We start from the raw sequence: 57,345 nt of genomic DNA on the forward strand, positions 1-57,345 counted from the left end.
GGCGGGTCCCCTCGGCGATCCCGAACATCACGCCCTGGCTGGGGCCATAGATGTCGGCGTCGAGAATGCCCACGCGGGCGCCTTCTCGGGCCAGGGCCAGGGCCAGGTTGGCGGCGGTGGTCGACTTGCCGACCCCACCCTTGCCCGAGGCCACGGCAATGATGTTCTTGACGTTGGCCATGGCCGGCACCTGGGCCTGGGCCTTGTGCGCGGCGACCACGCAGTCGATCGACACCTGGGCCGAACTGACACCGTCGAGGTTTTCGATCGCGGTCTGCAGCACCTGGGCCCAACCGTTCTTGAACAGGCCGGCGGCATAGCCCAGTTGCAACTGCACAACGACCTGCCCACCCTGGATGTCGATGGCGCGCACGCAACCGGCGCTGACCGGGTCCTGGTTCAGGTAGGGATCGGTGTACTGGCGAAGCACGCCTTCGACGGCGGCACGGGTGACGGCACTCATGGACACTCCCATTGGCAAACTGAGTACGAAACAGACGCCTATCCTAACCCGTCAATCGTCAGCAGATGCGTGCTTGGGGTGAAATATCTTCGCCGGCCCTTTATAGTGGCCGATCACCCTCATTTTTACCCGAGCCAGATAAGTAGCCGAGCCACCATGTCCGAGCCACGTCAGATTCTCGTTACCAGCGCCCTGCCCTATGCCAATGGATCCATCCACCTTGGCCATATGCTGGAGTACATCCAGACGGACATGTGGGTGCGCTTCCAGAAGCTGCGCGGCAACCAGTGCATCTACGTCTGCGCCGACGATGCCCACGGCTCGGCCATCATGTTGCGTGCCGAGAAGGAAGGCATCACCCCGGAGCAGCTGATCGCCAATGTCCAGGCCGAGCACAGCGGCGACTTCGCCGACTTCCTGGTGGACTTCGACAACTTCCACTCCACCCACAGTGACGAAAACCGCGAGCTGTCGAGCCTGATCTACGGGCGCCTGCGCGACGCCGGGCACATTGCCACCCGTTCGGTGACCCAGTACTTCGACCCGGAAAAGGGCATGTTCCTCGCCGACCGCTTCATCAAGGGCACCTGCCCGAAATGCGCGGCTGAAGACCAGTACGGCGACAACTGCGAGAAGTGCGGCGCCACCTACGCCCCGACCGAGCTGAAGAACCCCAAGTCGGCGATCTCCGGTGCCACCCCGGTACTGCGCGATTCCCAGCACTTCTTCTTCAAGCTGCCGGACTTCCAGGCCATGCTGCAGCAGTGGACCCGCAGCGGCACCCTGCAGGACGCCGTCGCCAACAAGCTCGCCGAATGGCTGGATTCCGGCCTGCAGGAGTGGGACATCTCGCGTGATGCGCCGTACTTCGGTTTCGAGATCCCGGGCGAGCCAGGCAAGTACTTCTACGTCTGGCTGGACGCGCCGATCGGCTACATGGCCAGCTTCAAGAACCTCTGCGCACGCCGCCCGGAACTGGACTTCGACGCCTTCTGGAACGAAGGCTCCAAGGCCGAGCTGTACCACTTCATCGGCAAGGACATCGTCAACTTCCACGCCCTGTTCTGGCCAGCCATGCTCGAAGGCGCCGGCTTCCGCAAGCCGACCGCAGTCAACGTGCACGGCTACCTGACCGTCAACGGCGCCAAGATGTCCAAGTCGCGCGGCACCTTCATCAAGGCCCGCACCTACCTCGACCACCTGCAGCCGGAATACCTGCGCTACTACTATGCCGCCAAGCTTGGCCGTGGCGTCGATGACCTCGACCTGAACCTCGAGGACTTCGTGCAGAAGGTCAACTCCGACCTGGTCGGCAAGGTAGTCAACATCGCCAGCCGTTGCGCCGGCTTCATCCACAAGGGCAATGCGGGCGTGATGGTTGCTGGCGATGCTGCGCCGGAGCTGACCGAGGCCTTCCTCGCTGCCGCCCCGTCGATCGCCGAAGCCTATGAAGGCCGCGACTTCGGCCGCGCCATGCGCGAGATCATGGCCCTGGCCGACCGTGCCAATGCCTGGATCGCCGACAAGGCACCTTGGTCGCTGGCCAAGCAGGAAGGCAAGCAGGACGAAGTCCAGGCCATCTGCGCCCAGGGCATCAACCTGTTCCGCCAGCTGGTTATCTTCCTCAAACCGGTGCTGCCGCTGCTCGCCGCCGATGCCGAGGCGTTCCTCAACGTCGCGCCGCTGACCTGGAACGACCATCAGTCGCGCCTGGAAAACCACCAGCTGAACCCGTTCAAGGCGCTGATGAGCCGCATCGAACCGGCCAAGGTCGAAGCCATGGTCGCCGCCAGCAAGGAAGACCTGCTGGCCGCCGAGGCCCAGGCACCAGCCGGTAACGGCGAGCTGGCCAAGGACCCACTGTCTGCCGAAATCGAGTTCGACACCTTTGCCGCGGTTGACCTGCGCGTCGCGCTGATCGTCAAGGCTGAAGCCGTGTCTGGCGCCGACAAGCTGCTGCAGCTGACCCTGGACATCGGCGACGAACGCCGTAACGTATTCTCCGGCATCAAGTCGGCCTATCCGGACCCCTCCCAGCTGGAAGGCCGCCTGACCATGATGGTGGCCAACCTCAAACCACGGAAAATGCGCTTTGGCGTGTCCGAGGGCATGGTCATGGCAGCGGGCCCTGGCGGCGAAGAGATCTACCTGCTCAGCCCTGACAGCGGCGCCAAGCCAGGTCAGCGCATCAAGTAAACCTCCTGCCCCGGCCTCACCGCCGGGGCAGTTCCATCTACAGCGCCATTGCCGGACGCTCAAGGCGATTCCCGGCTATCGTCATTCACATGAACGACTACATGCTGATCCTGGCCAGCGCTGCGCTGTTCAGCCACCTGCTCTTGCAACAACAGCCGTTGAGCCGCCTGCGCCTGCATGTCTGCGGCCTGGCAGGCGCCCTTTCGATAGCGCTCGGGGCAAGCGGCGGGCAAGCGCTCGACCGGTTGATCATGGCGCCCTTGCAGCTGCAGGACTTGCGCCTGTTCCTGCTGCTGCCCTGGCTGGCATTGCTGGCATGGGGCGTGCCGCAGGTGTTGGCCAGGCTACGCCCGCAGTGGCCTACCGGGGACCTTGCGCTGCCCTTGCTGGGCAATGCCTTGCTGCTGGGCCTGGCGCTGCAAGTGACGGGAGACGGCACCTCAGCGCTTGCAACGTTGCGCTGGGGGATAGCGGCCGGCCTGGGCTTCTGGCTTGGGCTGGTGCTGTTCGACGACCTGCACCAGCGCAGCCAGCACCCTGATGTACCGGCCGCGCTGCGCGGCTTGCCCATTACATTGATCGGTACAGGTGTCATGGCCCTGGCGTTCTCTGGATTCAACGGACTTTTCACTCAATGAACCTGATTCAACGCATCGACGCCCTGTTGCCGCAGACCCAGTGCGGCAAATGCGGCCACAATGGCTGTCGGCCCTACGCCGAAAGCCTGGCTGCGGGCGAGGCCATCAACAAGTGCCCGCCAGGGGGGAGTGAAACCATCGCCGCGCTGGCCGCACTGCTGGAGGTGCCAGTGCTTGCGCCTGACCCGCAACGAGGAAGTGCACCGCCCCAGGTCGCCTACATTCGCGAAGCAGAATGCATCGGTTGCACCAAGTGCATCCAGGCCTGCCCGGTCGATGCCATCGTCGGTGCCGCAAAGCTGATGCACACGGTCATCGCCAACGAATGCACCGGCTGTGACCTGTGCCTGGCGCCCTGCCCGGTCGACTGCATTGACATGCACGCGCTGCCTGCCACAGTGGTGCCGATTGTCGGCGGACTGGCCCACTCCCCCGAACAACTGCAGGCTCGCCGCCTGCGCCGCGATCATGCGCGCCAGCGCCACGAACAGCGAAACGCCCGCCTGCAACGCGATATCGCGCGCCGGGAGGCACAGCGCCTGGCACGTACGGCCGAAGCCACGAAAGGCGCGGCAGATCCGATCAAGGCCGCCCTCGAGCGGATCAAGGCGCAAAAAGCCGCCGCTGCCGATGCTGCGCGCACCGCGGCCGGGCACGACCATGGCAAACCCTGACCCACGGCTACGCAATGCCATGGGCCTGGTGCTGCTGGCCTGCATACCCGGCTTGCTCGCGGCGCTCTGGACACAGGGCTGGGGAGTGCTGTTCAGCCTGTTGCTGTGCGCCAGCAGTGCCTTGAGTTGCGAAGCAGCACTGCTGGCTGTGCGACAACAGCCCGCTCTACCGGCATTGAACGATGGCAGTGCCCTGGTGACTGCCGTGCTGTTGGCCATCGCCCTGCCTGTAGCAGCGCCCTGGTGGTTGCCAGTGACAGCAGCAGGCATTGCCATCGGCGTCGGCAAGCAGGCCTTTGGCGGAGTGGGCCGCAACCTGTTCAACCCGGCAATGGTCGGTTACGCCTTTGTGCTGCTGAACTTTCCGCTGCAAATGACCCACTGGCCCAGCCACGCCCTTGGCTTTATCGATAGCCTGCAGCTGGTGTCTGGCAGTGGCAGCCAGATCGATGCCTGGGCAGGACCGACCATTCTCGATGGCCTGCGCCACAACCGCAGCCTGACCATCGACGAACTCTTCGCCAGCCACTCCGGTTTTGGCCATTTCGGCGGCCGCAACAGCGAGTGGATCAACCTGGCACTGCTGCTTGGCGGGCTGTTTCTCCTGCAGCGCAAGGTCATCAGCTGGCATGCCCCGGCAGGCCTGCTGGCCGGCCTGTTCCTGTTCAGCCTGCTGGCCTGGAATGGCTCCGGCTCGGACTCGAACGGCTCGCCACTGCTGCACCTGTTCAGCGGTTCAACCATGCTGGCGGCGTTCTTCATCGCCACAGAGCCGGTGTCCGGGCCCAAGGCCAACCTGGCCAGGCTGCTGTTCGGCTTTGGCGCAGGTGCGCTGATCTACCTGATTCGCACCTGGGGCAGTTACCCGGATGGCACGGCATTCGCCATTCTGCTGATGAACCTGGCGGTACCCGCCCTGGATCGGTTTGCCTTGCAACGCCAGCAGGTCTCGCCATGATCGCACCTGTGCGCAGCAGCTTGCTGCTACTGGCTGTCGGTGGGGCGGCGCTGGCGTTAACGCTGGCCTGGCAACACTGGACTCGCCCAGCCATCGTCGATGCCGAGCGCCAACTGCAGGCAGGTCAATTCCTGGCGGTGCTGCCCGCGCAAAGTTACGACAACCGCCCCCTGGACAGCGCGTTGCCATTGCCAGCCGATCAGCCATTGCATAGCAAGGTACTTGCGGCCTATCGCGCGACCCTCGGCACTTCGCCAACAGCCATCGTGCTGGTGAGCCAGGTCCAGGGGTATGCCGGCCCCATCAGGTTGACCATTGCCATCGGCGCTGATGGCCGACTGATCGGCACTCGAGTGATCGAACAGCAGGAAAGCCCAGGACTGGGCGGCCAAATTGCCGATCCGCAGTCTCGCTGGCTGGCACAATTTGCCAGCCACGGCCTTGGCGATCACTGGGCGCTCAGGCGCGACCAGGGCGACTTCGACCAACTGGCCGGGGCGACCGTTACCTCCCGGGCCGTGATCGATGCCCAACAGGAGGCATTGCGATATTTTGACCGGCATCGCAGCGAACTGCTCGGAGCTCCCAGCCATGAATAAACTCTGCCTGCTGGTAACCGGCCTGGCGCCGCTGCTTGGCGCAACACGCACCTTCCCCCAGGCTGTGGCCATCGGCGCGTGCATGTTCGTGCTGCCCCTTCTCCACCAAGCTTTGCTAAGCCCGCTGCGGGCAACACTCGGCGGCGCCAGGTACGGGTTGGCAAGCCTGCTGCTGCTTGCTGCGCTTGCCAGTTGCCTGCAACTGGCATTGCGGGCCTGGGCATTGCCATTGGCACTGACGCTTGGTTTTTTTCCTGCGCTGATCTGCCTGCAATGCCTTGCCATCGACACATTGCTGCCAACAGAAGGGCGCTGGCGGCAACTGTTGCTTCATTTGAGTGGCCTGCTGCTCGCCTGCCTGCTGCTTGGCGCCGGCCGCCAATGGCTCAGCGATGTCGCCGGCATGCACCTGGCCAGCCTGCCGTCAGGTGGGCTGCTACTGCTCGGCGCGCTACTGGCCTTGTACAATGGGCTGCGCCCCACCCTCACACGTCGTCAAGGAAAGCGTTGACCCCATGAATGCCGCCAAACGCCTGGAGATCTTTCGCAGGCTGCACGAAGACAACCCCGATCCGAAAACGGAATTGGCTTACACCACACCATTCGAGCTCCTGGTTGCCGTGACGCTTTCCGCACAATCCACCGATGTCGGGGTCAACAAGGCCACCGCGCGCCTGTTCCCGGTCGCCAATACACCTCAGGCGATCCATGCGCTCGGTATCGAGGGCCTGAGCGAATACATCAAGACCATCGGCCTCTACAACAGCAAGGCCAAGAACGTCATCGAGGCGTGCCGCCTGTTGATCGAGCGCCATGGCGGCGAAGTACCACAGACCCGAGAAGCACTGGAAGCGCTACCGGGCGTTGGCCGCAAGACTGCCAACGTGGTACTCAACACTGCCTTCCGCCAGCCCACCATGGCCGTGGACACGCACATTTTCAGGGTCAGCAACCGCACCGGCATTGCGCCTGGCAAGACGGTGCTCGAAGTCGAAAAGAAACTGCTCAAGTTCGTCCCCAGGGATTACCTGCTCGACGCCCATCATTGGCTCATCCTGCATGGCCGCTACGTGTGCCAGGCTCGCAAGCCTCGCTGCGGTAGCTGTCGCATCGAAGATCTGTGCGAATACAAGCACAAGACCTCCGACGATTGAGCCAATAGTAAAAACAGCTGCATGGTGATTGAAAAAATCTTTTTTACCGGACTTCGCTTTCTCGCTATAAGGACGGCCAATGGCCCTTTGGCTTGGAGCGACTCATGAGTACCGATAAAGACGACCTGTCGATCGAAGATGACTTTGCCACCGCTGACGACGAAGCGGAGCCTCAGGTGGAAACCGCTAAGACCAACCTGAGCAAGCGTCGCACCATTGACAACCTCCTCGAAGAGCGACGCCTGCAACGGCAGCTCGCCGATTTCGACTACGACCTGTAGCCTCGCGCAAAGCCTCCTTCACGGAGGCATTGTGCATGCCGGGCTCAGTTCAGACCATGACGCCGGGCCAGTTCGATCAGGTCCACCAGCGAATGGGCATTCAGTTTCAGCAACAGGCGGGTCTTGTAGGTGCTGACCGTCTTGTTGCTGAGGAACATGCTGTCGGCAATCTCCTTGTTGGAGCGCCCGCGTGCAAGCTGCTGCAGCACCATCATCTCCCTTGCCGACAGGCGATCAACCATTTCAGCCTCGCTGGCGCTTCCCACCCGGCCATGGGACTTGTGCAAAGCCTGATTCGGGAAATAGCTGTAACCCGAGAGCACCGCCTTGATGGCACTGAGTAGTTCGGTGAGTTCCTGCTGCTTGCATACATAGCCTGATGCCCCTGCCTGCATGCAGCGCATGGAGAAATGCCCGGGCGCCTGGGAAGTCAGCACCAGGACACGGCTGCCAGGGCTGGCCGCGGCCATACGGGCGATGACCTCCAGCCCGTCGAGCTTGGGGATGCCGATATCGAGTACGACAATATCGGGGAGGTGTTCGCGCGTGAGCTGCAAGGCCGCTATGCCGTTGTCGGCTTCCGCAACAACATCGTACCCATGCCGTTCCATCAGCATGCGCACTGCCAAGCGTATGACCGGATGATCATCCACGATAAGGACTTTATTCATGCGATATCCATCATTCATTATTCTGCTTTGACGACTGCCTCACCATAACCGAGCAGAACGCTCAATGGCGCGTCGATTCCCCGCACAAATAGCCGAATAGATGAACCTTACGTCGCTTTGGGAATTTTCCTACAAGAATAATTTATAGCCATTTGACGAATTAGCTTATGAACGCGCCAATCGAAATGTGATCAACTCGCCCACGCCAGCGACCCCGCAGAAATTTTCCCTCCCCCGGAAAAAGTCCACAATTTAGTTGAGGCAGTCAGTAGGTTATTGATAAGAAAAATAGGCAGGAGGCAATAATCATGAACGATAACCAACCTGTGGCTCCACTGACGATAATCGCCATCTTCGCCGGCATCATCGAAGCTTCTGCCTTGGCAACCTTGCCTTTTCTCAGCGAAAAAAGTCAGACGTACTACACATGGTTCCTTGTAGGGTTTCCATTCTTCCTCACCGCCTTGTTCTTTCTCACCTTGAACTTCAACTACAAGTCCTTTTACAAACCTGACCTTGCCGAGCAGAAGAACATCCCTGAGCCTGCGACGCATCCCGACCTGCCGGAAACCATAACCATGATGTTTTCCGGCCCTGACGCGCAGAAACTGATAGAACAACAAGTTGTGCAAGCCATTAACCAACCGCATGTCGAGAACAGGCACTGGCGATTGTGCAACATGGATCTACAGCAGTGCGTGGATATCTCGACTACCCGCTTGCCTGAGGATCTACTCCATGGACATTGATCAGACCAGCGTCCAGAAGGCAAAAAAAACCCCGGCCAGAGCCGGGGTTTGTTTTGCCACTTCAGCCAGACGCTCAGAGCATCCCGCGGCCTTTGTTGGCAGCGATGCGCATACGCAGTGCGTTGAGCTTGATGAAGCCGGCAGCATCGGCCTGGTTGTAGGCGCCGCCGTCTTCTTCGAAGGTCGCGATGTTGGCATCGAACAGCGAGTCGTCCGACTTGCGGCCAACCACGATGACATTGCCCTTGTACAGCTTCAGGCGCACGACGCCGTTAACGTTGACCTGCGAAGCGTCGATCATCTTCTGCAGCATCAGACGCTCCGGGCTCCACCAGTAGCCGGTGTAGATCAGGCTGGCGTACTTCGGCATCAGCTCGTCTTTCAGGTGAGCGACTTCGCGGTCCAGGGTGATCGACTCGATGGCACGGTGGGCCTTGAGCATGATGGTGCCGCCAGGGGTTTCGTAGCAGCCGCGGGACTTCATGCCCACATAACGGTTTTCTACGATGTCCAGACGGCCGATACCGTTGGCGCCGCCGATGCGGTTCAGCTCGGCAAGCACGGTGGCCGGGGTCATCTCGACGCCGTCGATGGCGACGATGTCACCATTGCGGTAGGTCAGCTCGATGTAGGTAGCCTGGTCCGGGGCGTTTTCTGGCGAGACGCTCCAGCGCCACATGTCTTCTTCGTGCTCGGTCCAGGTATCTTCCAGAACACCGCCTTCGTAGGAGATGTGCAGCAGGTTGGCGTCCATCGAGTACGGCGACTTCTTCTTGCCGTGGCGCTCGATCGGGATACCGTGCTTCTCGGCGTAGTCCATCAGCTTCTCGCGGGACAGCAGGTCCCACTCGCGCCATGGGGCGATAACCTTGACGCCTGGCTTGAGGGCGTAGGCGCCCAGTTCGAAGCGAACCTGGTCGTTACCCTTGCCGGTAGCGCCGTGGGAAATGGCGTCGGCGCCGGTTTCGTTGGCGATCTCGATCAGGCGCTTGGCGATCAGCGGGCGGGCGATGGAGGTACCCAGCAGGTACTCGCCTTCGTAGACGGTGTTGGCGCGGAACATCGGGAAGACGAAATCACGCACGAACTCTTCGCGCAGGTCGTCGATGTAGATCTCTTTTACGCCCATCGCCTGAGCTTTGGCGCGAGCCGGCTCGACTTCTTCGCCCTGACCCAGGTCAGCAGTGAAGGTCACCACTTCGCAGTTGTAGGTATCCTGCAGCCACTTGAGAATCACCGAAGTATCAAGGCCGCCGGAATACGCCAGTACGACCTTTTTTACGTCCGCCATGCCATCACTCCACGGGGTTGTACGGAAAGGGATCGATTCTACCGGCGTTGCGGATAAATTTACAGTGGGGCGACAGCTTCTGACGACAAAGCGACAGGAACTGTCGGTGGCGCGACGTGTTCGTCACAGGCGCTGAAAATGTTGTGGCAAACATCTGGTGGCCCTGATGCAATCCCGAGACCTACCCCAAGGCAAACACCTTGAAATCAGGGTGTCTTTGCTCCGGACGCAGCCGCTGCCGGCGCCGCAGCCGCAGGCGGAACAGCAGGAGCAGCCGACGCCGATTGCTGAACCGGCTGCACCACCGGCTTCTCCACCTGCGCCACCCGATCCAGTTCGATATTCACCCGCCGGTTGCGCGCCCGATTGGCCGGGCTGTTGTTCTTCACCAGCGGATAGCGCTCACCATGGAAGCGCACGACGATCTGCTCTTCCGGCACACCATGAGCCTTGAAGTAATCGGCAACGGCCAGGGCCCGGCGTCGCGAAGTGTCGCGATTGGTCAGGCGATTACCACTGTTGTCGGAATGGCCATTGAGTTCGATGTGGTTCACCGTCGGGTCGGCCTTGAGGTAATCGAGGATCACATCCAGCCGCGCACGGGCGTCGGCATCGAGATCGAAGCCACCACCCGGGAAGCCAACCTGGGTCTGGCGCACCTGGTCATAGTTCATCGGCAGCATCTTGCTGGCACAGGCCTGATAGTCGTCATAGGCCTTGGCGAAGCTGACCGGCAGCACGCGAACCTCCATCACACGCCCGCCTTCACCGGTGTAGTTGCGCACCACCGTGCTGCGGCCATCAAGCAGGCCGTTGATCAGGCGACTGGCCTGACTCTGCGACGAGCTGAACAGCACCCCGCTGCGGGCCATGCGCACGGCGCCGAGATTCACATCGCCGCGGCCCGGCTGCCAAGGGGCAGCGGCTGCCAGCAAGGTGGCCGAACCTGCGCCCAGCACATTGCTGTGCGAACGCAACTGGAACACCGGCTGCTCACCGGCCTTGCGCACGAACTCGCCACTGCCGAAACCGTCGATCGGCTGGATCAGGCGGCATTCGAACTGGTCACCCTCGACTTTCCAGGCGACATTCTCCATGCGGGTCTGGAAGGTCAGTGCGCCGGCCGGCAGGCTGGCGACAAGGGTCAACAGGGCTAGGTAACGCTGGCGCACGGGCGGCTCCACAAATTCTGACGGCTTACAGGCAGGCTATCGGACGCTTGCCGGAAAACTTGATAGCCGTGCTCGGACCGGGGTTTTCCGGTAGCATTGAGGCCTGAGTTCGACCCGCCTGGAATTCCCAATGTCCGATCGCCTGACCCTCCTGCGTCCCGACGACTGGCACATCCATCTGCGCGATGGTGCCGTCTTGCCCCATACCGTTGGCGATGTGGCGCGTACTTTCGCCCGTGCCATCATCATGCCTAACCTGGTTCCGCCGGTGCGCAATGCCGTCGAAGCCGGTGCCTACCGCGAGCGCATCCTTGCTGCCCGCCCGGCCGGCAGCCGCTTCGAACCGCTGATGGTGCTGTACCTCACCGACCGCACCAGCCCCGAGGACATCCGCGCGGCCAAGGCCAGCGGTATCGTCTACGCTGCCAAGCTGTATCCGGCTGGCGCGACGACCAACTCCGATTCGGGCGTGACCAGCATCGACAACATCTTCCCGGCCATCGAGGCACTGGCGGAAGTGGGCATGCCATTGCTGGTGCACGGTGAAGTGACCCGCAGCGAGATCGACGTGTTCGACCGCGAGAAGCGCTTCATCGACGAGCACATGCGCCGCCTGGTCGAGCGCTTCCCGACCCTGAAGGTGGTGTTCGAGCACATCACCACGGGCGACGCCGCGCAGTTCGTCACCGAAGCCCCGGCCAATGTCGGCGCGACCATCACTGCCCAGCACCTGCTGTACAACCGCAACCACATGCTGGTCGGCGGTATCCGCCCGCACTTCTATTGCCTGCCGATCCTCAAGCGCAACACCCACCAGGTGGCGCTGCTGGACGCGGCCACCAGCGGCAACCCGAAGTTTTTCCTCGGCACCGACTCGGCACCCCACGCCCGTCACGCCAAGGAAGCCGCCTGCGGTTGCGCCGGCTGCTACACCGCATACGCGGCCATCGAGATGTACGCTGAAGCGTTCGAGCTGCGCAATGCACTGGACAAGCTGGAAGGCTTCGCCAGCCTGCACGGCCCGGCCTTCTATGGCCTGCCGGCGAACACCGACACCATCACCCTGGTCCGCGATGAGTGGACCGCCCCGGACAGCCTGCCGTTTGGCGAGCAGACCGTGATCCCGCTGCGTGCCGGTGAGAAACTGCGCTGGCGCCTGCTGGAGGACAACGCGTGAGCGAAGACCTCTACGAAGACGACCAGGACGGTCAGGGTAGCAGCGGCTCGCGCCACCCCATGGCCGAGCGCTTCCGTGGCTATCTGCCAGTCGTGGTGGATGTCGAGACCGGCGGCTTCAACAGCGCCACCGACGCCCTGCTGGAAATTGCCGCAGTGACCATCGGCATGGACGAGAAGGGCTTCCTGTTCCCCGAGCACACCTACTTCTACCGGGTAGAACCGTTCGAAGGGGCCAACATCGAGCCGGCTGCGCTGGAGTTCACCGGCATCAAGCTGGACCACCCACTGCGCATGGCGGTGAGCGAGGAAAGCGCACTCACCGACATCTTCCGCGGTGTGCGCAAGGCGCTGAAGGCCAACGGCTGCAAACGGGCGATCCTGGTCGGCCACAACAGCAGCTTCGACCTTGGCTTCCTCAATGCGGCAGTAACGCGTAACGATATCAAGCGTAACCCGTTCCACCCGTTCTCCAGCTTCGACACCGCGACCCTGGCGGGCCTGGCCTACGGCCAGACCGTGCTGGCGCGAGCCTGCCAGAGCGCCGACATCGACTTCGATGGCCGTGAGGCGCACTCGGCGCGTTACGACACCGAGAAGACCGCCGAGCTGTTCTGCGGCATCGTCAACCGCTGGAAGGAAATGGGTGGCTGGCGCGACTTCAACGATTGAGTTGAAATCCTGGGGCCGCTTTGCGGCCCTTTCGCGGCGCAAGGCCGCTCCTACAGGAAATCGCGCTCCCGTTAGGAGCTCCCAGATCCCAGGCACAAAAAAGCCGGCCACATGGGCCGGCTTTTTCATGCGCGCGGCAATTACAGCTTGCCAGCGTTCTCGCTCAGGTAAGCAGCAACGCCTTCTGGCGAAGCGGTCATGCCCTGGTCGCCTTTCTTCCAGTTGGCCGGGCAGACTTCGCCGTGCTCTTCGTGGAATTGCAGGGCGTCGACCAGACGCAGCAGCTCGTCCATGTTGCGGCCCAGTGGCAGGTCGTTGACGATCTGCGAACGGACAACACCGTTGGTGTCGATCAGGAAAGCGCCACGGAAGGCTACGCCGCCTTCGGACTCAACGTCGTAGGCCTTGCAGATTTCGTGGGTGATGTCGGCCGCCAGGGTGTACTTGACCTGGCCGATACCGCCGGCGTTGACCGGGGTGTTACGCCATGCGTTGTGGGTGAAGTGCGAGTCGATCGAAACGCCGATCACTTCAACGTTGCGCGCCTGGAAGTCAGGGATGCGGTTGTCCAGGGCGATCAGCTCGGACGGGCAGACGAAGGTGAAGTCCAGTGGGTAGAAGAACACCAGGCCGTACTTGCCCTTGATGGCCGAGGCCAGGTTGAAGCTGTCGACGATTTCGCCATTGCCCAGGACGGCTGGGACGGTGAAGTCGGGGGCTTGTTTGCCAACGAGTACGCTCATTGTAATCTCCTGATGAGGGTGAAGAACCGTTTGCCGGGCCAAGGCAGGCTTGCCCGACATCCAACAAAGGCCGACCATCATACACGGCTTGTGGTGACAGGCCGAATGCAACCGTCGGTCGCTCAAGCACGGCCCTTTCAGAAAGTCCTTTGACAAGCATTCTCATTAACATTAAGCTCCAACCCATCGACTCAACCCGCGATGGTCAGCCCTTATGTATGTGTGTCTTTGTGTCGGCGTCACCGACGGACAGATCCGCGATGCGATCTATGAAGGATGCTGCAGTTACAAGGAAGTCCGAGCGGCGACCAACGTCGCCAGCCAGTGTGGCAAATGCGCCTGCCTGGCCAAGCAGGTGGTCCGCGAGACCCTCACCGAATTGCAGGTGAGCCAGCACGCCGCCCTGCCCTATCCAGTGGAATTTACTGCTGCCTGATATTTCAGAATTCAAAGAACCGGACCTCGTGTCCGGTTTTTTTATGCCTGAATATCAATAAGTTAGCGCTCCAACGCGGTTCACAAACATTCTTATTTCCATTAATTTTCACTTATTATTCAAACACTTAGGTTTGACAGCCCCCAGTTACAGGCTCAAACTTCCCTGCATTGGCACACTTCTACAGGGCAGGAACCCGACATGAAAGGCGACGTAAGCGTCATCCAGCATCTCAACAAGATCCTCGGAAACGAGCTGGTCGCGATCAACCAGTACTTCCTGCACGCGCGCATGTACGAAGATTGGGGCCTGAACAAGCTCGGCAAGCACGAGTACAAGGAATCCATCGACGAGATGAAGCACGCTGACAAACTGATCAAGCGTATTCTCTTCCTCGAAGGCATCCCCAACGTCCAGGACCTGGGCAAACTCATGATTGGCGAGCACACCAAAGAGATGCTCGAGTGCGACCTGAAGATCGAGCAGAAGGGCCTGATCGACCTGAAAGCCGCCATCGCCCACTGCGAAACCGCTGGCGACTTTGGCTCGCGAGACATGCTCGAAGACATCCTCGAATCCGAGGAAGAACACATCGACTGGCTGGAAACCCAGCTGGGCCTGATCGACAAGATCGGCATCGAGAACTACCTGCAGTCGCAGATGGGCGAAGAGTAAATTCTCCAGCCATGAAAAAACCCGCGTTGAGCGGGTTTTTTCATGGCTGACTGAACGTCAGGCTTCGGAGGCCTTGGCCTTGGCAGCGGCGTCCTTGATCAGGGTCTGCAGCTCACCCTTCTCGAACATTTCCAGCATGATGTCGCTACCGCCAACCAGCTCACCGGCTACCCACAGTTGCGGGAAGGTCGGCCAGTTGGCGTATTTTGGCAGGTTGGCGCGGATTTCCGGGTTCTGCAGGATGTCGACGTAGGCGAACTTCTCGCCGCAACCCATCACAGCCTGCGATGCCTTGGCCGAGAACCCGCACTGCGGGGCATTCGGCGAGCCTTTCATGTAAAGCAGAATGGTGTTGTTGGCAATCTGCTCTTTGATCGTATCGATGATATCCATCTAGCACCTCAGCTGAACTTTCCGACGCGGTCGTCGGCACGGTGACGCATTGTATCGGAAAGCCGAGCAGCGTGCTCGGCCTTACCGTTGCTCATGCGGCCTCGACCTGCACGGGCACGCCATTGAGCGCAGCATTACCGGAAACCGCGTCACGCAGGCGTTCATCCGTAAGGTCGTTGGCACTGACACCTGCTTGCGCCTGGGCAACCTGCAACTGCACACCCTGACGACCATGGCCAAAACCATGGGGCAGGCTGACCACCCCGGGCATCATGTCTTCACAGGCCTGCACCTCGACCTCCAGGGTGCCGGTGCGCGAACGGATACGCACCCGCTGGCCATCCTGCAATTGCCGTTGCTGCAGGTCCTGCGGGTGCATCAGCAGTTGATGGCGCGGCTTGCCTTTGACCAAGCGATGGAAATTGTGCATCCACGAATTGTTGCTGCGCACGTGGCGGCGACCGATCAGCAGCAACTCGCCCGGCGCGGGCAGCGCCTGCAGGGCCAATCGCTGCAGGTCATCCAGCAGCACCTGTGGCGCGGCCTCGACGGCTTTGCTGGCGGTTGCCAGGCGTGTCTGCAGGTTGGCGTGTAGCGGCCCCAGGTCAAGCCCATGAGGGTGCTCGTCCAGCGCCTGCAGCGAGAGATTCCAGGCGCTGGCTTCGCCATAGCGCCCCTTGCGCAGGGCCAGATCGATCATCTGCGCCGGCGGCCAGGTCGGTTTCAGTTCCAGTTCGGCACGCTTGGCGAACGCCTGAGCAAGGCCGACGAAGATCTCCCAGTCATGCAAAGCGCCCTCGGGCTTGGCCAGGATAGCGCGATTGAATCGGGTCACATTGCGTACGGCCAGCAGGTTGAAGGTGCTGTCGTAATGGTCGTTTTCCAGCGCCGAGGTCGAAGGCAGGATCAGGTCGGCGTGGCGGGTGGTTTCATTGATATAGAGGTCGATACTGAGCATGAACTCCAGCCCGTCCAGCGCCGCATCCAGCTGCCGGCCATTGGGCGTGGACAGCACCGGATTGCCGGCAACCGTCACCAGCGCCCGCACCTGGCCCTCCCCCGGGGTCAGCATCTCCTCGGCCAAGGCCGCCACCGGCAGCTCGCCTGCGTACTCCGGCAACCCCGAAACCCGGCTCTGCCAGGCATTGAAATGGCCACCTGACGTGGTCGCTACCAGATCGACCGCAGGCTCGGTACACAGCGCCCCACCCTCTCGGTCGAGGTTGCCGGTCACCAGGTTGATCAGTTGCACCAGCCAGTGACACAGGGTGCCGAACGCCTGGGTCGAGACCCCCATGCGCCCATAGCAGACCGCCTTGTCTGCAGCAGCGAAGTCCCGCGCCAGTTGGCGTATCTGGGTGGCGGGAATACCGCAGTGTGCGCTCATCGCCTCTGCGCTGAATGGCAGGGTCGCTTCGCGCACGCGTTGCAGGCCGTTGATCGGCAAATGCGAACCTCGCGCGAGGTCTTCATCGAACAGGGTGTTGAGCAAGCCACACAGCAAGGCTGCATCGCCACCGGGTCGGATGAACAGATGTTGGTCGGCCATGGCGGCGGTTTCACTGCGCCGGGGATCGACCACCACCAGGCGACCACCTCGCCCGCGCAGGGCTTTCAGGCGCTTTTCCACGTCGGGTACGGTCATGATGCTGCCATTGGAGGCCAGCGGATTGCCGCCGAGGATCAGCATGAAGTCGGTGTGGTCGATATCAGGGATCGGCAACAGCAGGCCGTGGCCGTACATCAAATGGCTGGTCAGGTGCTGCGGCAACTGGTCGACCGAGGTGGCGGAGAAGCGGTTTCGGGTCTTGAGCAAGCCGAGAAAGTAATTGCTGTGGGTCATCAGCCCATAGTTGTGCACGCTGGGGTTGCCTTGATAGGCCGCCACGGCATTGCGCCCGTGGGCCTGCTGAACCGCCCACAGCTTCTCGGCAGCCAAGGCAAAAGCCTCGTCCCAGCCGATCGGCTGCCACTCGCTCCCCACCCGCCGGTGAGGCTGGCGCAGACGGTCCGGGTCGTTCTGGATGTCCTGCAAGGCCACCGCCTTGGGGCAGATGTGCCCCCGACTGAATGGATCCTCGGGGTCACCCTTGATCGAGCTGATCAGCGCTCGCCCGTCGTCTTCGTGGCTGACTTCTATGTTCAGGCCGCAGATCGCTTCGCACAGGTGACAGGCACGGTGATGCAGGGTCTTGGTCATGGCCGCCTCTGCCTTGTTGTCGTAGGGAGTCGTCGAGCCTCGACTATGCGCCGCAGCCCTTGCGCCGGCCAGCGCGCTTCGCGGCGTGAATCCCGCGACATCAGGCGCACGATTCGCGACAGCCATTTGCCAAATTGCCAGCAAGCCGTGTACAACCTCCTGTAGCAAATAAAAAACAGCACAGGCTCAAGGGATACGACACCCTTTGCAACATGTTAAGAACGAGCTGCTGTTTCCCCTCTTGGTTTCAGGCGACATTTAATTATAGTATTGCGCCTTTCCCATTTCGTCCGCCCCGTGCGGCTTACGCCGCAGGTCACTCCCGTTGTCAAAAAAAACCATACGGTCGACCTGCATACCGTTGCAGATAAGGTAGTCAATCATGAGCGCTAGGCACTTTCTCTCCCTGCTGGATTTCACCACCGACGAATTGCTCGGTGTGATCCGCCGAGGCATCGAGCTGAAGGACCTGCGCAAGCGAGGCGTGCTGTTCGAGCCCCTGAAGAACCGCGTGCTGGGCATGATCTTCGAGAAGTCCTCGACCCGTACCCGCGTGTCGTTCGAAGCTGGCATGATCCAGCTCGGTGGCCAGGCCATCTTCCTCTCGCCACGCGACACCCAGCTGGGCCGTGGCGAGCCGATCGGTGACAGCGCCATCGTGCTGTCGAGCATGCTCGACGTGGTGATGATCCGCACCCACGCCCACAGCACCCTGACCGAATTTGCCGCCAAATCCCGCGTGCCGGTGATCAATGCCCTGTCCGATGAGTCGCACCCGTGCCAGCTGCTGGCCGACATGCAGACCTTCCTCGAGCACCGCGGCTCGATCCAGGGCAAGACCGTGGCCTGGATCGGCGACGGCTTCAACATGTGCAACTCGTATATCGAAGCGGCCAAGCAGTTCGACTTCCAGCTGCGCATCGCCTGCCCGGAAGGCTATGAGCCCGATCCACGCTTCATGGCCCTGGGTGGCGACCACGTGCAGATCATCCGTGATCCGCATGAAGCCGTGCGCGGTGCGCACCTGGTGACCACGGATGTCTGGACTTCCATGGGGCAGGAAGAGGAAACTGCACGGCGCCTGGCGCATTTCGCGCCTTACCAGGTCACCCGCGCACTGCTCGACCTGGCGGCACCCGACGCCTTGTTCATGCATTGCCTGCCCGCCCACCGGGGCGAGGAAATCAGCCATGACCTGCTCGACGACCCTCGTTCGGTCGCCTGGGACCAGGCTGAAAACCGCTTGCATGCACAGAAGGCCCTTCTCGAATTCCTTGTCGAACCGGCTTACCACCACGCATGAGTCAACCCTTACTGCTCAACCTGCGCAACCTCGCCTGCGGCTACGGCGAGCAGCGCATCGTCCAGAACCTCAACCTGCACCTGAACGCAGGCGACATCGGTTGCCTGCTGGGCTCCTCGGGTTGCGGCAAGACCACCACCCTGCGTGCCATTGCCGGCTTCGAGCCGGTGCACGAGGGTGAGATCCAGCTGGCCGGCGAGGTGATTTCCCGCGCCGGCTTCACCCTGGCCCCGGAGAAACGCCGGATCGGCATGGTGTTCCAGGACTACGCCCTGTTCCCGCACCTGACCGTGGCGCAGAACATCGCCTTTGGCATCGCCAAGCACCCGAGCCAGGCGCAGGTGATCGAAGAGATGCTCGAACTGGTCAAGCTCGGCGGCCTCGGCGGGCGCTACCCGCATGAGTTGTCGGGTGGCCAGCAACAGCGTGTCGCCCTGGCGCGCGCGCTGGCACCCGAGCCACAACTGCTGCTGCTCGACGAACCGTTCTCCAACCTCGACGTCGAGCTGCGCCGGCGCCTCAGCCACGAAGTGCGCGACATCCTCAAGAGCCGCGGCACCAGTGCGATCCTGGTGACCCATGACCAGGAGGAGGCGTTTGCCGTCAGCGACCATGTGGGTGTGTTCAAGGAAGGCCGGCTGGAGCAGTGGGATACGCCCTACAACCTGTATCACGAACCGCAGACGCCGTTCGTTGCGAGTTTCGTCGGCCAGGGTTACTTCATCCGTGGCCAGATGAGCAGCCATGAGGCGGTCAATACCGAGTTGGGCGAGCTGCGTGGCAACCGTGCCTACACCATGGCGCCGGGCAGCTCGGTGGATGTGCTGCTGCGCCCTGATGACATCGTGCCAGCCCCCGGCAGCGCCCTGCAGGCGAACATCGTGGGCAAGAGCTTTCTCGGTGCGTCGACCTTGTACCGTTTGCAGTTGCCTACTGGCAGCCAGCTCGAGGCGATCTTCCCGAGCCATATCGACCACCAGATCGGTGAGGATGTAGGGATTGCGGTGAAGGCCGACCACCTGGTGCTGTTCCCGGTGCCGGGCAGTGTCGCGACACAGGCGGCGCGCCAGGAGAACGGGGTCCGGCGCTACAGCTCGGCGACCTGATTCAGGTTTCTGGGGCTGCTTTGCAGCCCCAACAATCTCAGCCTCTACCAATCCCGGCAAATTTGCCTTGGGTATGCTCGGCCAGCACCGCCGCCGCCAACTCGACCTCCAGCCCTCGCCGCCCAGCGCTGACATGGATGGTTGCAAAATTTTGCGCCGAATCATCGATAAAGGTACGCAGGCGCTTCTTCTGCCCCAACGGGCTGATCCCACCCACCAGATAGCCCGTCGCCCGCTGGGCCGCCGCCGGGTCGGCCATTTCGCATTTCTTCACCCCAGCCGCATGGGCCAGGGCCTTGAGGTCCAGCGTCCCCACCACGGGAACCACCGCCACCAGCAATTCACCCTTCTCGCTGCTCGCCAGCAAGGTCTTGAATACCTGCTGCGGATCGAGCCCAAGTTTTTCCGCAGCCTCTAGCCCGTATGACGCCGACTTGGGGTCATGTTCATAGCTATGCACGCGATGTTCGGCGCGGGCTTTTTTCAACAGGTCGAGTGCGGGGGTCATGCAGTGCTCCGGTCTGGGACAGGTCGCGGCTACTTTAGGGCAAATCCTGGATCCCAGCCAGCCAATGACTGACGCCGCCCTCTACGACGGGCATCAGCCTTTGAAACAGGCGACCAAAACGTGACTACCCGTTCACTTTCGACCTTTGACATCAGCGTTTCTTGTCTATATTTTTTCGTTTCTGAATAAATGGTGCCCTTTTAAGGTGCACTTCTTAACACCCGCCTGAGGTCAATGGGGATAGGCATCAGGCTTTGCTGTCGAGCGCTTTGCGCCTCACAACAAAAACAACGAGGTCATACATGACGACTGCTCTACGCGAACCCACACTGTCCAACCAATGCCTGGCCGAGTTTCTCGGCACCGCCTTGCTGATCTTCTTCGGTACCGGCTGCGTCGCCGCGCTCAAAGTCGCTGGCGCCAGCTTCGGCCTATGGGAAATCAGCATCATCTGGGGTGTCGGTGTAAGCATGGCGATTTACCTCACCGCCGGCATTTCCGGCGCGCACCTGAACCCGGCCGTGAGCATCGCGCTTACCCTGTTCGCCGGCTTCGACAAGCGCAAGCTACCGTTCTATGCGCTCGCCCAGATCTGCGGTGCATTCTGCGGCGCCGCACTCGTTTACACGCTCTACAGCAACCTGTTCTTCGATTTCGAACAGGCCCACGCCATGCTGCGTGGCAGCACCGAAAGCCTGGAACTGGCCTCGGTATTCTCGACGTATCCGCACCCGTCACTGTCCACTGGCCAGGCGTTTCTGGTCGAAGTGGTGATCACCGCGATCCTGATGGCCGTGATCATGGCCCTGACCGATGACAACAACGGCCTGCCGCGCGGCGCCATGGCCCCGCTGCTGATCGGCCTGCTGATCGCCGTGATTGGCAGTGCCATGGGCCCGCTTACCGGTTTTGCGATGAACCCGGCCCGCGATTTCGGCCCCAAATTGATGACCTTCCTGGCTGGCTGGGGCGAAATCGCCTTCACTGGCGGTCGGGACATTCCGTATTTCCTGGTTCCGGTGTTCGCACCGATCCTCGGCGCTTGCCTGGGGGCTGCGATCTATCGCGGCCTGATCGCCCGCAACCTGCCGACGGCGCAAAACGCAAGCGCCGAGACAACCGACAATCGCCAGGGCGATACTCAAGCCAACTGATGCTGACGCCCTGAACTCCTCTTTATGCAAGGCCTACGACCATGACAGACACCCAGGATAAGAACTACATCATCGCCCTGGACCAGGGCACCACCAGCTCGCGAGCGATCATCTTCGACCGCGATGCCAATGTGGTTGGCACCTCGCAGCGCGAGTTCGCCCAACACTACCCGCAGGCTGGCTGGGTCGAGCACGACCCGATGGAGATCTTCGCCACCCAGAGCGCGACCATGGTCGAGGCCCTGGCCCAAGCTGGTATCAGCCATGCCCAGGTTGCCGCGCTGGGCATCACCAACCAGCGTGAAACCACCGTGGTGTGGGACAAGGAAACCGGCCGCCCGGTGTACAACGCCATCGTCTGGCAGTGCCGCCGCAGCACCGAGATCTGCGCCCAGCTCAAGCGTGATGGCCATGAAGACTACATCCGCGAAGCCACCGGCCTGGTCACCGACCCGTACTTCTCCGGCACCAAGCTGAAGTGGATCCTCGACAATGTCGAAGGTGCCCGTGAACGCGCCGAGCGCGGCGAGCTGCTGTTCGGCACCATCGATACCTGGCTGATCTGGAAGTTCTCCGGCGGCAAGGTGCATGTCACCGACTACACCAACGCCTCGCGCACGCTGATGTTCAACATCCACAGCCTGCAGTGGGACGACAAGCTGCTGGAAATCCTCGGCATCCCGCGGCAGATGCTGCCTGAAGTGCGCCCGTCGTCGGAGGTCTATGGCCATACCAAGAGCGGCATCGCCATCGCCGGTATCGCCGGCGACCAGCAGTCGGCACTGTTCGGCCAGATGTGCGTGGAGCCGGGCCAGGCCAAGAACACCTATGGCACCGGCTGCTTCCTGCTGATGAACACCGGCGACAAGGCAGTAAAGTCCTCCCACGGCCTGCTCACCACCATCGCCTGCGGCCCACGCGGCGAGGTGGCCTATGCCCTGGAAGGCGCGGTTTTCAACGGTGGCTCTACCGTACAGTGGCTGCGTGACGAACTGAAAATCGTCAACGATGCACTGGATACGGAGTACTTCGCCAGCAAGGTCAAGGACAGCAACGGTGTGTATCTGGTGCCAGCCTTCACCGGCCTGGGTGCACCGTACTGGGACCCGTATGCCCGTGGCGCGCTGTTCGGCCTGACTCGTGGCGTGAAGGTCGACCACATCATTCGCGCCGCGCTGGAATCGATCGCCTACCAGACCCGCGACGTGCTTGACGCCATGCAGCAGGACTGCGGCGAACGTCTGTCGGAGCTGCGCGTTGACGGCGGTGCAGTGGCCAACAACTTCCTCATGCAGTTCCAGGCCGACATCCTCGGCACCTGTGTGGAGCGCCCGAAAATGCGCGAAACCACCGCCCTCGGCGCCGCCTACCTGGCAGGCCTGGCCTGCGGCTTCTGGAGCGGCCTGGAAGAGCTGCGCGACAAGGCGATCATCGAGCGCGAGTTCAGCCCGCAGCTGGATGAGGTGCAGAAAGAAAAACTGTATGCCGGCTGGAAGAAGGCCGTCGACCGCACCCGTGACTGGGAAGATCACGAGGCGTAATACAAATTGGGGCCGCAATGCGGCCCCAACGGCTACTGGCCGTAGCCCCCGTCCTACGGCATCATTGCAGAATTTGTCCGGCAGCCCCAAAGGACCGCCCATGAATCTGCCCCCACGCCAACAACAAATCCTCGAACTGGTGCGCGACCGCGGCTACGTCAGTATCGAAGAAATGGCGCAGCTGTTCGTCGTCACACCACAAACCATCCGCCGCGACATCAACCAGCTGGCCGAGCTCAATCTGCTACGCCGCTACCATGGTGGTGCGGCCTATGACTCGAGCATCGAAAACACCGCCTATGCCATGCGCGCCGATCAGATGCGCGACGAAAAGCAGCGCATTGCCGAAGCCGTGGCGCGTCAGATCCCCGACCATGCTTCACTGTTCATCAACATCGGCACCACCACCGAATCGATCGCCCGGGCACTGCTCAACCACAACCACCTGAAAGTCATCACCAACAACCTTCACGTGGCCGCTATCCTCGCTGCCAAGGACGATTTCGAAGTGCTGGTGGCCGGCGGTACGGTTCGCCGCGATGGCGGTGTGGTCGGCCAGGCCAGCGTCGACTTCATCAACCAGTTCAAGGTCGACTTCGCTCTGGTCGGCATCAGCGGCATCGACGAAGACGGCAGCCTGCTCGATTTCGATTACCAGGAGGTGCGGGTGTCCCAGGCGATCATCGCCAACGCCCGCCAAGTCATCCTCGCCGCCGACTCCAGCAAGTTCGGGCGCAATGCCATGGTACGCCTGGGCTCGATCAGCCTGGTCGATTGCCTGGTAACCGACCAGCCCCCCACCCCTGCCCTGACCCAACTGCTCAACCAGTACAAGATCCGCCTCGAGGTGGTTTGAGCCTGCAACGGGCCGCCAGGCGGCCCATGATTTTCGGAAATGTTCACTTTATTGTCATCTGATCAGTTTTTTCTATAAAGACTGACTGGCGGCTGGCTTTCTGTTGCGCTAGTATTTTCGCAAACGAACATCAATGTTCATATTCGATGTGAACAGCCCCAGGAGGCCTTGCCCGTGTCCCAGCCCGTTTCGTCCCAGCCGCCAGCCGCCGACTGCTATGACCTCGCCGTGATCGGCGGTGGCATCAATGGCGTGGGCATCGCTGCAGACGCCGCTGGGCGCGGCCTGAAAGTGTTCCTCTGCGAGAAGGACGATCTGGCCCAGCACACCTCCTCAGCCAGCAGCAAGCTGATTCACGGGGGGCTGAGGTATCTGGAGCATTACGAGTTCCGCCTGGTACGTGAAGCGCTGGCCGAACGCGAAGTGCTGCTGGCCAAAGCGCCACACATCGTCAAGCCGATGCGCTTCGTGCTACCGCACCGTCCGCACCTGCGCCCGACCTGGATGATCCGCGCCGGGCTGTTCCTCTATGACCACCTCGGCAAGCGCAAGCGCCTGGGCGCCTCGCGCAGCCTGCGCTTCGGCCCGGGTTACCCGCTAAAGCCGGCAATCACCCGCGGCTTCGAATACGCCGATTGCGCAGTGGACGATGCGCGCCTGGTGGTGCTGAACGCCATGACCGCCCGTGAACATGGCGCACACATCCACACCCGCACCCGCTGCCTACGCGCCGAACGCATCGATGGCCTGTGGCAGGTGGAGCTGCAGCACGCCGATGGCAGCCTGCAGAGCATCCGCGCCCGAGCGCTGGTCAATGCCGCCGGCCCCTGGGTCGCCAGCTTCATCAAGGACGACCTCAAGCTCGATGCGCCTTATGGCATCCGTCTGATCCAGGGCAGCCACATCATCGTGCCGCGCCTGTACGAAGGCGAACACGCCTACATCCTGCAGAATGAAGACCAGCGCATCGTGTTCTGCATCCCGTACCTGGATCGCTTCACCCTGATTGGCACCACCGACCGCGAGTACAGCGGCGACCCTGCCAAGGTGGCGATCACCGAGCAGGAAACCGACTACCTGCTGAACGTGGTCAACGAACACTTCAACCACCCGCTTGGCCGCAGCGACATCCTGCATACCTACTCCGGCGTCCGCCCGTTGTGCAATGACGAGTCGGACAACCCATCGGCGGTCACCCGTGACTACACCCTGGCACTGTCGAGCAGTGAAAACCAGGCTCCGTTGCTGTCGGTGTTCGGCGGCAAGCTGACGACCTACCGCAAGCTGGCCGAATCGGCGATGGCTGAACTCAAGCCATTCTTCTCCCAGATGCGCGGCAGTTGGACTGCTACTGCGCCCTTGCCTGGCGGCGAGAACATGACCACCGCTCAGGCCTTGAGTGACGCCATCCTGGCGCGTTGCGGATGGCTGCCGGCCGATATCGCCAAACGCTGGGCTACCACATACGGTAGCCGTGTATGGCGACTGCTCGATGGCGTGCATGGCCCAGAGGACCTCGGCCAACCGATCGGCAGTGGTCTGTTCAGCCGCGAAGTGGACTACCTGTGCAATGAGGAGTGGGCGTACGACGCCGACGATATCCTGTGGCGTCGTACCAAGCTGGGACTGTTCACCAGTGCAGGTGAACAGCAGGTACTGAGGGACTACCTGCTACAGCGTAAACAGGATCAGTCCCGCATCCAGGCAGCCTGAATCAGGCGGGCAGCAGGCGCTCGTGAGAGGCGTAACGCGAGCGCGCCCAAGCCTCGGTGGTCAGATTGCGAATCAAGACCGCTTCTTCTGCCGCATACTGTGCCATCAATAACCTCGCACGCTCGTCGTAGTCAGCCTCCTGGCCGACCGTGGCTCGCTCTTCCAGGGCTTCGAGGCGCTCATGGAAACCTGCCCCCATCGCTTCGAAACGTTCGTGGTAGGTTTCCCTTAGATAGCGTTGCCAATACGGCCGCTCAACGAGCGCGTCCAGCATGGCGACAGGGGTGTCGGCCCGCAACACATGAAGCTCCGCACGGCTGAGATCGGCCATGGACACGTGGGCGTATGACGCGAAATGCATCGGATCAGGCACTACCGGCAAGTCAAGAGCCCCCGCCAGTTGGGACCGGTAATAGAGTCGCACCTCGATCTCGTCCACCCTATGCCTACCTTCGCTGCGCAAGCGCTGCACATGGTCGTTGGCGATGTCGTCCAGCAGGTCGAGACGGTGCAACTGTCGCCCCAGCCGCAACAGGCGGTTTTCCCGCATGACTACCGGCCCACCTACGATGCCTTCGTGGGCCAGAATGCCCACCTCCATCTGGTTGAGCATCAGCAGCAGCCGATCATCGCAACTACGCGGGCCATCAGCTTCGCGGAATAGCTCTTCGCGCAGGGCCTCGTTGCTTTCACAAGCCTCCAGGATGCGCCAGACACGCCGTCGAAAATAGGAACGATTGGCAACGAAGTCCTCGGTCTCGACGAAGTCGGCAAGAAACCTGAACAACCCGCCGGAACCAGGCTCATCGACCAGGCGCTGCCAAGCCGTTTCACGTTCAGCACGCAGCAGCCGGTCGTCCGTTTCCACCCAGGCATCGCGGATGTTCTTATCGACGGCCCTGTGAACATGGCTCGCACTCCCTCGTGCCCCGGTCTCTGAAACACCGCGTGCTTCATCCAGGTACAGGGCGCTGCTTTCGCTCAGAGGGTTTTCGTGCAGATTCAGCCGCTGCAACCGCAAGCGCAGGCCGCGCAGTTCGCTGCGAAGTTCTCTGATACGGTTGTCTCGCAAGTCGACATGGGCCCGCAATGAAACGTTCTGATGAACCTGACTGATGTCCACCTGCCCAGTCGATCGTAGCCGGATATCACGTACGTGCGGCAGGACAGAAAGGTCTGGCATGCCATTTAACGGGTTGTAGCTCAGTATCAGTGTATCGAGGCGGGTGAGCTTGGCCAGCCGCTGACTGCCGGCCTCATCCAGCGCGATCTGGTTGTTGCCCAGATTGACTCTGCGCAGTTGAGTCATGCGTTCAATGCCTTCGGGGACGCTGCCCAGTCGGTTACCGCTCAGATCCAGGTCGACGACGTTGGGAAACAGACCGAGAAATCCGGCGTCCAGGTTTTGCAGTTGCATGTTGCGCAAGGTCAGCCTGCGCACGTGCGCAAAATCAACGCCGGCAGGCAAAGCGGGCAATTGCGCGACAGGCTCGCCATCAAGGGTCAGTTCGTACTGGTCGTTACCATCCACCAGCTTGCGCCGCCAACTACGCCGGATCGTATCAGCGACCCGACGACGACGGATGGCATCGATCGGTGTCTGCCAGTTGGACTGCCATAGCCGTAAAGCCTCGCGCAACTCCGTCAACTGACGTTGCAACATCAGGTAATGATTCCAAAGGTTATCACCTCGCTGTCGCACCGCGTCCAGATAAACATCCAGTTGCATCTCAGTAAGGGTCGGAAATATCTGATGGATACCTTGCCTGATTGCCTGGCGGCTGCTTTCACCCCCACCACTCAACGCGTAAGCCAGACGACCGTCGGCAAAGCGCCTCGGTGGACGGATATTGATGCCCACAGGAGGCTGGCCGATTAACCGCGCTGCCTGCTCACGGTCCTGTGCGGCCATTTGGAGCAAGCGGTCACGCAACTGATTGGCCTGTAAGCTCGCGCTGCCAAGTTTCACTTTCTGGTCGTCATCAAGACAGCGCAATACGGCCTGCAACAGCGAATGACCGGCACTGTCAGGAGCCTGGTTTTCCTCGCCAGCCAGCCTGTAGCCTTGCTCCTGTCGGACGATCACACGCACCTGCTCCGGCGCCTCGCCCGCAGTTGCCTGCAACAGGTGCCCGCTGCGGTTGCCATCGCGCAATTCGACACGAACCGACGATGGCCAGGGCGCCTCGCGCTCGATCAGCGCCAGCACCAGTCTCTCACTGTCTGCGTTGCCGAGCGCCTGCAAACGGATGCCAAGGCAAGCTCGGTCGACACGGCTGTCACGTACGTACCAGCGAGCCCGCTCCGCCATGGCCAAAGGCACGCGATTGGAACTGTGGAGTCGTTCCAGCAGCGAGGAACTGCTTTGTTCGATGACTTCCTGGGCACCACGAGGGGTCAACCCTGAGAAAGCCTGCATGAGCTTCATCTGATCATTGCTCAGGGTTGGGTGCAGATCCTCCAGCGCCTGTTCGAATGCAACGCCACGCAAGGTTGCAGAGGCCTTGTACAACTGGATGCGCTCATGCATGTCGAGCAGCCGCGCAGGCGGTGCCGCCCGCTCCAGGTTCAGGCGCCGCAATTGCTGCGGATCGAACCCCGAGACCTCCAGCAATAGCGCCGCATCAGTCGACAAAAGGCCAGCAAAATGGTCGCCTGGTAAGCCTTCGAGCAACACCAGGGGACTTTCCTCGGCAGGAATGTAGTGCGGGTTGCGTACCAGTCTTAACCCCTCGCTGCCGATGACTTTGGGCGCGAGGCCATCGACGAAGGGAATCCGTTTCAGCCCATGCAGCGCACCCGCCGTCGCGCCAGCCAGCACCACGCTCTGCGCGACAGCGAAAAGGTGATCGAGCGCGCCCTGGCGATCACCTAGTTGCCAATCCTGGTAGCCCTCATAGACCTCATCGAGCAATTGCGCCGCGCTGACTACCAGCATCAGCTCTCCCAGCACAGGCACGACGAACCCCGCCAGCCCCAGCAAGTCCAGCCCAGCCGAGAACATTGCCTGCAAGCGCTTATGCCGGCTCAGGCGATCCTCGACATCAGTGGGAACGGCAAGGTGCGCAGCATCTTCAAAGACCTTGGCAATCAACAAGCCTCGCACATGGGCGAAAACGCCACCGTCGACCGGCCGGTTGCGCCCATCGAGTTCAACCCGCTCTTTTCGCGTGGAGGCAACCAACGCACGTGAAAGCGCCAAATCGAACTGTGTCCTGTCCTGTGCGTTGATAAAGCGCCGGAAAAATTCGCGGAACAGCGGCATTGTCAAACGCAGTGCCAGCTTGGCGTAGAGTTCGGCCCATGAATCGTGGAAGTGCCATTCTCTCTCGGGGTCACCGGGTATCCAGAGCATGACTTCATCGATGTCCCTGGAACCCGCAGGGCGCCACTCGAGCGCGATCACCCCGACAATGCATTTACCCAACAGGTAAAGTTGACGGGGCGTAAAGGCTCCACCTCCCGGAGCCTGCTGCGGCGGTTGTTCGAAGAGTGTCTGCAACCGCTGCAGATCGAACCCGTCCAACTGCTTCCTCAGCCTGCCGCCATAGATTGATGCCTGCAGGCGCGTGCGTACACCCTGCTCGAACAGCTGGGCTATGGCCCCGCGCGCCTGCTGCTCAGGCTGTCCACGACCCGACTTGGGCTGGAGCACGGTTTTCAGAAGTGCCTGGTATTTGCCGCCTACATCCAACTCGCGGCACAACCTGACAAAACGTTCGAATGGCATCGACAGCCTTGCGCCGTCGGGGCCGGCCAGATGCGCTTTGCGCAGGATCCAGGGTTCCTCCTCATGGGCTTCGAAGTTGTGTAATGCAGCCGATAGAAGCGTCTGTCTGGTGGTAAGGGTCATGCTGGGCTGATAGAGCTTTTCCGCCGCCGAAGGCAGCTTGAACTCCTCGCCGACGATCACGCTCGAACGGCGCACGTCGATCTGGCCGAAGCCAGCTGCAGACAATGCATGTTCCAGCAGCGGAGCGGCGAATGCTTCAATGGCCGGAATGCGGCCAAGCAAATGCTGCAAGCGCTCCGCAGCCTCTTGCTGCGCGCGCAGCGCTTGGTGGTAGTGCTTGAGCAGCGTTGGCTCTGTGTCTGTCAACCAGGTAGGCAACTGCCTTGCAATAAGCTGATCGACAGCGTTCGATGGGATGGTTTCGGTGGATGTCATGCGGGGATCTCCAAGTGTTGGAACACCGAGAAAATCACCTGCCTCAGTGGCACGGGTGGTACATACAGCCGCCCCCGGCAACATTGAATCACTCATTCGGATTACCGAACATCTCCATCCAACTCATTCGGAATCCCGACAACTTTGCACGGGGAGAAAATCGTCAGAAAAGATTAATCCCCCGTATTTTCGCGGCGTTATGATCGACAACAGAGCTTGGCACGACTCATGCTCTACACTTGGTAGCCGAATGCACTCGCTTCTTGTTGTATTCGTTGAACGAAAGAGTCCGCCAACGGCTCCATAAAAAAAACAAACACGTCGAGGAAAATTTGATGCGTATCGTTCGTCATCTGTTGGGCGCAACCATCGCCGCCGCGATCATCGCTTCGCCAGCCATGGCCGAAGAACTGACCGGTACCCTGAAGAAGATCAAGGACTCGGGCACCATCACCCTGGGCCACCGCGACTCTTCCATTCCGTTTTCCTACCTGGCCGGCAAACCCGAGCCCGTGGGTTACTCCCATGACATCCAGCTGGCCGTGGTTGATGCCCTGAAGAAGCAACTGGGTACCGACATCAAGGTCAAGTACAACCTGGTCACCTCCCAGACCCGCATCCCGCTGGTGCAGAACGGCACCGTGGACCTTGAGTGCGGCTCCACCACCAACAACGTCGAGCGTCAGCAACAAGTCGGCTTCTCGGTCGGCATCTTCGAAGTCGGTACCCGCCTGCTGACCAAGGTCAAGGACGGTCAGCCTTCCTACAAGGACTTCCCGGACCTGGCCGGCAAGAACGTGGTGACCACCGCCGGTACCACTTCCGAGCGCATCCTCAAGGCGATGAATGCCGACAAGCAGATGAAGATGAACGTGATTTCCGCCAAGGACCACGGTGAAGCCTTCAACATGCTCGAAAGCGGCCGCGCCGTGGCCTTCATGATGGACGACGCCCTGCTCGCCGGCGAAATGGCCAAGGCACGCAAGCCGTCGGACTGGGTCATCACCGGTACTCCACAGTCGTACGAAATCTACGGCTGCATGGTGCGCAAGGATGACCCGGCCTTCAAGAAAGCGGTCGATGACGCCATCGTTGCCTACTTCAAGTCGGGCGAAGTCAACAAGAGCTACGACAAGTGGTTCACCCAGCCGATCCCGCCAAAGGGCCTCAACCTGAACTTCCAGATGAGCGACGAGCTGAAGAAACTGATCGCCGAGCCGACCGACAAGGCCGCGGACGAGAAGAAGTCCTGATCCTCAGCCAATAGTGGCCTGGTGCGCATCCGCACACGATTGAACCCACAGGCCACGCTTTAGTGTCTACCCTTTCATCCGAGGGCGTTGATCGCCCTTGGATGCTCGAAGGTGCCCGTGAAACAACCGTCTGAGGGGAAATCCCGATGAATTACAACTGGGACTGGGGCGTGTTCTTCAAGTCCACCGGCGTGGGCAGCGAGACCTATCTGGACTGGTATATCACCGGTCTGGGCTGGACCATCGCCATCGCCATCACCGCCTGGATCATCGCATTGCTGCTGGGGTCGGTCCTCGGCGTCATGCGTACCGTGCCGAACCGTCTGGTATCGGGCATCGCCACCGCCTACGTGGAGCTGTTCCGCAACGTGCCGCTGCTGGTGCAGCTGTTCATCTGGTACTTCCTGGTGCCGGACCTGCTGCCCGAAGGCCTGCAGGAATGGTTCAAGCAGGACCTCAACCCGACCACTTCGGCCCTGATCAGCGTGGTCATCTGCCTGGGCCTGTTCACTGCCGCCCGCGTCTGCGAACAAGTGCGCACCGGCATCCAGGCGCTGCCCCGCGGCCAGGAAGCCGCCGCCCGCGCCATGGGCTTCAGCCTGCCGCAGATCTACAACAACGTGCTGCTGCCACAGGCCTACCGAATCATCATCCCACCGCTCACCTCGGAATTTTTGAACGTGTTCAAGAACTCCTCGGTGGCCTCGCTGATCGGCCTGATGGAACTGCTGGCGCAGACCAAGCAGACCGCCGAATTCTCGGCCAACCTGTTCGAGGCCTTCACCCTGGCCACGCTGATCTACTTCACCCTGAACATGGGCCTGATGCTGCTGATGCGCATGGTCGAGAAAAAAGTCGCCGTGCCTGGCCTGATCTCCGTGGGGGGCAAGTAAATGGACATGGATTTCAGCGAAATCATCCCCGCCCTGCCTGCCCTGTGGGAAGGCATGGTCATGACCCTGCAACTGATGGTCATGGGCGTGGTCGGCGGTATCGTGCTCGGTACCATCCTGGCGTTGATGCGCTTGTCGTCGAGCAAGCTGCTGTCACGTGTGGCCGGCGCCTACGTCAACTACTTCCGCTCGATCCCGCTGCTGCTGGTGATCACCTGGTTCTACCTGGCGGTGCCGTTCGTGCTGCGCTGGATCACTGGCGAGGACACCCCGGTGGGTGCCTTCACCTCGTGCGTGGTGGCGTTCATGATGTTCGAGGCCGCCTACTTCTGCGAAATCGTCCGCGCCGGTGTGCAGTCGATCTCCAAGGGCCAGATGGGCGCTGCCCAGGCCCTGGGCATGACCTACGGCCAGACCATGCGCCTGATCATCCTGCCCCAGGCCTTCCGCAAGATGACCCCGCTGCTGCTGCAGCAGAGCATCATCCTATTCCAGGACACCTCGCTGGTGTACACCGTGGGCCTGGTCGACTTCCTCAACTCGGCACGTTCCAACGGCGACATCATCGGGCGCTCCCATGAGTTCCTGATCTTCGCCGGGGTCGTGTACTTCGTCATCAGCTTCTCCGCTTCGTGGCTGGTCAAGCGCCTGCAAAAAAGGATCACCGTATGATTTCCATCAAGAACGTCAACAAGTGGTACGGCGACTTCCAGGTGCTGACCGACTGCAGCACCGAGGTCAAGAAGGGTGAAGTGGTTGTGGTCTGCGGCCCTTCGGGCTCGGGTAAATCGACCCTGATCAAGTGCGTCAACGCCCTGGAGCCGTTCCAGAAGGGCGACATCGTGGTCGACGGCACCTCGATCGCCGACCCCAAGACCAACCTGCCCAAGCTGCGCTCGCGGGTCGGCATGGTGTTCCAGCACTTCGAGCTGTTCCCGCACCTGAGCATCACCGAGAACCTGACCATCGCCCAGCGCAAGGTGCTTGGCCGCAGCGAGGCAGAAGCGACCAAGAAAGGCCTGGCCCTGCTCGACCGCGTCGGCCTCGGCGCCCACGCCAAGAAGCACCCCGGCCAGCTGTCCGGAGGCCAGCAGCAACGCGTGGCCATTGCCCGCGCGCTGTCGATGGACCCGATCGTCATGCTGTTCGACGAACCGACCTCGGCGCTGGACCCTGAGATGGTCAACGAAGTACTGGACGTGATGGTCGAACTGGCTCACGAAGGCATGACCATGATGTGCGTGACCCACGAAATGGGCTTCGCCCGCAAAGTGGCCAACCGGGTGATCTTCATGGACAAGGGCAACATCATCGAGGACTGCCAGAAGGAAGACTTCTTCGGCAACCCGAGCGCCCGCCACGAACGCACCCAGCACTTCCTCAGCAAGATCCTGCAACACTGATTCGGCAACAACGGCACCGCTGCCAGGGTGAGCCCGGCAGCGGATGCTGGCCGTGACAAGGCCACTGTGATGAAATGCGACCCTTCGCTTCTTCTCCCTGCCAAGCCCGCCGTGAAATCCCGCCTGATTCGCCAATTGCTGCTGCCGCCGCTGATCATCCTGCTGATGGTCGGGCTGGGCATGGCCGGCTTTCTGATCAGCGAGAGCAACGGCATCCGCACGTTGAGCGAAAGCGGCGAGCGCGCGCTGGAGCTGCATGCGCGCACGGTCGAGAGCGAAATCAGCAAGTACACCTACCTGCCGAGCCTGCTGGAGCTGGAAGACAGCGTCTCGCAGCTGCTCACCGACCCTGATGGCGCCAACCGGCAGACCGTCAACGAATACCTCGAAGGCCTGAACCGCCGCAGCCGCAGCCGGGCGATCTTCGTGCTCGACACCAACGGCCGGGTGCAGGCCAGCAGCAACTGGCGCGATGCCGACTCGTTCCTGGGTGAAGACCTGTCGTTCCGGGCCTATTTCCAGAGCGCCGTGCGCGGCGAGCCAGGCCGTTTCTACGGGATCGGCAGCACCACGGGCGAGGCTGGCTACTACCTCGCCCATGGCCTAGAAGAGCACGGCAAGATCATCGGCGTGGCGGTGATCAAGGTGCGCCTGGATACCCTCGAAGAGCGCTGGCAGCGCGCCCGCCTCGAAGCCTTCGTCAGCGACGAGAACGGCATCATCATTCTCTCCAGCGACCCGGCCCGGCGCCTGAAATCGGTGCGCCCGCTGACCCCGCAGATCAAGGAGCGCCTGGCGCGCAGCCTGCAGTACTACTGGTGGCCGCTGAACGAGCTGCAGCCGCTGGCCCGCGAAACCCTGGCCGATGGCGTGGAGAAACTGACCTTCCCGGCCAACGCCGAAACCGCCCGGGGCAAGCCCCATGAAGTGAGCTACCTGGCGCAGACCCGGCGCCTGGCCGACACGCCCTGGCACTTCACCCTGCTCACCCCGCTGCAGGACCTGCGCCGCGAATCCATGGTGCAGGGCATCCTGGTCGGTGTGGCCTTCGCCCTGCTGACCATCCTCGCCATCGCCTGGAACGAGCGGCGCAAGGTAATTGCCACGCGCCTGGCCGCCCGCGAGGCCCTGGAAGAAGCCAACAGCCAGCTGGAACGGCGCATCGCCGACCGCACCGCCGACCTGCGCGCCAGCAACGAACGGCTCAAGGGCCAGATCCGTGAACGCCGGCATGCCGAACAGACCCTGCGCCATGCCCAGGACGAACTGGTCCAGGCCGGCAAGCTGGCGGCGATCGGGCAGATGTCCACCAGCATCGCTCACGAACTCAACCAGCCGCTGGCGGCGCTGCGGACCCTGTCCGGCAATACCGTGCGCTTCCTCGAGCGTGGTGCACTGGAAACCGCCAGCACCAACCTGCGCACCATGAACGACCTGATCGACCGCATGGGCCGCATCACGGCCAGCCTGCGCTCGTTCGCCCGGCGTGGCGACGACAGCGGCCAGGCGTCGCTGGCCAAGGCCGTGGAGGCATCCATGCAGGTGCTGAGCAACCGCATCACAGGCTGTCACCTGCGGCTGCACAGCCAGTTCGACGACCAGCAGCTGGCCATCGACCAGACCCGCCTGGAGCAGATCCTGGTCAACCTGATCGGTAACGCCCTTGATGCCATGGCCACCCAGCCATTGCCCGAGCTCTGGCTCGAAGGCGAGTTGCAAGGCGACAAGTACCGCCTGCGGGTGCGCGACAACGGCCACGGCATCGATGCCGAAACCCGCAAGCACCTGTTCGAACCTTTCTTCACCACCAAACCGGGCGAACATGGCCTGGGCCTGGGGCTGACCCTGTCTGCGAGCCTTGCCGCCGCCGCCAAGGGCAGCCTGAACGTCGAGCACCCCGCCAGTGGCGGCACCGCCTTCGTCCTCGCCCTGCCCCTGGTCACGCCCCCCAGCGAATCGGCAGAGCAACCATGAACCAAGCGCCACTTACCGTTCTGATCGTCGAAGACGACCCGCATGTGCTGCTCGGCTGCCAGCAGGCGCTGGCCCTGGAGGACATCGCCTGCGAGGGTGTCGGCAGTGCCGAACAGGCCCTGGAGCGCATCGGCGACGACTTCGCCGGCATCGTCGTCAGCGATATCCGCCTGCCCGGCATCGATGGCCTGGAGCTGCTCAACCGCCTCAAGGCCCGCGACCGCAGCCTGCCCGTGGTGCTGATCACCGGCCACGGCGATATCGACATGGCGGTCGGCGCCATGCGCAATGGTGCCTACGATTTCATGGAGAAACCGTTCTCGCCCGAGCGCCTGGTCGATGTGGTGCGCCGCGCGCTGGAGCAGCGCGGGTTGTCACGCGAGGTGGTGGCCCTGCGCCGGCAACTGGCCGAACAGAGCAGCCTGGAGGGGCGTATCATCGGCCGTTCGCCGGCCATGGAGCATCTGCGTGAGTTGATCGCCAACGTCGCCGATACGTCGGCCAACGTGCTGATCGAAGGTGAAACCGGCACCGGCAAGGAGCTGGTCGCCCGCTGCCTGCACGATTTCAGCCGGCGCCAGGGCCAGCCGTTCGTGGCGTTGAACTGTGGTGGCCTGCCGGAAAACCTGTTCGAGAGCGAGATCTTTGGCCACGAAGCCAACGCGTTCACTGGTGCTGGCAAGCGGCGCATCGGCAAGATCGAACACGCCAATGGCGGCACGTTGTTCCTCGACGAGGTCGAGAGCATGCCGATCAACCTGCAGATCAAGCTGTTGCGCGTGCTGCAGGAGCGCACCCTGGAGCGCCTGGGCTCGAACCAGAGCATTGCGGTGGATTGCCGGGTGATTGCCGCCACCAAATCAGACCTCGATGCGCTCGGCCAGGCCGGGCAGTTCCGCAGCGACCTGTATTATCGCCTGAACGTAGTAACCCTTGAGCTGCCACCGCTGCGTGAGCGCCGCGAAGACATCCTGCAATTGTTCGAACACTTCCTGCAGCAATCGGCGCTGCGCTTCGACCGCGAGGCGCCGACGCTGGACAGCCAGACCCTGTCACGGCTGATGGCCCATGACTGGCCGGGCAACGTGCGCGAGTTGCGCAACGTGGCCGAGCGTTATGCCCTTGGATTGCCGGCGTTCAAGAAGGGCCCGAGCGGTGGCGCCAGCCAGGGGCTGGGGTTTGCCGAGGCGGTGGAGGCCTTTGAGCGCAACTTGCTAAGCGATGCCTTGCAGCGCACCGGTGGCAACCTCAGCCAGGCCAGCCAGGAGCTGGGCATGGCCAAGACCACCCTGTTCGACAAGGTCAAGAAGTACGGGCTCGGCTGATCGGCACCCGTGAAGCAGGCGATGCCGATTCAAAGCCCGGCGATATGGGTGACATCTTGCCGGTGAGACTGCAGGTAAGGCAGCACCGCCGCCAGCAAGGGTGCCTTGAACCGCTCCTGGAAGCGGTGCGCCAGCCCCGGAATCAACCGAAGCTGACTCCCCTGGATATGCGCTGCCAGATGCACCCCGTGCATCACTGGCAATAGCGGATCGGCGGTGCCGTGCACCACCAGCGTCGGCACTCGCAATTCATTCAGCAACTGCACCCGGCTCGGCTCGGCCAGAATCGCCATGATCTGGCGCTTGGCGCCCTCAGGGTTGAACGCCCGGTCGTAGGCCACCGCTGCCTGCTGTAACAACACGGCACGGTCGTCATGCACCTCGGGGCTGCCCAGCGCCGCCAGCAGGTCGGCCTGCTGCTCGATAGCCACCTCGCGATTCGGCGCACTGCGCCGCGCCAACAACTGCACCAGGGCCGGGGCCGGCGCCGGCAGCCCCGCTGCCCCCGAACTGGACATCACCAGGGTCAGGCTACGCACCCGCTCCGGCGCCATGGCTGCCAGGTGCTGGGCGATCATGCCGCCCATGCTCACGCCCAGCACATGGAACTGGCGGATGCCCAGCACATCCATCAGCTGCAGGCCATCGTTGGCCATGTCGGTCAAGGTATAAGGCGCGGCGACCGGCAGGCCCAGCTTGTAGCGCAACAGCTCGACCGTGAGGTTGGCCGAAGGCGGCAGCTGGTTCCAGCGCGACAGGCCGACATCGCGGTTGTCATAACGAATCACCCGGAAGCCCTGGCGGCACAATGCTTCGACCACATCGTCCGGCCAATGGATGAGTTGCCCGCCCAGGCCCATGACCAGCAGCAAGGCCGGATCGCGAGGCGCGCCGACGCTCTGGTAGACCAGGCTCAGCGCACCGATTTCGGCACGTTGCACCGGCACATGGGCGTCGCAGCGCGTGTCGGCGAAGCTTGCCGAAGCGCTGAACGCGAGAAAGAAAAAAAGCAGAAAAGCCCGCATGAAAGAAACACCAGAATGCAGATCCCCAGTAGAGCGCGAGTCTGATGAATTTAATTCAGGCGCGCTGCCACAGTTCAGTGACAGTTTGATGAACCCCGCTGAGCGGTGCGGCCGATCGTCCAGTCGACAGCCTGGGGCAACATGAGAGAAACTCAACTCATACCCCATTTCCTCAAGAATTTTTCTCGGAGTCAGCTGTGCTGGAGATCCGCCACCTGAAAACCCTTCATGCCCTGCGCGAGGCCGACAGCCTGGTGGAGGCCGCCGAACGCCTGCACCTCACTCAGTCGGCGCTGTCGCACCAGTTCAAGGAGCTTGAAGAGCGCCTGGGTTTGCCACTGTTCGTGCGCAAGACCAAGCCGATCCGCTTCACCAGCGCCGGCCTGCGCCTGCTGCAACTGGCCGATGCCACCCTGCCGCTGCTGCGCGGCGCCGAACGCGACATCGCCCGCCTGGCCGGCGGCACTGCCGGGCGCCTGCACATGGCCATCGAATGCCACAGCTGCTTCCAGTGGCTGATGCCAACCATCGACCAGTTCCGCGATGCCTGGCCAGAAGTGGAGCTGGACCTGGCCTCGGGCTTTGCCTTCGCCCCACTGCCGGCGCTGGCCCGGGGCGACCTCGACCTGGTGGTGACCTCCGACCCGCTGGACCTCGCCGGCATCACCTACGTGCCGCTGTTCACCTACGAAGCCATGCTCGCCGTGGCCAACCAGCACCCGCTGGCCAGCAAACCGTACATCGTGCCCCAGGACCTGCTCGACCAGACCCTGATCACCTACCCGGTGGAGCGCGACCGCCTGGACATCTTCACCCGCTTCCTGGAACCGGCCGACATCGAGCCGGCTGCAGTGCGTACGTCCGAGCTGACGGTGATGATGATGCAACTGGTCGCCAGCGGCCGTGGCGTGTGCGGCATGCCGCACTGGGCGCTGCACGAGTACAGCGCCCGGGGCTACGTGAAGGGCAAGCGCCTGGGCGAAAAAGGCCTGTTCGCCACGCTGTATGCGGCAGTGCGTACCGACATGCTCGACGCACCTTACATGCGCGACTTCCTGCTGACCGCCAAGGACACCTCGTTCGCCACCCTCGACGGCGTCAGCGCGGTACGCTGACGGCCTGGCGGTAAAGCGGCAGGATCAGGTCGCGGGTCAGCGGCGCCAGCGCCAGTGTGGGTGCCTGGTCGGCGGCCAGCCACAGCACTTCTTCGATTTCCGCCGCAGGGGCCACAGCCTCGGCACTGTCGACGCGGAACAGCTCGGCCTGCACCTCGAAGCCCGGTTCGTTGGCGGCCGGTGCGCTGAACTGGCCCAGGTGCACGGCCTGGGCCGGGTCAATGTGCAGCCCCAGCTCTTCATGCAGTTCACGCACCAACGCCTGAACGGGTGATTCACCCGCATCGATCTTGCCACCAGGCTGCATGAACGCCTGGGTGCCACGCTTGCGCACCAGCAGGGTACGGCCTTGCGGGTCGATCAACAGGGCGGCGGCGATGCGGATGATGTTGGGCATGGGTGGGCTCGCTGAAAAGGCGACAGTCTACCGAAGATCCACGACGAACGGCCCCTTGCCAAGCCGCCGTTCAGCCGTCATAACCGACAGATGAACCTGCCAGCCCACCAGCACCCGGTGCTCGAGCTGTTCCACCCGGCCGTCGGCACCTGGTTCCGCCGCCACTTCGCCACGGTCACCGATGCCCAGGCTCGTGCCTGGCCGCTGATCCACGCCGGCCAGTCGACGCTGCTTGCCGCGCCGACCGGTTCGGGCAAGACCTTGAGCGCCTTCCTGGCCGTGCTTGACGAGCTGTTCCGCGAGGGCCTGGAACATGGCGGCGAGCTGCCGGCGCAAACCCAGGTCGTCTACGTCTCGCCACTCAAGGCGCTGTCCAACGACATCCGCCTGAACCTGCAGGCCCCGCTCGAAGGCATCAGCCAGGCCCTTGAAGACCAGGGTCTGAAAGCCCCGCGCATCACCACCGCCGTGCGCACTGGCGATACGCCGCAGAAGGAGCGCGCGGCAATGCGCAAACTGGCGCCGCACATTCTGGTGACCACCCCCGAATCGCTCTACGTACTGCTGGGTTCTGCGTCCGGCCGCGAAGGCCTGGCCAGTGTGCACACGGTGATCGTCGACGAGATCCACGCCCTGGCCGGCAACAAGCGCGGCGCCCACCTGGCGCTGAGCCTTGAGCGCTTGCAGGCCCTGTGTGGGCGCCCGCTGCGGCGCATCGGCCTGTCTGCCACCCAGCGACCGGTGGAGCGCGTGGCGCAGTTCCTGGTCGGCCAGCAACGCCCTTGCGCAGTCGTCGACATCGGCCATGCACGCCAGCGCGACCTCGCCATCGAAGTGCCGCCGGTGCCGCTCGGTGCCGTCATGGCCACCGACGTCTGGGGCCTGGTCCATGACCGCCTGGCTGCCCTGGCCCGCGAACACCGCACCACGCTGGTCTTCGTCAACACCCGGCGCCTGGCCGAACGCATCGCGCGCCACCTCAGCGACCGCCTGGGCAAGGAAGCGGTGGCTGCGCACCATGGCAGCCTGGCCAAGGCGCTACGCCTGGACGCCGAACAGCGCCTGAAGAACGGCCAGTTGCAGGTGCTGGTGGCCACCGCCTCGCTTGAACTGGGTATCGACATCGGCGATGTCGACCTGGTCTGCCAGATCGAATCACCCGGCTCGATCGCCGCCTTCCTGCAACGTGTCGGGCGTTCCGGACACCAGGTCGATGGCATCCCCAAGGGGCGACTGTTCGCGACCTCGCGAGACGACCTGATCGAATGCGTGGCCTTGCTCGACTGCATCCGCCTTGGCGAACTCGATGAACTGCACATCCCCAGGGCGCCGCTGGACGTGCTGGCCCAGCAGATCGTCGCCGAAACCAGCAATCAGCCCTGGCAGGAACAGGCGTTATTCGACTGCCTGCGCCAGGCCACGCCTTATGCCGCCCTTGACCCCGCGCATTACCAGGCCCTGCTGCGCATGCTCGCCGAAGGCTATAACGGTCGCCTGGGTATCCGCAGCGCGTACCTGCACCGCGATGCGGTCAGCGGCACCTTGCGCGGGCGCCGCGGCAGCCAGCTGACTGCGCTGACCAGCGGCGGCACCATCCCCGAGACTGCCGACTATGCCGTGCTGCTCGAACCCCAGGCGCTGAACATCGGCAGCGTCAACGAAGACTTTGCGGTGGAAAGCATCGCCGGGGACATCTTCCAGCTGGGCAATGCCTCCTACCGCATCCTGCGGGTCGAACCCGGACGCGTGCGCGTCGAGGATGCCCAGGGCCTGCCGCCGACCATTCCGTTCTGGCTCGGTGAAGCGCCGGGGCGCAGTGACGAACTGTCCGCAGCAGTCGCCCGCCTGCAGGCCCGGCTGGATGAGCAGTTGGCGCAGCACGAAGGCGAGGTCGGCAACGTTCTGCCGTGGCTGCAAGGCACCTTCGAACTCGACGACGCCAGCGCCAGCCAGTTGCTCGACTACCTGGGCCGCACCCGCGAGGTGCTCGGTGCCCTGCCCTCACAGCAAACCTTGGTGATGGAGCGCTTCTTCGACGAGTCCGGCGGTACCCAGCTGATCATCCATTCGCCCTATGGCAGCCGTATCAACCGTGCCTGGGGCCTGGCCCTGCGCAAGCGCTTCTGCCGCACCTTCAATTTCGAGTTGCAGGCCGCGGCCAGCGAGGACGCCATCGTGCTGTCGCTGTCGACCAGTCACAGCTTCGAACTGGACGAGGTGTGGCGCTACCTCAACAGCCGCAGTGCCGAGCAGATCCTCATCCAGGCCCTGCTCGACGCCCCGCTGTTCGGCGTGCGCTGGCGCTGGAATGCCGGCGTGGCCATGGCCCTGCCGCGCTTCGTCGGCGGGCGCAAGGTGGCGCCGCAGATACAGCGCATGAAAAGCGAGGACCTGATCGCTGCAGTGTTCCCCGACCAGATCGCCTGCCTGGAAAACATCGTGGGTGAGCGGCAGATCCCCGACCACCCGCTAGTCGAGCAGACCCTCGACGACTGCCTGCACGAGGCCATGGACAGCGAAGGCTGGCTGGCGTTGTTGCGGCGCATGGAAAGCGGCCAGGTGCGCCTGCTGTGCCGCGACCTGCCTGCACCTTCGCCGCTGGCCTCGGCCATTCTCAATGCACGGCCTTACACCTTCCTCGATGACGCCCCGCTGGAGGAACGACGCACCCAGGCGGTGATCAACCGGCGCTGGAATGAAGTGCATGACGGCGATGACCTGGGTGCGCTGGACGCCGATGCGATTACTGCCGTGCAGGCCGAAGCCTGGCCGCAGCCGGGCAATGCCGACGAGATGCACGAGGCGCTGATGACCCTGGGCGCCGTCAGCCATGACGAAGTCCAGGCCAACCCCAGCTGGGACCTGCTGCTGCGCCAGCTGGCCAAGGCCGGACGTGCCCTGCGCCTGATCGATGAAAAACTCTGGCTGGCACGCGAACGCCTGAAGCTGCTGCAAACGCTGTATCCGGCATCGCACCTGGAGCCCGCGCTGGAAGTCCTGCCCGGCTTCGATCAGGCCATCGACCCGGACAGCGCACTGAGCGAGCTGCTACGCGCCCGCCTGAGCGGCCACGGTCCGCTGAGCGTGGCACAGATTGCCGCACCACTCGGCAAGCCCTTCGCCCAGGTCGAACAGGCGCTGGCCCGCCTGGAAGCCGAAGGCTACGTGCTGCGTGGCCACTTCAGCCCAGGGGCGCGGGACCTGCAATGGTGTGAGCGCCACCTGCTGGCACGCATCCATCGCTACACGGTGAAACGCCTGCGCCAGGAGATCGAGCCGGTCAGCCTGCAGGACTTCATGCGTTTTCTGTTCGACTGGCAGCACCTGGCACCTGATGAGCGCCTGCGTGGGCCACAGGCGGTCGCCGAGGTGCTGGGCCAGTTGCAAGGTTTTCCCAGTGCGGCCGGCGCCTGGGAAGCAGAACTGCTGCCCGCACGAATCAAGGATTACAGCCCGCACTGGCTGGACGATGCCTGCCGCAGCGGGCAGTTTGCCTGGAGCCGGCTGGCAGCGACGGTGGCGAGCAATACCGTGTCCAGCACACCGTTGGTGCTGTTGCCGCGTGAACACTTGAGCCTGTGGCGCAGCCTCGGCCCGGAGCCGGCTCTGGAAGCACTTGGCGGGCGGGCACAGCGGGTGCTTGAGGCGCTGCAGGCTCAGGGAGCGTTGTTCTTCGACGAACTGACCGTTGGTGCCCATCTGCTACCCAGCGAGCTGGAAACGGCGTTGCAGGAACTGGTGGGGGCCGGCCTGGTAGGCGCCGACAGTTTCACCGGCCTGCGCAGCCTGATCACCCCGGCGGCCAAGCGCACATCCCGTAACAGCCGGCGCGGCCACCCGCCGCTGTCCAGCAGCATGGCCCACGCCGGGCGCTGGGCCTTGTTGCGTCGGGGCGGCGGCACTGTCGACGAAAACCAGCGCCTGGAGCACATCGCCCGCGCTCTGCTGCGGCGCTATGGGGTGATCTGCTGGCGGCTGCTGGAGCGGGAAAGCGATGTACTGCCGCCCTGGCGCGAGCTGCTGCGCTGCTATCACCGGCTGGAAGCGCGTGGCGAGATTCGGGGTGGGCGTTTCATAGCCGGGCTGGCGGGTGAGCAGTTCGCCTTGCCGGAGGCGGTCGGGTTGCTGAGACAGGTACGTCGACGGGCGCTAGATGGTGGGCTGGTGGTGGTGAGCGCCAGTGATCCGCTGAACTTGATAGGGTCGCTGCTGCCCGGTGCGAAAGTGCCTGCTGCGGGTGATAACCGGCTGCTGTATCGCGATGGCGTACCCGTAGCGGTGCGAGTGGCGGGGCGGTATAGCTATCTGGTGGAGGGGGCGGCGCAGGAGCAGGCGAACTGGAAGGAGAAGTTGATTCGTACGCCGACAGCTTTTCAGCGCCCTACTCCCAGGCGAGAATGATTTTCGCTACCCCGATTTTGATTTGCACTGCCACACAAGTTGGCTATGGTCGGGGTTTGCCCCAGGCCCTGAGCCTGACCGCGCCATCGCAAGGACCCCGTATGAGCCTGTCACTTCTCAGCCGCTATGCCTTCTTCACCGCCTGTGTACTGTTCACCCTGGCGAGCCTGCCGTTCCTCCACCACGAATGGCTGTGGCCCTTCACCCTGGCCACCGGGGTGCTCAGCCTGATCGGGGTGTTCGACCTGCTGCAGCAACGTCACGCGGTACGCCGCAACTATCCGATCCTGGGCAATATCCGCTACCTGGTCGAGGCCATCCGCCCGGAAATCCGCCAGTACCTGCTGGAAGCCGACAGCGACGCCCTGCCCTTCTCCCGCGCCCAGCGCTCGCTGGTGTACGCCCGGGCCAAGAACGAAGCCTCGGACAAACCCTTCGGCACCCTGATCGACGTCTACGAGTCGGGCTTCGAATTCATCGGCCACTCCATGCGCCCGGCGCCACTGACCGACCCGGCGAGTTTCCGGGTCATCGTCGGCGGGCCGCAGTGCAGCCAGCCGTATTCGGCGTCGATCTTCAACATCTCGGCCATGAGCTTCGGCTCGCTCAGTGCCAACGCCATCCGCGCCCTGAACAAGGGCGCCAAGCTGGGCAACTTCCACCACGATACTGGCGAAGGCAGCATCAGCCCCTATCACCGCGAAAACGGTGGCGACCTGGTCTGGGAACTGGGCAGCGGCTACTTCGGCTGCCGCACCGCTGACGGTCGCTTCGACCCGGAACGCTTTGCCGCCCAGGCACGCACACCACAGGTGCGGATGATCGAGATCAAGATGAGCCAGGGCGCCAAGCCCGGCCACGGCGGTATCCTGCCCAAGCACAAGGTGACCCGGGAAATTGCCGAAACCCGCGGTGTGCTGATGGGCGAGGACTGCATCTCACCATCGCGCCACAGCGCCTTCTCCACACCGATCGAGATGATGCACTTCATCGCCCAGCTGCGTGAGCTGTCCGGGGGTAAACCGGTGGGCTTCAAGTTCTGCCTGGGCCACCCGTGGGAATTCATGGGCATCGCCAAGGCCATGCTGGAAACCGGCATCCTGCCCGACTTTATCGTGGTCGATGGCAAGGAAGGCGGCACTGGTGCCGCGCCGGTGGAGTTCACCGACCACATCGGCGTGCCGCTGCGTGAAGGCCTGCTGTTCGTGCACAACACCCTGGTCGGCCTGAACCTGCGCGACAAGATCAAGCTCGGTGCCAGCGGCAAGATCGTCAGCGCCTTCGACATCGCCAGCGTGCTGGCCATCGGCGCCGACTGGGCCAACTCGGCGCGCGGGTTCATGTTCGCCATCGGCTGCATCCAGTCGCAGAGCTGCCACACCAACAAGTGCCCGACTGGCGTGGCCACGCAAGACCCGCTGCGCCAACGCGCCCTGGTGGTGCCGGACAAGGCCCAGCGGGTGCTGAACTTCCACCACAATACCTTGCGTGCGCTGGCCGAAATGCTGGCCGCAGCAGGCCTTGAGCACCCGGCGCAGCTGGAGGCCAGGCACCTGGTGCGGCGCGTGTCGGCCACCGAGATCAAGCTGTTCTCGCAGATGCATGTGTTCCTCAAGCCTGGAGAACTCCTGACCGGCGAGGTCAACGGTCAGTTCTATTCGCGTATGTGGCAGATGGCCCGGGCCGACAGCTTCGAGCCGCATAGCGAAGCGGTCGCATGAACCACCCATACCAGCGGGTCAGTCAGCTCAGGGAGAATGGGGCGGAATATCGAACAGCAAAGCCTCGACGCCTCCTGCCCTGATTTCGTCAACTTTGAGCCAGTACCGAGGTAACTGCCTTACATGGTGCGGGCCGGGCCCCACCACCCACCAGACTCGACCGGACTTCTCCGCAAGGTTTTCTGGCCGAGCTACATAAAGTTGCTGAGCATGTGGGTAGAGCAGCGTAGCGGCCCCTCGGCTTTGCAAAGAAGTACCGGACGAGTCACCTTGCATACCGTCTCGGTAGAGCAATGGCATAAAACTTCCATGACTGTAATACGCCACGCTGTAGTACCAGAACAACCCATCCACAATTACAAGGTCCCCTGACTGACGATGGCGCGACAACTGTTCGACTACTTGCTTAAGCGGATTCTGATATTGATAGACATGCGTCAAGGCACTGGCTTCTGCAAACGCACAAGTAAGCGTCAACAGAATGCCGCAGGCACGCCTATGTCTGATGAGCTGATCCAGCCCCAAGGCCAGCAATATGGGTAGTGCTACTGCCGCGAACAACAGATAGCGCTCCATGAACATGGGTTTCAAAAAGGACGCCAGCCATACCGCGCAGATCGGGAAAAAGCAATATATGAACAACAAGACTGCCTGCCGGGTGGCGCGCCTTGCTACGCCGGCCACTGCCATGGACGACACGAGCAGCAACAATGCGGAAAAGAGCGTCGCTACTCCATATCCCGTACCGTCAGCGTCAGGTACGAAAAAACGCCATAGTGCCAGCGGTATGGAACTCAACGTTACCTCTGGTATCCAGGCAACAGCCTGGGTATTCGAGAGTTGCCCGTAGAGGATAGGCAACCAAGGCAAGAACATCAGGAACATCACTGCATTGGCAAGCCACCAGTTGCGATTCAGTATGAAAGGCCTGCCGTCAGCATCTCGTACGCATGCCATGCAAAGCCAGCTGGCCAACACTGCAAACACCGTAAAGTAATGGGTGTACACCCCCGCCACTGTAAGTAGCGTGTATCCCATCAGGCCACGTAGCCGTAAAGGCTCCCTCAGCCAATCCATCAACATCAGCGTGGCACCCAGCAGGAGCAGGCTCAAAAGCGCATACATCCGGGTTTCCTGGCTAAACCGTACTGCAAACGGGAATAAAGCCAGGAGCAGTCCGGCCAACAGCGCAGCCCGAAGGGATGCCAAACGCCTTGCTACCAGCATCCCGACAGCGACTGTTGCCACACCCGCCAACACGCTCATGCTACGCACGGCAATGACGCTGTCGCCAAAGGCCATTATCCAGTAATGCAGAAGAAGGTAATAAAGCGGGGGATGCACATCCCGCGCTGTGTGAAACAGAATTTGCCCAGGCGGCATGGCGCTGAGCATCACGGAGAAACCCTCGTCGTGCCAGATTACAGCCCCTGAAAGCTGATACAGACGCACAGCGGCACTCAAGCCCAGAATGAGTGAAACGGCTATACGGGTCGTCGATCGGGACCAGGCAAACGTCATTGGGATTTGCTCTGAGATACGGATCCCGACTCACCGGCCAGGCTCCTGCGCACTCGTGCCCTGACAACATAGCGCGGTCTGTGCTTGGATTCCATGTAGATACGCCCGATGTACTCCCCCAGCACGCCGATGCCGATCAGTTGTACACCCCCAAGGAACAGTATGGTTGTCATCAACGAGGGATACCCTGGTACCGGGTTGCCGAACAGCCATTTATCGATGATCTGCCAGGCAGCTGAAGCCAGCGCGAACGATGCGACGACACCGCCCACGTAGGTCCAGAGTCGCAATGGCACGGTGCTGAACGAGGTGATCCCATCCAAGGCCAGATTCCACAGTTTCCAGCCGTTGAAGCGACTCTTGCCTGCCGTGCGCGAGGCGCGCTCGTACTCGACCACTGCAGTCTTGAAGCCAGGCCACGACAGCATGCCCTTCATGAACAGTTGCTGTTCGGGCATCGACTTGATCACCTCCACGACCTTGCGATCGAGGAGGCGGAAATCACCGACGTTTTCCTCGATGCGAATCTGCGAAATGCAGTTGAGCAGGAAGTAGAACCCCATAGCCGTGCATCGTTTCAAGTAACTGTCGCATGAACGGTCACGACGTTTGGCAAGCACGACATCGAAGCCTGCCCGCCATTGTTCGACCAGCTTGGGAATCACTTCGACCGGGTCTTGCAGGTCGACGTCGATTGGAATGACGGCATCGCCACTGGCCTGTTCCAGCCCGGCGAACAGCGCGGCTTCCTTGCCGAAGTTGCGAGAAAGGTCGATGAGGGCAACATCGGGATCACCGGCGATCAGCTGGCGGATCTGTTTTTCGGTTCCATCCTGACTACCGTCATTGATGAAGATCAGCTCGACCTGATCAGCCTGATTGGCAAGCGCCCGACGCACCGCGTCATAGAACGGCCTGATTGCCTGTTCCTCATTGAATACCGGCACGATCAGCGAAATATCCATGTACGCTTCTCCGTGAAGACCCATCGCGAAAACACAAAGCCCAGCGGCAGGCTGACCAGGCAGAACAGCCCGACGGTCAACGGTGGTGGCCAACCCTGGCTGTCTGCGATGTACCCCAGTGACGCACTGAGGCTGCCCATCCCCGCCACGAACACGCAGTAGCGCATGAGCGAAACGGGCACCCTGAAGGTGAACCTGGCATTGGCAAAGAACGAAAAGGACAGCGCCGCGACGAACGCGACCAGGTTGCTGAGCGCCTGGTCATTGCCTGCCGCCAGCAGCGCGGCAAATACCACCACGTGAACGGTGGTGTTGAGGATGCCCACGATCAGGTACTTGAGGAATGCCGGCATTCTGCGTGACATGCGTGTTCGAACCTTCCCGATCTGGCCTTTGCACCAAATTAGGTGAAACCAGCCAACAGAACTACTGACAGAAATGCCAGTTGACGGTGATGGCGAAGCGGAGCCGCATGGTGAACCAGACGATCATCTTTCAAACCTGCACACTGACCATGAACTACGGGCACGACCTTCGCATCGACTTCTTTCGTGTTCATCTTCTGGGACCACATCCCTGACAAGCCATTGGGCAATGTCACCGTGCGGAATATCGGCTTCAGCGACGCAGCGAAGATCTTCGTGTTCCTCGCCGGTTACGCGGCAGAGTTTCCGGATGGGGCGGGGATCGCTGGCCGGTGCAGTTGTTGATCGCACTGGGCGGGCTGCTGGCCATGCTATTGCTGGCAGGCAGGCTGGAATGGAACAAACAGTTGGGGCAGCCTGTGCTTCATCGGACTATGACCAGGTATTCATAGTTCTTGCATCGCATGCGCCCCAATTCCCACAGTGGTGATTGGCAGCGTCCCATAGCGAGGCAAGACCCGCCTGCCAATACTGGTGCACGTTCTCCAGGAGCCTGCACCATGACTGTAATGCGTAGACTTGCCAATCATCCTTATCTGCCCACGCCTAGCCAGCTACAGGCGACCGGTAGCCTCATCGCCATGCTTGGCGTCGCCCTGCCAATGTTCATGATCGGCCTGCTCAAGTTCACCACGATCGAGGTTCAGGAGCTGGTGCCGCTGATCAGCAATACCCCTTGGCTGGCCTGGCTCTATGTCCTGTTCGGTGAGGCAGGAGCCTCCTACTTTCTAGGTGTGGTCGAAATACTCAGCGCAATCCTCATACTCGGTTCAAGGTGGTCCACCCTGGCGGCGATAGCAGGGGGGACGTTGTGCACGCTGACATTCTCAGTAACATTGTCGATCCTGTTCACCGTGCCGATCTGGGAAACAGAATCCGGCGGCTTTCCATGGCTAAACAATAACGGCAGCTTCCTGATCAAGGACCTGGCATTGCTGGGCATAAGTCTGACCATTCTGGGCAAAGGCCTGACCCGACTGACATCGGCAAGCAATGGCCACACCAGGCGCTGAAAGCAAAGCCCCGGCTTAAGGCCGGGGCTTTGTCCGATCAAGCGACAGAGCTTGCTGGCGCTTGCTCCTGGCGCGGTGCCAGGCGGAATGTGTAGTACAGCACCGTCAGCAGCACCAGGAACGCCGGGCCGATGTAAAGCGCCACGCGGGTATCCTCGAAGTACGCCATCAGGCCCACCACCAGCACCAGGAAGGCCAGGGCCAGGTAGGAGCTCAGCGGCCACAGCCACATGCGGTATTTCAGCGCCTTCTGCTCGGTGGTCGACAGGCCGGCGCGGAACTTGATCTGCGCCAGCAGGATCATCACCCAGGTCCAGATCGCACCGAAGGTGGCAATCGAAGTCACCCAGACAAACACCTTCTCAGGCACCAGGTAGTTGGCCAGCACGCCCAGAAGCAAGGCACCGATCGACAGCAGCAGCGCATTGCGCGGCACGCCGCTTTTCGAGGTGCGGGCAAAGGCGGCCGGTGCCTGGCCGTTCTGCGCCAGGCTGTAGAGCATGCGCCCGGTGCTGAAGATGCCGCCGTTGCACGACGACAGCGCAGCGGTAATCACCACGAAGTTGATGATGCCGGCAGCCGTCTTGATGCCCAGACGCTCGAAGGTCATCACGAACGGGCTGCCCTGGCTGCCGATGCCGTCCCACGGGTAGATCGACAGGATCACGAACAGGGCGCCGACGTAGAACAGCAGGATGCGCCAGAACACCGAACCGATCGCCTGAGGGATGGTTTTCTGCGGGTTGCGTGCTTCGCCGGCGGTCAGGCCGATCATTTCCACGCCCAGGTAGGCGAACATCACCATCTGCAGCGACATCAGCACGCCCGTCACGCCGTTGGGCATGAAACCGCCGTTGCTCCACAGGTTGGAGATGCCCACGGCGACGCCATCATTGCCGAAGCCGAACGCGATCACGCCAATGCCACCGAGAACCATGGCAATGATGGTGACGATCTTGATCAGGGCGAACCAGAACTCGAATTCGCCGAACGCCTTGACCGCGATCAGGTTGACTGCGCCCATGCTGCCCAGCGCCATCAAGGCCCAGATCCAGCGCGGCACGTCAGGGAACCAGATGCCCATGTAGATGGCCACCGCCGTGATTTCCGCAACGCAGGTCACCAGCCACAGGAACCAGTAGTTCCAGCCAGTGAGAAAGCCCGCCAGCGGGCCAAGGTAATCCTGGGCGTAGCGGCTGAACGAGCCGGCGACCGGGTTGTGCACGGCCATCTCGCCGAGGGCACGCATGATCACCAGAATCGCCAGGCCACCAATGATGTAGGAAAGCATGATCGCGGGGCCGGCCATTTCGATGGCTTTGGCCGAACCGAGGAAAAGACCGACGCCGATACAGGCGCCCAGCGCCATCAGACGAATGTGCCGTTCGCCCAGCTCACGCTTGAGCGGGCCGCCCTCGGAGGGCTCGGCAGGGGCAGGATGGTTGCCGACTGGCATAGCAATACAACCTCATTTTGTTATTGGAGTTGACCTTCGTGCAGCACCGGTCATGCCGATAGGCGTGGCGTTGGCTTGCCGGGCTGGCCTTGTGGGCCGGCCCGTGTGCCGGTCTAGAGGGGCCGGCAGGGCGAAGGGGCCGAGCAGTATAGGAAGTCCGATACAGGGGTTTTCGCTGTATAACCAGGAAAATTCAGCGAGTTTTTTCGGGGGCTGCTTCACCAGCCCCGCTTGCACTGCCACCCTAACAACAACGCCGCAGGAATAAACCCACACCAAAGCCGCATAGCCCTACGCCACTTTTCTCGACTTCCTACAAATTTTTCACCTGTTCCTGCCAACGTCTAAGCTTCAGACAAGCAAGACGAAAATACCTGGCCGGATTGAAGACTATGGGCGCACTGTGGCAATCGGAACCAAGCAGAACGGAAGCATCTGAAGCACCTCCGGCCAAGACGCCACAACCGCAGTCCCCACGTCAGCGCAGGCTCTGGTGGCGGCTGATTTTCCTGATCCTGCTGGTGGCACTGGTGGCCATCGGTTTCGCCGCCTACGACGAGTTCCGCACCTCCAACCTGCAATCGCGCGAATTCAGCAAGCTGGCCACCACCCTCACCTATTCGCTGCAGCCCGGGCCGAGCGATGCAATCGTCTATCCGGGCGACGGGCCGTTCGACAAGCGCCTGGGCTACAGCGGGCTGGGCGAGTTTCTGCCACGCCTGCTGAAGCGCGACTACCTGATCAGCGAACAGGTGCAGTTCTCCCCGGCCCTGATGCGCTATGTCGAGCACGGCCTGTTCGCCCCCTACATCGAAAAGATCCAGGCCGGCCTGTCGATCACCGACTGCCGCGGCGAGACGCTGTACCAGTACAACTACCCGCAGCACCTGTATCCGGATTTCGCCTCCATCCCGCCGGTGATGGTCAACAGCCTGTTGTTCATCGAAAACCGCGACCTGCTCGACACCAAGGACGTGAAGAACAACCCGGCCGTGGACTGGCCGCGCTTTGCCAAGGCCGCGTACAGCCAGGTGGCCAAGTACCTGGCCCTGCCCGGCCAGTCGGCGGGTGGCAGCACCCTCGCCACCCAGCTGGAGAAATACCGCCATTCGCCGGATGGCCTGACCGTCAATGGTGCAGAGAAAATCCGCCAGATGATCTCGGCCAGCGTGCGCGCCTACCAGGGTGGCCCCGACACCAGTGAAGCGCGCCACCGGATCGTACGTGACTACCTCAACAGTGTGCCGCTGTCGGCCGTGCCCGGGCATGGCGAGGTGCATGGCATGGCCGAAGGCCTGCGGGTGTGGTACGGCGCCGATTTCGACCAGGTCAACCAGGCGCTGACCTCCACTGCCACGGACCCTGAAAGCATGGCCGCGCGCGGCCTGGCCCTGCGCCAGGTGCTGTCGCTGATGATTGCCCAGCGGCGCCCTTCGCATTACCTGTCCAAGGGCCGCGTCGAACTGGCCGAGCTCACCGACTCGCACATCCGCGTGCTGGCGGCCGCCAAGATCATCGAGCAACCGCTGGCCGATGCGGCGCTGGCCAGCAAGGCGGTCTACCGCGACTGGGTCGCCCAGCCGACCATCGTGCCGATCATCACCAACAAAGGCATCAGCCTGGCCCGCAACCGCCTGGCGGCCATGCTCAACCGCCCGCTGTATGACCTCGACCGCCTTGATGTGTCAGCCACCAGTACCCTGCAAGCCGACCTGCAGCTGCAGGTCAGCCAGTACCTGAAAAACCTTGCCGACCCCGAGTTCGCGGCGCAGATCGGCCTGATCGGCGAACGCCTGCTCACCTCCAAGACCACCGACCAGGTGAGCTACAGCTTCACCTTGTTCGAGCGCACCGGCGATGGTTCGCGGGTCCGTGTGCAGACCGACAGCACCAACCAGCCTTTCGATATCAACGAAGGCAGCAAGCTGGAACTGGGCTCGACCGCCAAGCTGCGAGTGCTCACGACTTACCTGGAGATCATCGCCGAGCTGCACGACAAGTACGCCGGCAAACCCGCAGCCGAGCTGAAGAAGGTCGAAGTCGCCGAGCTCGACCGCATCACCCAGTGGTCGCTGGAATGGCTGGCACAGAACAGCAAGAACCAGAGCCTGGATGCCATGCTCGATGCGGCGCTGGAGCGCAAGTACTCGGCCAACACCGGCGAGGCCTTCTTCACCGGCGGCGGCATGCACGTGTTCAACAACTTCCGCAAGGAAGACAACAACCGCAACCCGACCCTCAAGGATGCCCTGCGCGAATCGATCAACCTGCCGTTCATCCGCCTGATGCGCGACCTGGTGCGTTACGTCACCTACCAGCAACCGTTCAACCGCGTGCCGCTGCTCAAGGACGACTCCGACCCGCGCCGCCAGGAGTACCTGGCCCGTTTCGCCGACAAGGAAGGCACCAGCTACCTGATGCGCTTCTGGAAGAAATACCAGCGCAAGACTTCACAGCAGCGCCTGGATACCTTCCTCGACAGCATGCGTGCCACCCCGCAGCGTCTGGCTGCGGTACACCGCTACCTGTTCCCCGAAGCTGGCCAGGAAACCTTCAATGCCTTCGTCCGTGCCCACAGCAAGGATGACAAGATTGCCCTGGGCAAACTCACCGACGGCAAGCTGGCGGAGATGTACGAAGCCTACGGCCCCGGCAAGTACGACCTGCCCGACCAGGGCTACATCGCCAAGGTCCACCCGCTGGACCTGTGGCTGCTGGGCTACCTGTTGAAACACCCGAGTTCCACACTCACCGAAATGGTCAATGCCAGCCATTTCGAGCGCCAGGAGGTCTACAGCTGGCTGTTCAAGAGCCGCCACCAGGGTGCGCGTGACAGCCGCATCCGCACCATGGTCGAGATCGAGGCCTTCCTCGATATCCATCAACGCTGGAAGCGCGTGGGCTACCCGTTCGACCATCTGGTGCCGTCGCTGGCCACCGCCATCGGCAGTTCCGGTGACCGCCCGGCAGCGCTGTCGGAACTGGTCGGCATCATCCAGAACGACGGCGTGCGCCTGCCGACGCTACGCATCGACACGCTGCATTTTGCCGCCAATACCCCCTACGAAACCAAGCTGGTCAGCGACCCGGACCGGGGTGTGCGGATTCTGCCGGTAGAAGTGGCACGGGCGCTGAAAGGTGCCATGTCGCAGGTGGTCGATGCCGGTACCGCACGGCGCATCTCCGGCAGCTTCAAGCTCAAGGATGGCACGCCGCTGGTGATGGGTGGCAAGACCGGTACCGGCGACAACCGTATCGAGAGCTTCGGCGCTGGCGGCCGGCTGATCGGCTCGCGCTCGCTCAACCGTACCGCCACCTTCGTGTTCTTCCTCGGTGAAAACCACTTCGGCACGTTGACCGCCTTCGTCCCTGGGCGCTCGGCAGAAGCCTTCAAGTTCACCTCGGCGCTGCCGGTGCAGGTGCTCAAGGGCATGGCGCCGATCCTGATGCCGTACTTGCAGCCAGGCAACCCGAACGAGTGCAAACCACCTCAGGTTGCCATGCATGGCGACGACTCATCTAAAACCTAGATGATAATCATCGGCATTTAGAGGCTTGTGTTTAGATATATCTTGAGTAATATCTTGCGATATATCGAAACACAGGGAGCCTCTAAATGCGTGACCATGGCGCACATGATCCTTTTGAACGCCGCCCCGCCCGTGGCGAGCGTGGCCCACGGGTTTTCGCCCCGGGTGACCTCAAGCTGCTGATGCTGTCGATGCTGGCCGAGCAACCGGGCCACGGCTATGACCTGATCCGCCAGATCGAGAACCTGTTCGACGGCAGCTACACGCCGAGCCCCGGCGTGATCTACCCCACCCTCAATTTCCTCGAAGAAGCCGAGTTGATCAGTGGCCAGGCGCACGGCAGCAAACGCCTGTACACCATCACTGCGGCCGGCCGTACCGCACTGGCCGATCAGACCGTCGCCCTGGATGGCGTGCGCATGCGCATCGAAGTCAGCAAGCGCGCCCTGCGTGGCCACGATCGCCCGCCAGAAATCCACGAAGCGGTTGGCAACCTGCGCCATGCCCTGCACATGCACAGTGGCCGCTGGACGCCGGAAGAAATCGAACGGGTGCGCAACCTGCTCAACGACACTGCCAAGGCCATCGCCTCCGGGCCGGCCGATCCAGTCAGGGAGAACCCCCATGAGTGACACCATTCACCGCGTCAACCACGAAATCCGCCAACGTCGCCTGCAGGTGCTGCGGGTCACCGACCTCACCCCGCGCATGCGCCGCATCACCCTCGGTGGGGCCGAGTTGCAGGGTTTCACCAGCCTGGGCAGTGACGACCACATCAAGTTGCTGTTCGCTGAAACTGCCGAGCAGCAGCAGGCCATCGACGCCCGCAACCTGGGCCGTGACGGCGGCGCCCGGCCGACCATGCGCGAATACACGCCGCGCCGTATCGACCTGGTGGCCCACGAACTGGACATCGATTTCGTGCTGCACGGCGACGGCCCGGCTTCGACCTGGGCGGCCCAGGCGAAACCTGGGCAGACGCTGGACATCGCCGGGCCACGGGCTTCGATGGTGGTGCCGGATATCTTCGACAGCTACCTGCTGGTGGGTGACGAGACGGCTATCCCGGCGATTGGCCGGCGCCTGGAGGAGCTGCCGGCGGGGCGGCGGGTGCTGGCGGTGATCCAGGTCGAGGATGAACAGGAGCGCCAGCCATTGCCGAGCAAGGCTGAAGTTGAAGTGATCTGGCTCAAGCGCGATGAAGACTTGCTGGCATTGCTCAACACGCTGCCGCTGCCCGAAGGCAAACTGTACAGCTGGGTGGCGCTGGAAAAATCGCTGACTCGCCAGGCCAAGGCGCTGTTGCTGAAAAAAGGCGTGGCGGAAGATGCTCTCAAGGCCGCCGCATATTGGCGTGCCGATGGATCTGCAGACGACGAGTGACCCCCTCCCGCCCCCTCTCCCCTGCAGGAGCGGCCTTTCGCGACACAAGGCCGCTCCTACAGATCAAGCAACACTGCGCGATCCCCGCCACCGATCCAGCCCCAGCAGCACCAGGCCAATTACCCAGAACCCCGCCAACACGCCCAGGGCATTGAGCATCACCTGCCCATACCCCAGGCTCGCCACGTCGATGAACGGGTAGGCATACGCCCCGATCTCATTCCCCCGCCACAGCGCATAGGCGAAATACACCGCCGGATACAGCGCCCACACCGCCAAGTGCCGGAGCCGCAGGCTGCCCTTGGGCACCGCGAACCACCAGTACAAGGCGAACAGCAGCGGCATCACATCGTGCAGCAGTTCATCCGCCAGCCACTGCCAGCCTTCAGGCTGCCAGAGATGGCGCAGCAGCACGCTGTAAGCCAACGCCACCAGCACGATGCTGGCCGCTACCGCGGAACTCACCGATGGCGACAGAAACCAGCGCCTGGCCGCCGACTCGCGGCCAAAGGCTGCGTAGCTGAGCACGGTCGCCACCAGGGTATTGGTCAGCACCGTGAAGTAACCGAACACATTGATCAGCCCGCCAATCAGGCTGGCTTGCTCCTGCCAGCGCGCCAGCAGCACCAGGTAGACCTGCACCGTCAGGCCGAACCAGCCAAGCAACGCCATCGACGTCAGCCAGGGGCGCCGTGGCATGTCAGGCCTGACGCTGCAGCTTCACGTACAACTGCTCGACCTTCTCCCGCGCCCAGGGCGTCTTGCGCAGGAAGGTCAGGCTCGACTTGATGCTCGGGTTGCTCTTGAAGCAGCGCACATCAACGCGTTCGGCCAGGCCCTGCCATTGGTAGTGCGCCACCAGTTCGGTGAGGATCTGTTCGAGGGTCTTGCCGTGCAGCGCGTTGTGTTGGGCCGTGCTCATGCCAGTGCTCCGTAGGAAAGATGCGCACCTTACACGAGTGTAGTGGCAGGTGGGATGCGTATCGCCTGCGGAAAAAGCGCTGGCCAGGCGCGAAATCTCTGTGCTGAAATGGCAATGTTATACTGTAACAACACAAAAGCATCTGCCAAGGAACGCCTCATCCCCATGCTGCACATCCCGCTCCGCCTCTCCCCCCTCGCTGTCGCCCTGTGGCTCGCGTCATCACCCAGCCAAGCTGTGGAACTGGAACCCCAGGTCATCACCGCCAACCCGCTGGGCAACCGTCAACTGGCTGCACCCAGCACCGTGCTTGAAGGTGACGACCTGCTGCAACAGCAGCACGGCAGCCTCGGTGAAACCCTGAACAAGCAACCCGGTGTGGCCTCCACCTGGTTCGGCCCAGGCGCCAGCCGCCCGGTGATTCGCGGCCTGGATGGCGACCGCATTCGCATCCTGCGCAATGGCGTGGGTGCCCTGGATGCCTCGTCGCTGTCCTATGACCACGCCGTACCGCTGGACCCGGTCACGGTCGAGCGCGTGGAAATCGTCCGCGGCCCGGCCGCCCTGCTGTACGGCGGCAATGCCATCGGCGGCGTGATCAACACCTTCGACAACCGTATCCCCGACTCGCCGATCGAAGGCATCCATGGTGCCGGCGAGCTGCGCTACGGCGGCGCCGACACCACCCGCAGCAGTGCCGGCAAGCTGGAAGCCGGTGACGGCACCTTCGCCTTGCACCTGGACGCCAACAGCCGCCAGTTCAACGACCTGCGCATTCCCGGCTACGCGCAAAGCGCCAAAGTGCGTGACGCCGATGCGCCAGGCAGCCGCCACCGCCTGGAAAACAGTGACGGCCGCCAGGACGGTGGTGCGATCGGCGGTTCCTACAACTGGGAGCATGGCTATGCTGGCCTGTCCTATAGCCGCTATGACAGCAACTACGGCTCGGTGGCCGAATCCGGCGTGCGTCTGGACATGAAGCAGGACCATTACGCCTTTGCTTCCGAAATACGCGATTTGGACGGCCCGTTCAGCTCGGTCAAGGTTGATGCCGGCTACACCGACTACGAGCACAGCGAGATCGAAGAGGGCGAGGTACACACCACCTTCAAGAACAAGGGCTACGAAGCCCG

The 57,345-nt window shown here is 62.3% G+C and carries 49 protein-coding genes and 2 pseudogenes (2 of these 51 running past the window's edge); 34 read left to right on the plus strand and 17 right to left on the minus strand.

What is annotated here, in order from left to right:
• Nucleotides 1–463: the start of an iron-sulfur cluster carrier protein ApbC gene (gene apbC / locus ACIPZ8_RS08895; RefSeq protein ID WP_400721686.1), read on the minus strand. The gene continues 632 nt to the left of window position 1, outside the view; only the first 463 of its 1,095 coding nucleotides appear in the window; its start codon is at nt 461–463; its stop codon lies off the left edge, out of view.
• Between the two features lie 156 nt (nt 464–619).
• Here apbC and metG point away from each other — a divergent pair, with 156 nt between their 5' ends.
• The 8 genes and pseudogenes from metG to ACIPZ8_RS08935 all read left to right on the plus strand — a co-directional run bounded on the left by metG (nt 620) and on the right by ACIPZ8_RS08935 (nt 6,963).
• A complete protein-coding gene (gene metG, locus ACIPZ8_RS08900; protein WP_400721689.1) occupies nt 620–2,659 on the plus strand; it encodes a methionine--tRNA ligase in 2,040 nt (679 codons plus the stop codon).
• Nucleotides 2,660–2,748: 89 nt separating this feature from the next.
• Nucleotides 2,749–3,297: an Rnf-Nqr domain containing protein gene (locus ACIPZ8_RS08905; RefSeq protein WP_400721692.1), complete on the plus strand. Its 549-nt coding sequence runs from the start codon at nt 2,749–2,751 to the stop codon at nt 3,295–3,297.
• A pseudogene (locus ACIPZ8_RS08910) lies at nt 3,294–3,956 on the plus strand (RnfABCDGE type electron transport complex subunit B); the annotation flags it as partial. The gene ACIPZ8_RS08905 and the pseudogene ACIPZ8_RS08910, both read left to right, overlap by 4 nt.
• A gap of 1 nt (nt 3,957) precedes the next feature.
• A complete protein-coding gene (locus ACIPZ8_RS08915; RefSeq protein WP_400721695.1) occupies nt 3,958–4,929 on the plus strand; it encodes an RnfABCDGE type electron transport complex subunit D in 972 nt (323 codons plus the stop codon).
• Nucleotides 4,926–5,528 (plus strand): RnfABCDGE type electron transport complex subunit G, encoded by a 603-nt coding sequence (locus ACIPZ8_RS08920; protein ID WP_400721698.1) that lies wholly within the window; start codon nt 4,926–4,928, stop codon nt 5,526–5,528. The genes ACIPZ8_RS08915 and ACIPZ8_RS08920 overlap by 4 nt, the downstream gene beginning before the upstream one ends.
• The gene (locus ACIPZ8_RS08925) at nt 5,521–6,039 is read left to right on the plus strand and encodes an Rnf-Nqr domain containing protein (RefSeq protein ID WP_400722458.1); all 519 of its coding nucleotides are present in this window, start codon (nt 5,521–5,523) and stop codon (nt 6,037–6,039) included. Before ACIPZ8_RS08920 ends, ACIPZ8_RS08925 begins: the two co-directional genes overlap by 8 nt.
• 4 nt (nt 6,040–6,043) lie before the next feature.
• Nucleotides 6,044–6,682, plus strand: coding sequence for an endonuclease III (nth, locus tag ACIPZ8_RS08930; RefSeq protein ID WP_400721701.1), 639 nt, complete (start codon nt 6,044–6,046; stop codon nt 6,680–6,682).
• A 104-nt stretch (nt 6,683–6,786) separates the two neighbouring features.
• On the plus strand, nt 6,787–6,963 hold the full coding sequence (locus tag ACIPZ8_RS08935; protein ID WP_027918964.1) for a PA3496 family putative envelope integrity protein: 177 nt from the start codon (nt 6,787–6,789) through the stop codon (nt 6,961–6,963).
• A 44-nt stretch (nt 6,964–7,007) separates the two neighbouring features.
• Here the strand turns inward: ACIPZ8_RS08935 and ACIPZ8_RS08940 are convergent, their stop codons facing one another.
• Entirely contained in the window at nt 7,008–7,634 is a 627-nt protein-coding gene (locus ACIPZ8_RS08940; protein ID WP_400722461.1) for a response regulator, read from the minus strand.
• Between the two features lie 308 nt (nt 7,635–7,942).
• Here ACIPZ8_RS08940 and ACIPZ8_RS08945 point away from each other — a divergent pair, with 308 nt between their 5' ends.
• Nucleotides 7,943–8,383, plus strand: a complete 441-nt coding sequence (locus tag ACIPZ8_RS08945) for a hypothetical protein (RefSeq protein ID WP_400721704.1) — start codon at nt 7,943–7,945, stop codon at nt 8,381–8,383.
• Nucleotides 8,384–8,456: 73 nt separating this feature from the next.
• Here ACIPZ8_RS08945 and ACIPZ8_RS08950 read toward each other — a convergent pair whose 3' ends face one another.
• A complete protein-coding gene (locus ACIPZ8_RS08950) occupies nt 8,457–9,674 on the minus strand; it encodes an argininosuccinate synthase (protein ID WP_294326457.1) in 1,218 nt (405 codons plus the stop codon).
• Between the two features lie 206 nt (nt 9,675–9,880).
• A complete protein-coding gene (locus tag ACIPZ8_RS08955; RefSeq protein WP_400721706.1) occupies nt 9,881–10,846 on the minus strand; it encodes an OmpA family protein in 966 nt (321 codons plus the stop codon).
• A 130-nt stretch (nt 10,847–10,976) separates the two neighbouring features.
• Here ACIPZ8_RS08955 and pyrC point away from each other — a divergent pair, with 130 nt between their 5' ends.
• Nucleotides 10,977–12,023, plus strand: a complete 1,047-nt coding sequence (gene pyrC, locus ACIPZ8_RS08960) for a dihydroorotase (protein ID WP_400721708.1) — start codon at nt 10,977–10,979, stop codon at nt 12,021–12,023.
• A 59-nt stretch (nt 12,024–12,082) separates the two neighbouring features.
• A complete protein-coding gene (rnt, locus tag ACIPZ8_RS08965; protein ID WP_225923474.1) occupies nt 12,083–12,694 on the plus strand; it encodes a ribonuclease T in 612 nt (203 codons plus the stop codon).
• A 140-nt stretch (nt 12,695–12,834) separates the two neighbouring features.
• On the opposite strand, the gene ACIPZ8_RS08970 is transcribed toward rnt, so the two are convergent.
• Complete coding sequence (locus tag ACIPZ8_RS08970) at nt 12,835–13,437, minus strand: peroxiredoxin (RefSeq protein WP_027918971.1); 603 nt, start codon at nt 13,435–13,437, stop codon at nt 12,835–12,837.
• Between the two features lie 214 nt (nt 13,438–13,651).
• Between ACIPZ8_RS08970 and ACIPZ8_RS08975 the strand changes: the two genes are divergently transcribed.
• Nucleotides 13,652–13,873, plus strand: a complete 222-nt coding sequence (locus ACIPZ8_RS08975) for a bacterioferritin-associated ferredoxin (protein WP_027918972.1) — start codon at nt 13,652–13,654, stop codon at nt 13,871–13,873.
• 201 nt (nt 13,874–14,074) lie between these two features.
• Nucleotides 14,075–14,548, plus strand: a complete 474-nt coding sequence (bfr, locus tag ACIPZ8_RS08980) for a bacterioferritin (protein WP_400721711.1) — start codon at nt 14,075–14,077, stop codon at nt 14,546–14,548.
• Between the two features lie 57 nt (nt 14,549–14,605).
• On the opposite strand, the gene grxD is transcribed toward bfr, so the two are convergent.
• Together grxD and ACIPZ8_RS08990 are read right to left on the minus strand one after the other, a co-directional pair.
• Entirely contained in the window at nt 14,606–14,941 is a 336-nt protein-coding gene (gene grxD / locus ACIPZ8_RS08985) for a Grx4 family monothiol glutaredoxin (protein ID WP_103449407.1), read from the minus strand.
• Nucleotides 14,942–15,032: 91 nt separating this feature from the next.
• Entirely contained in the window at nt 15,033–17,141 is a 2,109-nt protein-coding gene (locus tag ACIPZ8_RS08990) for a molybdopterin-dependent oxidoreductase (RefSeq protein ID WP_400721713.1), read from the minus strand.
• Between the two features lie 382 nt (nt 17,142–17,523).
• Here ACIPZ8_RS08990 and argF point away from each other — a divergent pair, with 382 nt between their 5' ends.
• Together argF and ACIPZ8_RS09000 are read left to right on the plus strand one after the other, a co-directional pair.
• Entirely contained in the window at nt 17,524–18,444 is a 921-nt protein-coding gene (gene argF / locus ACIPZ8_RS08995; protein WP_400721714.1) for an ornithine carbamoyltransferase, read from the plus strand.
• Entirely contained in the window at nt 18,441–19,550 is a 1,110-nt protein-coding gene (locus ACIPZ8_RS09000) for an ABC transporter ATP-binding protein (protein ID WP_400721716.1), read from the plus strand. Before argF ends, ACIPZ8_RS09000 begins: the two co-directional genes overlap by 4 nt.
• 37 nt (nt 19,551–19,587) lie before the next feature.
• Here ACIPZ8_RS09000 and ybaK read toward each other — a convergent pair whose 3' ends face one another.
• Nucleotides 19,588–20,058: a Cys-tRNA(Pro) deacylase gene (gene ybaK / locus ACIPZ8_RS09005; RefSeq protein WP_294326499.1), complete on the minus strand. Its 471-nt coding sequence runs from the start codon at nt 20,056–20,058 to the stop codon at nt 19,588–19,590.
• A gap of 302 nt (nt 20,059–20,360) precedes the next feature.
• On the opposite strand from ybaK, the gene ACIPZ8_RS09010 reads away from it, so the two are divergent.
• From ACIPZ8_RS09010 to glpD, 4 genes are all read left to right on the plus strand, one after another.
• Complete coding sequence (locus ACIPZ8_RS09010) at nt 20,361–21,212, plus strand: MIP/aquaporin family protein (protein ID WP_400721719.1); 852 nt, start codon at nt 20,361–20,363, stop codon at nt 21,210–21,212.
• A gap of 41 nt (nt 21,213–21,253) precedes the next feature.
• Nucleotides 21,254–22,753, plus strand: coding sequence for a glycerol kinase GlpK (gene glpK / locus ACIPZ8_RS09015; RefSeq protein WP_400721721.1), 1,500 nt, complete (start codon nt 21,254–21,256; stop codon nt 22,751–22,753).
• A 100-nt stretch (nt 22,754–22,853) separates the two neighbouring features.
• Entirely contained in the window at nt 22,854–23,609 is a 756-nt protein-coding gene (glpR, locus tag ACIPZ8_RS09020; protein WP_400721722.1) for a DNA-binding transcriptional repressor GlpR, read from the plus strand.
• A gap of 174 nt (nt 23,610–23,783) precedes the next feature.
• The gene (gene glpD, locus ACIPZ8_RS09025; protein ID WP_400721724.1) at nt 23,784–25,322 is read left to right on the plus strand and encodes a glycerol-3-phosphate dehydrogenase; all 1,539 of its coding nucleotides are present in this window, start codon (nt 23,784–23,786) and stop codon (nt 25,320–25,322) included.
• A 1-nt stretch (nt 25,323) separates the two neighbouring features.
• On the opposite strand, the gene ACIPZ8_RS09030 is transcribed toward glpD, so the two are convergent.
• Complete coding sequence (locus tag ACIPZ8_RS09030) at nt 25,324–29,490, minus strand: NEL-type E3 ubiquitin ligase domain-containing protein (RefSeq protein WP_400721726.1); 4,167 nt, start codon at nt 29,488–29,490, stop codon at nt 25,324–25,326.
• Nucleotides 29,491–29,825: 335 nt separating this feature from the next.
• Here ACIPZ8_RS09030 and ACIPZ8_RS09035 point away from each other — a divergent pair, with 335 nt between their 5' ends.
• From ACIPZ8_RS09035 to ACIPZ8_RS09060, 6 genes are all read left to right on the plus strand, one after another.
• Entirely contained in the window at nt 29,826–30,743 is a 918-nt protein-coding gene (locus ACIPZ8_RS09035) for a glutamate/aspartate ABC transporter substrate-binding protein (protein WP_400721728.1), read from the plus strand.
• 146 nt (nt 30,744–30,889) lie between these two features.
• On the plus strand, nt 30,890–31,636 hold the full coding sequence (locus ACIPZ8_RS09040; RefSeq protein ID WP_085675218.1) for an amino acid ABC transporter permease: 747 nt from the start codon (nt 30,890–30,892) through the stop codon (nt 31,634–31,636).
• Nucleotides 31,637–32,308, plus strand: coding sequence for an amino acid ABC transporter permease (locus ACIPZ8_RS09045; RefSeq protein ID WP_159409110.1), 672 nt, complete (start codon nt 31,637–31,639; stop codon nt 32,306–32,308).
• A complete protein-coding gene (locus tag ACIPZ8_RS09050; RefSeq protein WP_003258023.1) occupies nt 32,305–33,039 on the plus strand; it encodes an amino acid ABC transporter ATP-binding protein in 735 nt (244 codons plus the stop codon). Before ACIPZ8_RS09045 ends, ACIPZ8_RS09050 begins: the two co-directional genes overlap by 4 nt.
• A gap of 69 nt (nt 33,040–33,108) precedes the next feature.
• On the plus strand, nt 33,109–35,013 hold the full coding sequence (locus tag ACIPZ8_RS09055; protein WP_400721730.1) for an ATP-binding protein: 1,905 nt from the start codon (nt 33,109–33,111) through the stop codon (nt 35,011–35,013).
• Nucleotides 35,010–36,338, plus strand: coding sequence for a sigma-54 dependent transcriptional regulator (locus ACIPZ8_RS09060; protein WP_294326516.1), 1,329 nt, complete (start codon nt 35,010–35,012; stop codon nt 36,336–36,338). Before ACIPZ8_RS09055 ends, ACIPZ8_RS09060 begins: the two co-directional genes overlap by 4 nt.
• A gap of 29 nt (nt 36,339–36,367) precedes the next feature.
• Here ACIPZ8_RS09060 and ACIPZ8_RS09065 read toward each other — a convergent pair whose 3' ends face one another.
• Nucleotides 36,368–37,363, minus strand: a complete 996-nt coding sequence (locus ACIPZ8_RS09065) for an alpha/beta fold hydrolase (RefSeq protein WP_400721732.1) — start codon at nt 37,361–37,363, stop codon at nt 36,368–36,370.
• A gap of 197 nt (nt 37,364–37,560) precedes the next feature.
• On the opposite strand from ACIPZ8_RS09065, the gene metR reads away from it, so the two are divergent.
• Nucleotides 37,561–38,478, plus strand: coding sequence for a transcriptional regulator MetR (metR, locus tag ACIPZ8_RS09070; RefSeq protein WP_103449391.1), 918 nt, complete (start codon nt 37,561–37,563; stop codon nt 38,476–38,478).
• Here metR and ACIPZ8_RS09075 read toward each other — a convergent pair.
• Entirely contained in the window at nt 38,462–38,875 is a 414-nt protein-coding gene (locus ACIPZ8_RS09075; RefSeq protein WP_400721734.1) for an NUDIX domain-containing protein, read from the minus strand. The two genes, metR and ACIPZ8_RS09075, sit on opposite strands and share 17 nt — an antisense overlap.
• A 90-nt stretch (nt 38,876–38,965) precedes the next feature.
• Here ACIPZ8_RS09075 and ACIPZ8_RS09080 point away from each other — a divergent pair, with 90 nt between their 5' ends.
• Both ACIPZ8_RS09080 and ACIPZ8_RS09085 read left to right on the plus strand, forming a co-directional pair.
• Nucleotides 38,966–43,276 (plus strand): DEAD/DEAH box helicase, encoded by a 4,311-nt coding sequence (locus ACIPZ8_RS09080; RefSeq protein ID WP_400721736.1) that lies wholly within the window; start codon nt 38,966–38,968, stop codon nt 43,274–43,276.
• Between the two features lie 101 nt (nt 43,277–43,377).
• Complete coding sequence (locus ACIPZ8_RS09085; protein WP_400721738.1) at nt 43,378–44,997, plus strand: FMN-binding glutamate synthase family protein; 1,620 nt, start codon at nt 43,378–43,380, stop codon at nt 44,995–44,997.
• Nucleotides 44,998–45,024: 27 nt separating this feature from the next.
• Here ACIPZ8_RS09085 and ACIPZ8_RS09090 read toward each other — a convergent pair whose 3' ends face one another.
• Genes ACIPZ8_RS09090 through ACIPZ8_RS09100 form a run of 3 tightly spaced genes read right to left on the minus strand, consistent with a single transcriptional unit; the run spans nt 45,025 to nt 47,848 of the window.
• Entirely contained in the window at nt 45,025–46,518 is a 1,494-nt protein-coding gene (locus tag ACIPZ8_RS09090; RefSeq protein ID WP_400721741.1) for a glycosyltransferase family 39 protein, read from the minus strand.
• Nucleotides 46,515–47,483: a glycosyltransferase family 2 protein gene (locus ACIPZ8_RS09095; protein WP_400721744.1), complete on the minus strand. Its 969-nt coding sequence runs from the start codon at nt 47,481–47,483 to the stop codon at nt 46,515–46,517. Before ACIPZ8_RS09095 ends, ACIPZ8_RS09090 begins: the two co-directional genes overlap by 4 nt.
• Nucleotides 47,468–47,848, minus strand: coding sequence for a GtrA family protein (locus ACIPZ8_RS09100; protein WP_400721747.1), 381 nt, complete (start codon nt 47,846–47,848; stop codon nt 47,468–47,470). Before ACIPZ8_RS09100 ends, ACIPZ8_RS09095 begins: the two co-directional genes overlap by 16 nt.
• 149 nt (nt 47,849–47,997) lie before the next feature.
• Between ACIPZ8_RS09100 and opgC the strand changes: the two are divergent.
• Both opgC and ACIPZ8_RS09110 read left to right on the plus strand, forming a co-directional pair.
• Nucleotides 47,998–48,148 (plus strand): annotated as a pseudogene (gene opgC / locus ACIPZ8_RS09105) (OpgC domain-containing protein); the annotation flags it as partial.
• A gap of 260 nt (nt 48,149–48,408) precedes the next feature.
• Nucleotides 48,409–48,921: a DUF417 family protein gene (locus ACIPZ8_RS09110; protein WP_400721750.1), complete on the plus strand. Its 513-nt coding sequence runs from the start codon at nt 48,409–48,411 to the stop codon at nt 48,919–48,921.
• 37 nt (nt 48,922–48,958) lie between these two features.
• Here the strand turns inward: ACIPZ8_RS09110 and ACIPZ8_RS09115 are convergent, their stop codons facing one another.
• The gene (locus ACIPZ8_RS09115) at nt 48,959–50,377 is read right to left on the minus strand and encodes an amino acid permease (RefSeq protein ID WP_400721753.1); all 1,419 of its coding nucleotides are present in this window, start codon (nt 50,375–50,377) and stop codon (nt 48,959–48,961) included.
• A gap of 392 nt (nt 50,378–50,769) precedes the next feature.
• Here ACIPZ8_RS09115 and ACIPZ8_RS09120 point away from each other — a divergent pair, with 392 nt between their 5' ends.
• The 3 genes from ACIPZ8_RS09120 (at nt 50,770) to ACIPZ8_RS09130 (ending at nt 55,290) form a co-directional block, all read left to right on the plus strand.
• Nucleotides 50,770–53,907, plus strand: a complete 3,138-nt coding sequence (locus ACIPZ8_RS09120) for a transglycosylase domain-containing protein (protein WP_400721756.1) — start codon at nt 50,770–50,772, stop codon at nt 53,905–53,907.
• A gap of 86 nt (nt 53,908–53,993) precedes the next feature.
• On the plus strand, nt 53,994–54,539 hold the full coding sequence (locus ACIPZ8_RS09125; protein WP_400721759.1) for a PadR family transcriptional regulator: 546 nt from the start codon (nt 53,994–53,996) through the stop codon (nt 54,537–54,539).
• Nucleotides 54,532–55,290, plus strand: a complete 759-nt coding sequence (locus tag ACIPZ8_RS09130; RefSeq protein ID WP_400721761.1) for a siderophore-interacting protein — start codon at nt 54,532–54,534, stop codon at nt 55,288–55,290. Before ACIPZ8_RS09125 ends, ACIPZ8_RS09130 begins: the two co-directional genes overlap by 8 nt.
• Nucleotides 55,291–55,353: 63 nt before the next feature.
• Here the strand turns inward: ACIPZ8_RS09130 and ACIPZ8_RS09135 are convergent, their stop codons facing one another.
• A complete protein-coding gene (locus ACIPZ8_RS09135; protein ID WP_400721764.1) occupies nt 55,354–55,989 on the minus strand; it encodes a Pr6Pr family membrane protein in 636 nt (211 codons plus the stop codon).
• Between the two features lies 1 nt (nt 55,990).
• A complete protein-coding gene (locus tag ACIPZ8_RS09140) occupies nt 55,991–56,212 on the minus strand; it encodes a VF530 family DNA-binding protein (protein ID WP_023378991.1) in 222 nt (73 codons plus the stop codon).
• 165 nt (nt 56,213–56,377) lie between these two features.
• On the opposite strand from ACIPZ8_RS09140, the gene ACIPZ8_RS09145 reads away from it, so the two are divergent.
• Nucleotides 56,378–57,345, plus strand: partial view of a TonB-dependent receptor gene (locus tag ACIPZ8_RS09145; protein WP_400721767.1) — the start only. It continues 1,072 nt past the right edge of the window; the window shows 968 of its 2,040 coding nt (coding positions 1–968); it begins with the start codon at nt 56,378–56,380; its stop codon lies off the right edge, out of view.

Source organism: Pseudomonas sp. NPDC089422, assembly GCF_044749405.1.
Classification (GTDB): domain Bacteria; phylum Pseudomonadota; class Gammaproteobacteria; order Pseudomonadales; family Pseudomonadaceae; genus Aquipseudomonas.

Coding starts and splice junctions, on each gene's coding strand:
- metG (WP_400721689.1), top strand. CDS start 620: ATGTCCGAGCCACGTCAGATTCTCGTTACCAGCGCCCTGCCCTATGCC.
- ACIPZ8_RS08905 (WP_400721692.1), top strand. CDS start 2,749: ATGAACGACTACATGCTGATCCTGGCCAGCGCTGCGCTGTTCAGCCAC.
- ACIPZ8_RS08915 (WP_400721695.1), top strand. CDS start 3,958: ATGGCAAACCCTGACCCACGGCTACGCAATGCCATGGGCCTGGTGCTG.
- ACIPZ8_RS08920 (WP_400721698.1), top strand. CDS start 4,926: ATGATCGCACCTGTGCGCAGCAGCTTGCTGCTACTGGCTGTCGGTGGG.
- ACIPZ8_RS08925 (WP_400722458.1), top strand. CDS start 5,521: ATGAATAAACTCTGCCTGCTGGTAACCGGCCTGGCGCCGCTGCTTGGC.
- nth (WP_400721701.1), top strand. CDS start 6,044: ATGAATGCCGCCAAACGCCTGGAGATCTTTCGCAGGCTGCACGAAGAC.
- ACIPZ8_RS08935 (WP_027918964.1), top strand. CDS start 6,787: ATGAGTACCGATAAAGACGACCTGTCGATCGAAGATGACTTTGCCACC.
- ACIPZ8_RS08940 (WP_400722461.1), bottom strand. CDS start 7,634: ATGAATAAAGTCCTTATCGTGGATGATCATCCGGTCATACGCTTGGCA.
- ACIPZ8_RS08945 (WP_400721704.1), top strand. CDS start 7,943: ATGAACGATAACCAACCTGTGGCTCCACTGACGATAATCGCCATCTTC.
- ACIPZ8_RS08950 (WP_294326457.1), bottom strand. CDS start 9,674: ATGGCGGACGTAAAAAAGGTCGTACTGGCGTATTCCGGCGGCCTTGAT.
- pyrC (WP_400721708.1), top strand. CDS start 10,977: ATGTCCGATCGCCTGACCCTCCTGCGTCCCGACGACTGGCACATCCAT.
- rnt (WP_225923474.1), top strand. CDS start 12,083: ATGGCCGAGCGCTTCCGTGGCTATCTGCCAGTCGTGGTGGATGTCGAG.
- ACIPZ8_RS08970 (WP_027918971.1), bottom strand. CDS start 13,437: ATGAGCGTACTCGTTGGCAAACAAGCCCCCGACTTCACCGTCCCAGCC.
- ACIPZ8_RS08975 (WP_027918972.1), top strand. CDS start 13,652: ATGTATGTGTGTCTTTGTGTCGGCGTCACCGACGGACAGATCCGCGAT.
- bfr (WP_400721711.1), top strand. CDS start 14,075: ATGAAAGGCGACGTAAGCGTCATCCAGCATCTCAACAAGATCCTCGGA.
- grxD (WP_103449407.1), bottom strand. CDS start 14,941: ATGGATATCATCGATACGATCAAAGAGCAGATTGCCAACAACACCATT.
- ACIPZ8_RS08990 (WP_400721713.1), bottom strand. CDS start 17,141: ATGACCAAGACCCTGCATCACCGTGCCTGTCACCTGTGCGAAGCGATC.
- argF (WP_400721714.1), top strand. CDS start 17,524: ATGAGCGCTAGGCACTTTCTCTCCCTGCTGGATTTCACCACCGACGAA.
- ACIPZ8_RS09000 (WP_400721716.1), top strand. CDS start 18,441: ATGAGTCAACCCTTACTGCTCAACCTGCGCAACCTCGCCTGCGGCTAC.
- ybaK (WP_294326499.1), bottom strand. CDS start 20,058: ATGACCCCCGCACTCGACCTGTTGAAAAAAGCCCGCGCCGAACATCGC.
- ACIPZ8_RS09010 (WP_400721719.1), top strand. CDS start 20,361: ATGACGACTGCTCTACGCGAACCCACACTGTCCAACCAATGCCTGGCC.
- glpK (WP_400721721.1), top strand. CDS start 21,254: ATGACAGACACCCAGGATAAGAACTACATCATCGCCCTGGACCAGGGC.
- glpR (WP_400721722.1), top strand. CDS start 22,854: ATGAATCTGCCCCCACGCCAACAACAAATCCTCGAACTGGTGCGCGAC.
- ACIPZ8_RS09030 (WP_400721726.1), bottom strand. CDS start 29,490: ATGACATCCACCGAAACCATCCCATCGAACGCTGTCGATCAGCTTATT.
- ACIPZ8_RS09035 (WP_400721728.1), top strand. CDS start 29,826: ATGCGTATCGTTCGTCATCTGTTGGGCGCAACCATCGCCGCCGCGATC.
- ACIPZ8_RS09040 (WP_085675218.1), top strand. CDS start 30,890: ATGAATTACAACTGGGACTGGGGCGTGTTCTTCAAGTCCACCGGCGTG.
- ACIPZ8_RS09045 (WP_159409110.1), top strand. CDS start 31,637: ATGGACATGGATTTCAGCGAAATCATCCCCGCCCTGCCTGCCCTGTGG.
- ACIPZ8_RS09050 (WP_003258023.1), top strand. CDS start 32,305: ATGATTTCCATCAAGAACGTCAACAAGTGGTACGGCGACTTCCAGGTG.
- ACIPZ8_RS09055 (WP_400721730.1), top strand. CDS start 33,109: ATGAAATGCGACCCTTCGCTTCTTCTCCCTGCCAAGCCCGCCGTGAAA.
- ACIPZ8_RS09060 (WP_294326516.1), top strand. CDS start 35,010: ATGAACCAAGCGCCACTTACCGTTCTGATCGTCGAAGACGACCCGCAT.
- ACIPZ8_RS09065 (WP_400721732.1), bottom strand. CDS start 37,363: ATGCGGGCTTTTCTGCTTTTTTTCTTTCTCGCGTTCAGCGCTTCGGCA.
- ACIPZ8_RS09075 (WP_400721734.1), bottom strand. CDS start 38,875: ATGCCCAACATCATCCGCATCGCCGCCGCCCTGTTGATCGACCCGCAA.
- ACIPZ8_RS09080 (WP_400721736.1), top strand. CDS start 38,966: ATGAACCTGCCAGCCCACCAGCACCCGGTGCTCGAGCTGTTCCACCCG.
- ACIPZ8_RS09085 (WP_400721738.1), top strand. CDS start 43,378: ATGAGCCTGTCACTTCTCAGCCGCTATGCCTTCTTCACCGCCTGTGTA.
- ACIPZ8_RS09090 (WP_400721741.1), bottom strand. CDS start 46,518: ATGACGTTTGCCTGGTCCCGATCGACGACCCGTATAGCCGTTTCACTC.
- ACIPZ8_RS09095 (WP_400721744.1), bottom strand. CDS start 47,483: ATGGATATTTCGCTGATCGTGCCGGTATTCAATGAGGAACAGGCAATC.
- ACIPZ8_RS09100 (WP_400721747.1), bottom strand. CDS start 47,848: ATGTCACGCAGAATGCCGGCATTCCTCAAGTACCTGATCGTGGGCATC.
- ACIPZ8_RS09110 (WP_400721750.1), top strand. CDS start 48,409: ATGACTGTAATGCGTAGACTTGCCAATCATCCTTATCTGCCCACGCCT.
- ACIPZ8_RS09115 (WP_400721753.1), bottom strand. CDS start 50,377: ATGCCAGTCGGCAACCATCCTGCCCCTGCCGAGCCCTCCGAGGGCGGC.
- ACIPZ8_RS09120 (WP_400721756.1), top strand. CDS start 50,770: ATGGGCGCACTGTGGCAATCGGAACCAAGCAGAACGGAAGCATCTGAA.
- ACIPZ8_RS09125 (WP_400721759.1), top strand. CDS start 53,994: ATGCGTGACCATGGCGCACATGATCCTTTTGAACGCCGCCCCGCCCGT.
- ACIPZ8_RS09130 (WP_400721761.1), top strand. CDS start 54,532: ATGAGTGACACCATTCACCGCGTCAACCACGAAATCCGCCAACGTCGC.
- ACIPZ8_RS09135 (WP_400721764.1), bottom strand. CDS start 55,989: ATGCCACGGCGCCCCTGGCTGACGTCGATGGCGTTGCTTGGCTGGTTC.
- ACIPZ8_RS09140 (WP_023378991.1), bottom strand. CDS start 56,212: ATGAGCACGGCCCAACACAACGCGCTGCACGGCAAGACCCTCGAACAG.